We start from the raw sequence: 43,654 nt of genomic DNA on the forward strand, positions 1-43,654 counted from the left end.
CGACGATGGCGCGCCTGACGGAGCCGTCGTCGCGCGGATCAGGGTCGACTTCGGGCGCGCCCTCGCGCCAGGTGCGGCCTTCGCGGCCGCGGGTCGCGCGACTTCGCGCAAGACGCCGCGCCGCGGCTTCCACGCGATCCTCGTCGTTCTCCTCGTCTTCGGCTGCATCGACCGTCTGGCGAATGAGATCGTCGAACCAATCCGCCAGACTTTCTCCCGGGCGCCGGGCCGCCGCGCGCGACGCTTCGCGCGTCTCGAAATCCAGACTCCGCTGATGACGGGAGTGCGCCTTGGTCATGTGGCTACCGGCGGGTCCGACCCGTGGAAAAGGAAACGAAGACGCGAATGGAACCAACGCGGAACGCACGAATCGCGCGACGCGGCGGAAAGCGCGCGCGGCCGCCGGCGACTTTCCGTCAATCAAGGTAAATAAGCGGTTAAGGCGAGGCCTCTGAATAGAGTTTACGTTCACAATTATGAGGCTAGATCACGCTGCGTTTTGGCGGAATCGCCTACACGCGGATGACGTGATCGATTCCAGAGGCTTAGAGCGCGCTTGACGCGAAAAACCGGATTCCACTTTTTCGCAGCGCGCTTTAGAGGCGCGCGCCGCATAACGCAGAACGAATGATAAAAATAGGAGCAGGAGGAATTGTTACAGAAAGATAGAAAATAGCGATGGCGAGGCGGGAGCGGCGACGCCTTGGCTCGCTTGCGCGGCCCGGAGCGCCCCTCTACCTATGAGCCAGTCCAGCCGAGTCGCGGCGCATGGCCGCCGCAACGCAAGGAGGCGTTGATGCCAATCTACAAGGCGCCTGTGGAAGACACGCTGTTCCTTCTCTACGACGTCTTGAATTTCCAGCGTTTCGGCAATCTGTCCGGCTTCGCCGACGGAACCCCTGAGCTGACGGCGCAAATCCTCTCCGAGGGCGGCAAGCTCTGCGAGGAAGTTCTCGCGCCGCTCAACCAGACAGGCGACGCCAAGGGCTGCGCGCGCCATGAGGACGGGTCGGTTTCGACGCCGCCGGGGTTCAATGCGGCGCATGCGGCTTTCGCCGCGGGCGGCTGGATCGGCCTCGCCGCGCCCGAAGAATATGGCGGCCAGGGCCTGCCCTATACGCTCGCCATGGCGATGAATGAATTCGCCTCCTCGGCCAATATGGCTTTCGCCATGTATCCGGGCCTCACGCAAGGCGCGCTCGCCGCGCTGCTGCGCCATGGCAGCGAGGAGCAAAAGAAGCTTTACGCGCCCAATATGGCCGAGGGGCGCTGGTCCGGCACGATGAATCTCACCGAGCCGCAATGCGGCACCGATCTCGGTTTGCTCACCACCAAGGCGCGGCCGCGCGAAGACGGCTCCTATTCCATTACGGGCCAGAAGATTTTCATCTCCGCCGGCGAGCATGATCTGACCGAGAACATCATTCATCTCGTGCTCGCGCGCATCGAGGGCGCGCCGGCCGGCGTGAAAGGCATTTCGCTCTTCATCGTGCCGAAATTCCTGGTCGGCGGCGACGGCGCCCTTGGCGCGCGCAACGGCGTCTCCTGCGGCTCCATTGAAGAAAAGATGGGCATTCACGGCAACGCCACCTGCGTGATGAATTACGACGGCGCGCAGGGTTTTCTCGTCGGCGAAGCTAATCGCGGCCTCAACGCCATGTTCGTGATGATGAACGAGGCGCGGCTTGGCGTCGCCGTGCAAGGCCTCGCGCTGTCCGAGGTCGCCTATCAGAACGCGGCGCTTTACGCCAAGGAGCGGCTGCAGGGACGCGCGCTCACGGGACCCAAGAACCCCGACGGGCCGGCCGATCCGATCATCGTGCATCCCGACGTGCGGCGCATGCTGCTCGAGATCAAGGCCTTCAACGAAGCCGCGCGCGGCCTCGCGCTCGCGGCCGCGCTCGACAGCGACATCGCGCATCGCTCCGAGGACGCTTCCGCGCGGCAGACGGCGGAGGACCGGCTCGGCCTGCTCACGCCGGTGCTCAAGGGCGTCTTCACCGACATGGGCTTTGAAAATGCGGTGAAGGCGCAACAGATTTTCGGCGGCTCCGGCTATATTCGCGAAACCGGCATGGAGCAGTTCGTGCGCGACGCGCGCATCGCCATGATCTATGAAGGCGCGAACGGCATTCAGGCGCTCGACCTCGTCGGCCGCAAGCTGCCGCGCGACGGCGGACGCGCGATCATGGCCTTCTTCAAGGAGACGGCTGAGCTGCTCGCGCCGCTCGCCGCCGACGAGGCGACGAAGCCTTACGCCGCCCCCGTGCAATCGGCGCTTGACGATCTGCAAAAGGCGACCATGTGGCTGATGCAGAACGCCATGACGAAGCCCGACAACGCCGGCGCGGCGTCCTATGACTATATGCATCTTCTCGGCCGCGTCGCGCTTGGCGCGATGTGGACGCGGATCGCGCAGGCGGCGCTGGAGACCAAGGCGCGCGAGCCGGAGCAATCCGCGCGCATGGACGCCAAGCTGTTGACGGCGCGCTTCTACATGGAGCGCATGCTCCCCGAAACACGCCTGCGCCTCGCGCGCATCACGAGCGGCGCCGACACGATGATGTCGTTCGCCGAGGAGATGTTTTAAGGCAGTCGGGCTTCGGCAGTCGGCAATCGTGACGTCCGACTGCCGAAGCCCGACTGCCGACTGCCGCTACAGGAGACGACATGCCCGACGCTTTCATCTACGACGCCGTTCGCACGCCGCGCGGACGCGGCAAGCCGGACGGTTCGCTGCATGAGGTCTCTTCGCTCGGCCTCGCCGTCACCGCGCTCGGCGCGATCAAGGAGCGCAACAAGCTCGAAGGGCCGGAAATCGACGACGTGATCCTGGGCTGCGTCGATCCCGTCGGCGAAGCCGGCGGCGACATCGCTCGCGCGGCGGCGATCTCGGCCGGCTACAGCTTCAAGGTTCCCGGCGTGCAGATCAACCGCTTCTGCGCCTCGGGACTCGATTCGGTGAATTTCGCGGCCGGCGAGATCATGTCCGGCCAGCACGATCTCGCGATCGGCGGCGGCGTGGAGAGCATGAGCCGCGTCGGCATCGGCGCCTCCGGCGGCGCGTGGCCGGTCGATCCGACCATCGCCATCCCCTCCTATTTCATGCCGCAGGGCGTCTCCGCCGATCTCATCGCGACGAAATACGGCTTCTCGCGCGCCGATGTCGACGCCTACGCCGTGCAATCGCAGCAGCGCGCGGCGAAGGCCTGGGCGGAAGGCCGCTTCAAACATTCGATCGTGCCGGTGAAGGACGTGAACGGCATCACGCTGCTCGACCGCGACGAGCATATGCGGCCCGCGACCGACATGCAGACGCTCGCGAGCCTCAAGCCCTCCTTCGCCTTTTACGCGGAACAGGGCGGCTTCGACGCCGTCGCCATTCAGGCGCATCCCGACATCGAGAAACTCGATTACGTGCATCACGCCGGCAATTCGTCGGGCATCGTCGACGGCGCCGCTGCGGTGCTCGTCGGCTCGAAGGAGGCGGGCGAGAAACATGGCCTAAAGCCCCGCGTAAAAATACGCGCCTACGCCAATATCGGTTCGGAGCCGGCGCTGATGCTCACGGGCCCGGTCGACGTGACGCAGAAAGTGCTAAAGCGCGCCGGCATGTCGCTTTCCGACATCGACCTCTTCGAGGTGAACGAGGCCTTCGCCGCCGTGGTGCTGCGCTACATGCAGGCCTTCGATCTCGATCCCGCCAAGGTCAATGTCAATGGCGGCGCCATCGCCATGGGCCATCCGCTCGGCGCGACCGGCGCCATGCTGATGGGAACCGCGATCGATGAATTGGAGCGCTCGGGCAAGAGCGTGGCGCTGGTGACGCTCTGCATCGGCGCCGGCATGGGCACGGCGACGATCGTCGAGCGGGTGTAAAGGTGGGGCAACAAATGTTGATCGAGGAAGCACACTCTCTTGAGAGTCTGTGCGCCGGTCTTCAAAATATTGATATCGCCGTTCCAGGACGCGGGAAAGGCCGCGAGAACAAGCATCGCGAACGATGGACTATTTGCCGCTTGGTGGCAACGTTAGCCGCGAATGAGCAGCTTCGTTTTCCTTTATCGTTGGATCGCCGCTCGCCGCCGCATCCTGACTACTTACTGTCGCTAAACAGCAGCGCTATCGGCGTAGAAGTGACCGAAGCAACATACCACGACTACAGCCGCTGCCTTGACCTACTAGGTAGCGAGTATCCTCTCGCTTGCCTCGACGTAGGTCTTTTTGTTCCGGCGCGATACGATGCTTCTGGAAACCGAATTCCGGTGCCAGAAAGTGTCTATCGATCGCAATTAGAACAAAACACACTGGTCTCGGAAGGATGGTCCTCTCCCGAACCAGATTGGGTTCGCGCTATTCGGGCTAGCATAGATAGCAAGCAGGCGCGGCTACTCAAGTATTACCAACACGCGAGCGTCACCAATTGGCTGGCAATAAAAAGTAATTTGCCTTGCGAGGGTATCGAACTCAAAAAAGCGATGAATGCTCTGTGCGATGAACTAAAATCTTATTGGCAAGAGCCTCGGCACTTTGAGCAGATTTTTATCGAGCGCGGGGATGTCATTATCTCCATCTCTTCGCGTGGTTGGACGCGATTCGAAGTTAATAATCTCTGGGAAGCTGCGAACGGTACATCCGAGCTCAACGCGTGAGTAAATGCCAATAGGGGGAAGCCGATGGGAAAACACGGCGCAAACAAAACAAAGCCGAACGCTCGCCGCCAAAAGAGCGACCCCATCCGTGGTCAATCATCGGGCGAAAAACAAACCCTCGCGGAATTCCTGATGAATTCGCCGCTTCGTGGCTCTGACATCGATCTCGAAAGGATACATGAGATGCCACGAGAGATAGATTTTGGGTTCGAAGACGATGAAGACGAATCGGGCAAGGAGTCGTGAAATGAACCTCGTCAACTTCCGTTTCGAAACCGGCGCCGACGGCGTGGCGCTCGCGATTTGGGACATGCCCGAACGCTCCATGAATGTCATCACGCCCGAGGTGATGGACGAACTGGAGCAGATCGTCGACAAGGTTTCGTCCGACGCCGCGATCAAGGGCTGCGTCATCGCCTCGGGCAAGAACGCCTTTTCCGGCGGCGCGGATCTTTCCATGCTGCAACAGGGCGCGGCGCAATACGCCAGGGCGCTCAAGGAGCGGGGCGAGGAAGCGGCGAATAAGGAATTCTTCGACTTCTCGCGCCGTCTCTCGCTCCTCTATCGAAAGCTCGAGACGAGTGGCAAGCCCTTCGCCGTCGCCATCCATGGCGTGTGCCTCGGCGGCGCCTTCGAGCTTGCGCTCGCCTGCCACTATCGGGTGATGGCCGACGACGACAAGACCAAAGTCGGCCTGCCTGAAATCAAGGTCGGGCTTTTCCCCGGCGCCGGCGGCACGCAACGCGTCGCGCGCATCATGCAGACGGGCGATGCGCTGCAATTCCTGTTCAGGGGCGATCAGGCGAAGCCGAAAGCCGCGCTCGGCGCCAAGCTCGTGCATGAGATCGCGCCGAAAGCGGAAATCGTCGAGCGCGCCAGGGCGTGGATTGTTAACGGCGGCAAGGCGCAGGCGCCCTGGGACGCGAAGGACTTCAAAAATCCTTCCGGCAAAGTCTTCTCGCCGACGGGCATGATGATCTGGCCCGCCGCCAACGCCATCTATCGCCGCGAGACATACGACAATTATCCCGCCGCCAAGGCTATTTTGCACGCGGTCTATGAAGGCCTGCAATTGCCGATGGATCAGGCGCTCACCGTCGAATCGCGCTGGTTCGCCCATATTCTGCGCTCGAAGGAAGCGGCGGCGATGATCCGCTCGCTCTTTCTCTCGAAAAGCGAATTGGAGAAAGGCGCGCATCGCCCCAAGGACATCGGCCCGACAAATCTCAAGAAGGTCGGCATTATCGGCGCGGGCTTCATGGGCGCGGGCGTCGGCTATGTGAGCGCGCTGAACGGGCTCGACGTCGTGCTGATCGATCGCGATCAGGAAAGCGCCGACAAGGGCAAAGCGACGATCGAGAAGCTTATCTCAGGCTCCGTCGCAAAAGGCCGCGCGACGCCGGCGGAGAAAGACGCGCTCCTCGCGCGCATCACCGCCACAGTGGATTACGCGGCGCTCGCGGGGTCGGACCTCGTGCTCGAAGCCGTGTTCGAAGATCGCGGCGTCAAGGCGGAGGCGACGAAACGCGCGCAAGATGTCGTCGGCGCGGATGTGATCTTCGCCTCCAACACCTCGACGCTGCCGATCACCTCGCTCGCGGAGACTTCGCGAAAGCCCGAAAATTTCATCGGCATTCATTTTTTCTCGCCGGTCGAGAAAATGCTGCTCGTCGAAGTGATCCTCGGCGAAAAGACCGGCGACCGCGCGCTCGCGACGGCGCTCGATTTCGTGCGGATCATCAAGAAGACGCCGATCGTCGTCAACGACACGCGCGGCTTCTACGCCAATCGCTGCGTCCTTAACTATATTCGCGAAGGGCAGATCATGCTCGTCGACGGCGTGCCGCCGGCGATGATCGAAAATGTCGCCCGCATGGCCGGCATGCCGGTCGGCCCGCTCTCGCTCAACGACGAAGTGGCGCTCGATCTCGGCTGGAAGATTCTCCAGGCGACGAAGAAGGACCTCGGCGACGGCGCCGTCGATCCGGCGCAGGAGCGCGTGCTGCGCTTCATGGTGGAGGAAAAGGGACGCTACGGCCGCAAGAACGGCAAAGGTTTCTATGACTATCACGCCGACGGCAAGAAAAGCCTGTGGCCCGGCCTCTCGGAACTGGCTGAAAGGCGTCTCGATTCCGACACGCTCGACGTCGCCGAGATGAAGGAGCGTTTCCTTGTCGTGCAGGCGGTCGAAGCGGCGCGGGTGATGGCGGAAGGCGTCCTCTCCGATCCGCGCGAGGCCGATGTCGGCTCCATACTCGGCTTCGGCTTCGCGCCTTTCACCGGCGGCACGATCTCCTATATCGACGGCATGGGCGCCAAGGCCTTCGTGGCGCTCTGCGACAGGCTTACGGAAAAATACGGCCCGCGCTTCGCGCCGCCGCAACTGCTGCGCGACATGGCGGCGAAGGGCGAAACTTTCTACGGTCGTTTCTTGCCGCAAAAGCAGGCGGCATGATGTCGATCCGCGACGAAGCCGCCCGCCCCTGAGCGAGCGGGGACATGACATCGGCGCGGGCGGCAGGTAAAAGACAGGCGAAGCGTGGCTTTTCCAGTCGCGCGCTTTGCGCCCGGGCCATGCCGCAATGTCCTTCTTCGTCCTTCCCTTTCCGACGGTCGATCCCGTCGCGGTGAATATCGGGCCCGCGCCGGTGCGCTGGTATGCGTTGGCCTATATCGGCGGCTTCGTCTTCGGCTGGCTCGGCATGCGCGCGCTCGCGGGCGACGATGCGCTCTGGCTGCGCGGCCAGCCGCGCCCGACGCGCGAAGGGCTCGACGATCTTCTCGTCTATGTCGCCTTCGGCGTCATCGTCGGCGGCCGTCTCGGCCATGTGCTGATCTACGACCCCGCTTATTATTTCGCCCATCCGCTCGAAATATTCCAGACATGGAAAGGCGGGATGGCTTTCCATGGCGGACTGATCGGCGCGGTCATCGGCATGGCGTTTTACGCCCGCCGCAGCCGCCTGCCCTTCCTCACCATCGCCGATATTTGCGCAGCGGTCGCGCCCATCGGGCTTTTCTTCGGGCGGCTCGCCAATTTCATCAAGCCGGAAATGTGGGGACGCGAGAGCGACGTTCCCTGGGCCATGGTCTTTCCAGGCGCGGGCGACATCCCGCGCCATCCGAGCCAGCTCTACGAAGCGGGCCTCGAGGGCGTGGCGCTCGGCCTCATTCTGTTGATCGCCGCGCGTAGCGGCGCCCTGAAACATCCGGGCCTCGTCACCGGCCTCTTCGGCGTCTTCTATGGCGCCGCGCGCATCTTCTGCGAATTTTTCCGCGAGCCGGATCCCGTGCAGGAAGCGCTGCCGAATGGGCTCACCATGGGCATGGTCCTGTCGGCGCCGCTCATCCTGATCGGCGCAGGCGCCATCGTATTTTCGCTGCGCCAAAGGAACGCAACCGCATGAGCGCGCTGAGCGAAGAAATCGCCGCGATGATCCTCCATGATGGGCCGATCACGCTCGAACGCTATATGGCCCTCTGCCTGAGCCATCCGCGCTACGGCTATTACATGACGCGCGATCCCTTCGGCGCGGCCGGGGATTTCGTCACGGCGCCGGAGATCAGCCAGATGTTCGGCGAATTGCTCGGCGTCTGGACGAGCGAGGCCTGGCGCGCGGCGGGCGGCGTTTCGCCCGCGCGCCTTGTCGAGCTTGGACCGGGCCGCGGCACGCTAATGTCGGACGTCTTACGCGTCGCGCGTATCTCGCCGGGATTTCTCGACGCGATTTCCGTGCATCTCGTCGAAACGAGCCCGGCCTTGCGCGAGACGCAGCGACACACGCTCGCCAACGCCGTCAAGCCCGTCGAATGGCATGCGGATTTCGCGGAGGTTCCGCCGGGGGCCGCCTTCATCCTCGCCAATGAATTTTTCGACGCCCTTCCCATACGGCATTTCGTGAAGACGAGCGGCGGCTGGCGCGAGCGCCTCGTCGGCCTCGGCGTCGAGGGGGAACTCGTCTTCGGCCTTTCGGAACAGCTCGAGACGGCGCTTGCCGTTCCCGCGCGGGAAGGCTCCATCATCGAAGTCTGCCCCGCGGCTCAGCGCCTCATGAGCGAGATCGCCGCGCGGCTCGTCGCAGAGGGCGGCGCGCTGCTTCTTGTCGACTATGGCTATCGCCAGACTTCGCTCGGCGACAGTCTGCAGGCGGTTTCGCATCACGCCTATGTCGATCCGCTCGCGGCGCCGGGCGACGCCGATCTCACCGCCCATGTCGATTTCGCGGCGCTCGCCCGAGCCGCGCGCGCGGCGGGCGCGAAAGTGATGGGGCCGGTGACGCAGGCGCAATTCCTGTTGCAGCTCGGCATCGAGCGCCGCGCCGAAGCCCTGTCGAAAAAAGCGAGCCCCGAACAGGCGCAGGCGATCCTCGACGCCTTCGAGCGCCTCACCGGTTCGGACGACGCGCGCCGACAGATGGGCGGGCTTTTCAAGGTGATGGCGGTGATGCATCCCTCGATGCCGGACCTGCCGGGCTTTTTCGTGTAATATATGGCGCGATGACAGCCGAACCGCCCGCGCTGACCGCGCGCAATCTCGATCTTCCCGGCGTGCGGCACGCCTTCTTCACCCGAGAGGGGGGCGTCTCGGACGGCGTCTACGCCTCGCTCAACGGCGGCGTCGGCTCGCGCGACGAAGCGCCGCGCGTCGCCGAAAATCGCGCCCGCATGGCGGCGCGACTCGGCGTCGAGGCCGACCGGCTGCTCGTGCCGTATCAGATTCATTCCGCCGACGCGCTAGTCGTCGAAGCCCCCTGGGCCGCCGAAGCGCGTCCGCATTGCGACGGACTCGTGACGCAGGAGGCGACGCTCGCGCTCGGCGTCACCGGCGCCGATTGCGGCATGCTGCTCTTCGCCGATGCGGCGGCGGGCGTCATCGGCGCCTGCCACGCCGGCTGGAAGGGCGCGCTTGGCGGCATGATCGAGACGACCGTCGCCAAGATGGAGGCGCAGGGCGCGCGCCGCGCCGACATTCACGTCGCTCTCGGCCCGGCGATCGGCGCGACGAGCTATGAAGTCGGACCGGAATTCGTGACGCTCTTTTGCGAAAAGGACGCGGCCTTCGCCGCTTTCTTCACGCCGGCGACGCGCAAGGGCCATGCGACGTTCGATCTGCCGGGCTTCATCGCCGCGCGCGTCGAGGCGCTTGGCGTCGCCTCTTTCGAGAATGTCGGGATCGACACGTACGCCGACGAAGCGCGTTGCTTCAGCTATCGCCGCAGCGTGCATCGCAAGGAGGCGGACTATGGGCGGCTCGTCTCCGCGATCGCGCTTTTGTGACTATTTCGTCGCATAAGTGAACAGCATCGAATGCGGCAGGCCCCGCGGCGGCGGCGGGAAAGGCGCGGCGCGGCGCACCGCCTGAAGCGCGGCGGCGTCGAGATCGGGCGCGCCGCTCGACTTATAAACCGCCTGATGGGTGAGATTGCCCATCTCGTCGATATAGAAGGCGACGATGCCCTTCGACGCAAATGGGCTCGCCCGCACCTGCGGCGGAATATGCATATGCGGCATGATGAGCCCGTAGAGGATCGTCAGATAGGTCGTTTTCGCCTGGCCGCCGCCTACCGGCGAGGGCTTGGGCGGCGCGGCGAGCTTATAATCGGGAATCGGCGCCAGCGCCGCGAGCTGGTCGGCGATGGAATTGGCCTCGCCTTTCTTCGATGGCCCCTGATCCTTGGGCTCGGGTTTTGGCTCTGGCTTCTCCAACGGCGGCGCGCGCTCGATGATTTCCGCGTCGGTCTTGTCGTCGAGCGGCTTTTCCTTCGCCTGCTCGGGCGCCTTGGCCTCGCCCTCGTCGTCCTGCGCGTCCTTGAGCCCCTGCGGCTTATCTTCGCGCGGCGCGATATTTTCCTTCAAAGGCTCGTTCTTCGGCGTCTTGAGCTCCTTAAGCTCCGGCGCGTTGACCTCTGATTTCGTCTTGCTCTCGGCCTTGGGCGCGTCGAAAGCCGGCTTCTCGATCTCCTGCTGCGGCGGAGGCGGCGGCGGCTTCTGTTGCTCTTTCTTTTCGGGCTCGGGCTGCTTCTCCTCCTCCGGCTGTTTTTGCTCCTCCTTGGGCGGGGGCGGCTCGTTGATCACCTCGACCGGAATTTCTTCAGCGACCGGCGGCGCCATACGCGCGAAGCGCCAGTCCTCCCAAAGGAGAAAGGCAAGAAGGCTGAGATGCAGCAGCAGGCAGAGAAGCAGAACGGCGAGAAAGCGCGGACGCCGCGCGAGCGCGCGCCGCCGCTCGACCAAGGCCGAGGCCCATGTCGCGCCAAAGGCGCTTTGTCCGACGCTGTCGTTCATCGCGATGAAGCGCCACCCTTGAGCGCAGGCCCGCCGCGCGGCGAGGCGGGATCCGGCGAAACGCGCCGGAAATCAGGAATATCGCGCGCGAATCCTTGGGGGAAAGCCGCCTCGCGCTTTTCGTAAGATGCTCTGAGCGCCGCCGCTGCCTTCATAATCGATCTGCAAGGATGATCGGGCCGCGCCCGCCATGCGAATATATCCGCCTTTTGGCCAAAACGCGCCCCCGCGCCCAAAGGATGACGCCTTTTGCCGCAGTTATCAACGCGCCAGGACTGCTTATATCCGAGGCGGCCGATTTAAAAGGCGGTGCGCGGACGCCCGCGCAGGTGGGGGGCCATATGCAACGTCTGGCGCAACTGTCTCGCCGCGGGTTTCTCCTTGGCGCCGCGGCCGTCGCCGCGCCTTGGCGGGCCTATGGCGAAGGCCACGCCATGGGTCGGATCGCGCCGAACCAGGCCTCCGAGAGTTTCAATCCGGATGTCGAGATCGAACTGGTCTGCAAGCGCGACCAGGCGCAGATTCTAAGCGGCAAGCCGACGAAAGTGTGGCGCTACGCCGGCAATCTCCTCAAGGGGCCGCCGAACGCGTTGACGGCGTCGGTGGAGGGATATCTCGGTCCGCTGATGCGCTTCGTCAAAGGACAGAAAATCCGCATCCGCCTGCGCAATGACCTGCCCGAGGAGACGATCACGCATTGGCACGGCCTGCATGTCCCCATGCTCATGGACGGCCACCCGATGGCGGCGATCGACCCCGGCCAGACCTATGTCTATGAATTCGAGATGCGCAATCGCGCGAGCATGTATTTCTATCACCCGCACACGCATGAGGCGACGGCGACGCAGGTCTATCGCGGGCTCGCCGGCGCGATCATCGTCGAGGACGAGGAGGAGCGCGCGCTCGGGCTTCCCGCCGGCGAATTCGAAATCCCGCTTATCATCCAGGACCGCTCTTTCGACGACGACAATCGGCTCGCTTACGGCGGCGACATGCATACGAGCATGTTCGGCTTTTACGGCGATCGCATTCTCGTCAACGGCCGTCCCGATTTAAGGCTGGAGGTGGCGAGCCGCGCCTATCGGCTGCGCCTTCTCAATGGCTCCAACGCGCGCATCTACAAGCTCTGCTGGGACGACGGGACGCCGCTGACCGTGATCGGCGTCGACGGCGGGTTGTTGGAGAAGCCTGAGACGCGCCCCTATGTGATGCTGGGGCCCGCGGAGCGCGTCGATCTCTTCGTCGATTTCAGCGGCCGCGCGGTCGGCTCGACGCTGGTCATGCGCAGCGGCCGCTTCTACGGCATGATTCCGCCGATGGCGCAGCGCATGATGGGAAGCGAGCTGATGGTCGGCGACGACTATCCGCTGTTCACGGCGCGCGTGACGCGCGCGACGAGCGACAGCCCGAAACTGCCGGAGAAGCTTTCGACGATAAGGCGCCGTCGCCAGGAAGAGATCGCCAATCCGAACGATCCCATCCCGATCGCCATCACCATGGCGCATATGGCGATGCTGCTCAACGGTCGCTCATACGATCATGAGGATATTCAGCCGCGCGAGCGCATTCCCGTCGATACGGCGCAACTCATCGAGATTTTCCACGAACACGGCCAAATGGGCATGGGCGGCATGGGCATGGGCGGCGCGGGCATGGGCCGCATGGGAATGATGCGCGGCCACATGGGCGGCGGCATGGGGATGATGGGCGGGGGAATGGGCGGAGGAATGGGAATGATGGCCATGATGTCGATGGCGCATCCGATCCATCTGCACGGCCAACCCTTTGAGATCGTCGGCCGCGCATTCGACGACGGCGACGCCGAAGCCTACGCCTCGATTCGCGAGGGCTTCATCGACAGCGGGCTAAAGGACACGGTGCTGGTCGCGCCCGGCGAGCGCGTTAGAATCGTCAAGCCATTCGACGATTTCAAAGGCCGCTTCATGTATCACTGCCACAATCTCGAACATGAGGACGCGGGCATGATGCGGGAGTTTCTGGTCGAATAAGCGCGGCGCCGCGCAAACGCCGCCTTCCGATCAGACAGCTCGAGCAAGCTCTCAAAGTCCGTTAACTTTTTTCGCAGCTTGCTCGAGAGTCACCGGGTTGCTTCTGCGCGCGCGGCTCGCAATGACGGCGTCGTCAGTGCTGCATGCCGCCCATGCCGCCCATCATCCCGCCCATGCCGCCGCCCATCATGTCGCCCATCGACATGCCGACCTTCATCATGCCGGTCAGCGTCTCGCTGGCGATCTTCTTCTGCTCTTCGCTGAGCGCGGTGAACAGCGGCTCGATCGCCGCCTTTTGCGCGCGCACCACGTCGAGATGGTCGACCATATGAGTCTCCATCATCGACAACTTCTGCAGCACGGTCGGCTTGGAATGGTCCATGCGCGTATCGGCGGCGTCGCATTTCTGCTTGGCCTTTTGCGCCGCCGCGCGCCAGGCGTCGGCGAATGCGTTCCACGCGCCCGCTTGCGAATCGGTGAGCTTCAGTTCGGCCTTTAGATAGGCGAGGCGCCCATCGAGATGTTCGGCGAAGCCGCACATCATATGTTTCATCATGCCGCCGCCGGAATGGGACATGCCGTCGGCCTTTCCGCCCGCGCCCTGATCGCCGCCGTGGCTCATGCCCGACATTCCGCCCATGCCGCCCATCATGCCGCCGCCCATCATGCCGCCCATGCCGCCGCCGCCATGGTTCATGCCGGACATGCCGCCCATCATGCCGCCCTGACCGCCGCCGGGGTGATGGCCGGCATGTCCGCCGTCCTCCTTGTTGGCGTCGCTCTTGGACGGCTCTTCCGTTTTGCTCGCGTCCGCGCCGCCCGCTTGCGCTTTGCCGGGGTCCGCCCATTGCGCCGTCGCATTGGCGGCGCCATGGCCCGCATGTTCCGCTTGGCCGTGACTCATCTTGCTGTGATCCATGCCGGCATGATCGGCGTCATTCTGTTGCGCCTGCGCCGAGGAAAATCCGGCGGCGAAGAGCAAGGCGGCGGCGCTCGCCGCAAGGAATCTTTTGTGCGAGATTTTTTTTCGCGTCGTCATGGCGCCCTCCCCTGGCGAATGTCAGGCGTGAAACCTGCCCTCGTCGCGGGTGCGACGAAAGCTATCTGGAGATTCACGCCGATCGTTAAGCGCGCCCAATCTGCGTCGGGCTTGATCGATCGTCCGCGACTTTGTCACATATCAAGTCGTTATGCGATTCGGCGAATCGTCGCGCCGCACGCTTCCAGCATAGTGGCCATGGTCGCGTTCTTGAAAAAAAGCTGCGCGAGCCTGGCGCGGCAATGGATGATGCGTCGCAACGCACCGGCGTTATGCATGCAATAAAAAGCGGCGAGCCTCGCCCGCCGCTCCTGACCTTCCGGCGCTTCATCGAAGATCTCTTGCTATCTTTGCGACTGTTGCGGATTACGCGCGGCATAGGGGTCTTGACGGATCGCGCGCGGCGCCGTCGCTGCGCGCGGCTTAGCGGTTTCTTCCTTATAGCCCGGCTGGCCAACAGCCTGAGGCGCTTTCCATTCGGTCGTGGAGCTTGTTCCCTCTGCTGCGAAAGCATAGCCCGTCGCCATCAGAGCCGCGGCCGCAGCGATAGCGACCGCCAAAGTCTTGGAAGCCATGTTTCTCTCCCTGATTTATCAGCATTTTATGCAACGCCAACAAGGAGTTGCGACGCCATGTCGGCGTGAAAAGAATGCTATAATTTCATGTCAGGGATTATACAGTTTTATGTGCGCCAACTTGACGCATTCATGACGTTTAAGAGGCGCGTCGCGCATGCGGCGCCAGCCTCATCGCAACCGCGCTCAGGCCGCTTTCTTTTCCGCAATTCCCACAAGCGAACGTAAAATGCGGCGCGTGCCGGCAAGGCGCTGCTTCACCCCGTCGAACTCGCGGATGAAAACGACGCGCATATCGGGGCGCACTTTCGCCTGCGTTCCCTGCTCGGCGACGAAACGCACGAGCCCGGCCGGATTTGCGAATTCATTGTCGCGGAAGGACACGATGACGCCCTTCGGCCCCGCGTCGACCTTCTCGACATGGGCGCGCCGGCAAAGGGCCTTGATCGCGACGATCTCCAATAGCTGTTCGACCTCCGGCGGGATGGGACCAAACCGGTCGATCATCTCCGCGGCGAACGCTTCGATGTCCTCATCGGTTTCGAGCGTCGAGAGGCGGCGATAGAGCTGCAGGCGCAGCGTCAGATCGGCGATATAGTCTTCCGGGATCGTCACCGGCGCGCCGATGGCGATGGTCGGCGACCAGACTTCTTCCTGCGGCTCCTCGACGCCGGCTTTCAGAAGCGTGATCGCGTCCGCCAGCATCTGCTGATAGAGCTCGTAGCCGACTTCCTTGATGTGGCCCGACTGCTCGTCGCCGAGCAGATTGCCCGCGCCGCGAATGTCGAGATCATGGCTCGCGAGCTGGAAGCCGGCGCCGAGCGTATCGAGCGTCTGCAGCACTTCGAGGCGTTTTTGCGCCTGCGGCGTGATCGCGCGATTGGCGGGCGTGGTGAAAAGCGCATAGGCGCGCAGCTTCGAGCGCCCGACGCGCCCGCGCAATTGATAAAGCTGCGCGAGGCCGAACATGTCGGCGCGCCAGACGATGAGCGTATTGGCGCGCGGAATATCGAGTCCGGATTCGACGATCGTCGTCGAAAGCAGAATGTCGAATTTGCCGTCATAGAAGGCCGACATTTTGTCTTCGAGTTCGCTCGCGCTCATCTGGCCGTGCGCAATGACGAATTTCGCCTCGGGCGCATTCTCGCGCAGGAAGGCGGCGGCCTCCTCGAGGTCCTCGATGCGCGGACAGACGAAGAAGGCCTGGCCGCCGCGATAGCGTTCGCGCAGCAGCGCCTCGCGCACGATCAGCGGATCGAAAGGAGAGACGAAACTGCGCACGGCGAGCCGGTCGATCGGCGGCGTCGCGATGATCGACAATTCGCGCACGCCGCTCATGGCGAGTTGCAGCGTGCGCGGGATGGGCGTCGCCGAAAGCGTCAGCACATGCACCTCGGCGCGCAGCTCCTTCAAGCGCTCCTTGTGCCCAACGCCGAAATGCTGCTCTTCGTCGATGATGACGAGGCCGAGGTCCTTGAAGCTCACCGTCTTGCCGAGCGCGGCATGGGTGCCGATCAATATCTCGATGCGGCCCTCGGCCAGGTCTTTTTTCGTCTCGCGCGCCTCGGCGGCGCCGACCATGCGCGAGAGCCGGCCGACGCGCACCGGCAGGCCGGCGAAACGCTCGGTGAAAGTCTTATAGTGCTGGCGCGCGAGCAGAGTCGTCGGGGCGACGACGGCGACCTGCCTGCCATTGATCGCGGCGCAAAAGGCGGCGCGCAGCGCGACCTCGGTCTTGCCGAAGCCGACGTCGCCGCAAATGAGCCGATCCATCGGCCGGCCGGAAGCCAGATCGTCGAGCGTCGCGTCGATCGCGGCGAGCTGATCCTCGGTCTCGTCATAGGGGAAGCGCGCGCAGAATTCGTCGTAGAGCCCTTCGGGCGGAACGAGCTTGGGCGCCTGGCGCAACTGGCGCTGGGCGGCGATCTCGATCAGCCCCTTCGCCATTTCGCGGATGCGGTTCTTCATCCGCGACCGGCGCGTCTGCCAGCCGGCGCCGCCAAGACGGTCGAGCTGCGCAGCGCCATCCTCGCCGCCATAGCGCGTCAGCAGCTCGATATTTTCGACCGGCAGATAGAGCTTGTCGCCGCCGGCGTAATGGATTTCGAGACAGTCGTGCGGCGCGCCGGCGGCCGAGATCGTCACGAGGCCGATGAAGCGGCCGATGCCGTGATCGACATGGACGATAAGATCGCCCGCCGTCAGCGCGGCGACTTCGCCGAGAAGATTCTCGCTCGGCTTGCGCTTGCGCCGGCGCCGCACGAGCCGGTCGCCGAGAATGTCCTGCTCGCCGAGAAGGACGTAAGCGTCGGTCTCGAAACCATGCTCGACGCCGAGCACGGCAAGCGAGACGCTTTGCGCCAAGGCTTGCGGGAGCGAGGCGACGCGCGGCAGATCGCGCAGGCCATGTTCGGCGAGCACATGGCCAAGCCGCTCGCAGGAGCCGTCCGACCAGCCGGCGACGATGACTTTCTTGCCCGCGCGGCGCAGCGCCTCGACGTGATCCGCCGCCGCCTGAAACACATTGACGTCGGGCGTATTGCGCTCCGGCGCGAAATCGCGTCCGAGCCGCGCGCCGCAATCGATCGCCTTCTCCCCTTCATGCGCGGCGAAGGGCGAGAATTGAGCGCGGGCGCGCGCCTCCAACCCGTCGCGCCATTCGTCCGGCGTCAGATAAAGCTCGCGGGGCTCGAGCGGCTTATAGTTCGACGCGGCGGGGTCGAGGTCATAGGAGAATTTGCGCGCGTCGTAATAATCCGCGATCTGCTTGAGGCGCTCTTCGGCGGCGTCCGCGACGAGCGGATCAAGCATCAGCGGCGCGTCGCCCAGATAATCGAACAGCGTATCGAGCCGCTCATAGAAAAGCGGCAGCCAATGCTCCATGCCGGGATGACGCCGGCCTTCGCTCACCGCCTCGTAGAGCGCGTCGCCCCGCGTCTGACCGCCGAAACGCGCGGCATAGGCCTGACGGAAGCGGCGCATGGCGTCGCTCGTGAGGCGCACCTCATTCACCGGCGTCAGATCGAGCGCGCGAAGCTGCCCGGTGGCGCGCTGCGTCTCGGGATCGAAGGCGCGGATCGACTCCAGCGTGTCGCCGAAGAAATCGAGGCGGATCGGCGCGGGAAGTCCCGGCGGGTAAAGATCGACGACGCCGCCGCGCTGGGCGTATTCGCCGGTTTCGCGCACGACGCCGGCACGCAGATAGCCGTTGGATTCGAGCCAATGCGCAAGCTCGTCGAGCTTCACTACATTGCCGGGGGCGCAGGCGAAGCTTTCCGCCGCCACCATCTTCAAGGGCGGAACCCGCTGCAACAGGCAGTCGGCGGTGGTGGTGACGACGCGCGGCCGCTCGGCCGAGGATTTGGCGCGGGCGAGGCGCGAGAGCGCCGTCATCCGCCGCGCGACGATCCCCGCATGCGGCGACACCCGGTCGTAAGGCTGGCAATCCCAAGCCGGCATGTCGAGAATTTCGACGTCTGGATTGGCGAAGCGCAGCGCCTCGCGAAACGCCGCCGAGCGCCCGGCGTCGCGCGCGACATGGACGAAGACGGCGGCGCGCCCTTCCGCTTCGCGCGCGAGCGAACGGGCGAGATCGCCGGCGACGAAAGCGTCGAAGCCCTCGGGCGTATGGGCGAAGACGAGCCGCTCGCCCTTGGCGAGCGCGGCGCGGGCGGCGTCGAGCGCCGCGCCGGGCTTCGTCCGTATCGTCGCGTCAGCGGTCAATGAATCGGCCCGTCATGGCGATGGAAGGCGATGATCGCCTTGAGCAGCGGCGTCGCGCGCCCCGGCGGCGGCGCCTCGGCGCCCGAAAGCCAGCGGAAGACCTCATCGTCGGGGAGTTCGAGCAGCGCCTCAAGCTCGGCGAGCGCCGCTTCATCGAGCGTCGCCAGGCGCGCCTCGACGAAGCCGCCCATCAGAATGTCCATTTCGCGCATGCCGCGGCGCCAGGCGCGGACGCGGATGCGCTTGCGACGGATTTCGTCCTCGCCCGGCGCGTCGACGGCCGCTTTCTCGTCTGTCATAGCGCGCGGCTTAGCCCAGCGCGGGGCGAAAGAAAAGCGGGGGGCGGATACGAAGCTTATATAGGTAAGACGCCGCTTTGGCGCCCGTCATGCTTGACTTCGCAAGGCGCGTGGCCTATCCGGCTCATCTCGCGTCCGACGCGTCGCGGGGGAGTAGCTCAGTTGGTTAGAGCGCCGGCCTGTCACGCCGGAGGTCGCGGGTTCAAGTCCCGTCTCTCTCGCCATCAAATCAATTAGATAAAGATAATCGAGAGAGCGCGCCGCCGCGATTTTTCAATTCGCCGCGCCCAGGCTAGCGCAGGTCGATCTCGCTTTCGACGATATGATTGAGCGGCGTGCCCTCGGCTGTCAGCGCCATGCGCAGCTTCAGCCGCCCGCCCTCGACCTTGTGCTCGCGAACAATGCGCTCGATCTCGCGCTGCGAGGTTATGCCGACCTCTTTCAAAAATCGGCGCACGGCCATGTTGAAAGCGTCTTCGTCCATCGTGGTCTCCGTTGCTCTGCGAGACTATCTAGGGCGTGCGGTGAAAGCGTCATTACGAGCGAAGGCACCCCCACCGCTCCGTAGCGCTTCGTCGCGTACGTTCCCTCGAAATGACTGCTCGACCCCAGACCTTCGTTCACTCGCGCCTTCAGAGACAAGGCCGATATTCTGCTCATACAGCAACTTTTCGCACTAAGCGGATCGCGCTGTATCGATGATATCCTGCTTTCACGATTGATGTGCTTCCGCCTATCCCCCGCAGTCGATTGGTTTGGATCCTTGCTCGCTATCAAATATTTTGCAGCATTGATGGAGACGCTTAGCTGTGATTCGCTCGCTCTAGATCGCTTGCAGAAGCAAGCGTTATTTCATGGAGCACTCAATGGTCGAAATCCGATTTGATCTTGCATTTCAGGGCGGCTCCACAGACAAGCACGTTATCGACTTCTATGATGTTGCCTATGCGCTAATGGGATTTGAGCGATCGCTAGCCCTCACAGTGCATGCTGTTTTGAATGATGAGGTAATCACTCAAGCTCCCGCCCTGCGCGGCGCCCAAATCTTCGCGTCACCTCCAGAATCTGGCAGCTGGAAATTGACCGCAGTGGTTGTGACGGGCCTCGGTACTGGAATTTATGCGCTGGGAACCGCGCCTAAAGACCCCCTTAGGAAACGTAATAGCTTCGGCATACGACTATGTTGTCCTAGAAAATCTAGGTTTTCATGTTGATTATGATTCCACTCTGGGGAAGCAAATAGAAAGCCTTCGCGTTTCTGAAAAAAGCCTAAAACTTCCGGACCAGAATAGGCTGGATAGCGTCGTCGAGAAGACCTCCAAAGCGATTGAAGCTATACATAGACCTATAGTAAGTTCAAGAAGCGCCGAAAGTGCTGAACTTAAGCTATCCTATTCTGGCAAACCGACAACAATTAAATTTGATAAAGAAACATACGATTATGTATCTTATTCTTCTATAAGCGACATCTCCCATAAGCATGAAGGCAGGATATCTAGCTATAACATAAATACCTATAAAGGCAGAATATTTTTGGCTGAATATAACAGGTCATTGCCTTTCGAACTAGCAGAAACCGCTCGCGTAGATCGTGTTATTTCGCTTGTCACCCGAAGCCTGTACCGTAGTGCAAACCGCAACACTGGAGACCCACAGTTGCGCATCAAAGCCCTTGAAGTATTGAGTAGGTCTGGCCAGCTAAAAAAACTTTTAATCGTCGAGCTAACAGAGTAGCTACCCCGCCTTCGCCACTTCGCGCTGGGCGAAGCCCAGACGAATATTCAGCTCATGCAGCAGATGCTCGGCCGCCACCGGAATATTCGTGCCGGGCGGAAAAATCGCGGCCGCGCCGGAATCGTACAAAGCCTGGAAATCGTCCGGCGGAATGACGCCGCCGACGACCATCATGATGTCGCCGCGCCCGGCGCGCTTCAGCGCGTCGCGCAGTTCCGGCGTCAACGTCAGATGACCGGCGGTCATGGTGGAGACGCCGACGATATGCACATCGGCCTCGGCCGCCTTTTGCGCCACTTCGTCCGGCGTCGCAAAGAGATCGCCGATAATGACGTCGAAGCCCATATCGGCGAAGGCGGAGGCGATCACCTTTTGGCCGCGGTCATGCCCGTCCTGGCCCATCTTGGCGACGAGAATGCGCGGCTGGCGGCCGGTGTTGTCCTTAAAATCGCGAGTCATCCCGACGACGCGGCCGACCTGCGCGCTGTCCTTGCCGGCTTCCTTCGCATAGACGCCGGAGATGACGTTGGCCTTAGGCTTATGGCGCGTGAAGATTTTTTCGAGCGCATATGAAATTTCGCCGACGCTCGCCTTGGCGCGCGCGGCCTTCACCGCGAGATCGAGCAAATTCGCGCCAGATGTCGCGCCCTCGGTCAAGGCGTTAAGCGCCGCTTGCGTCGTCCCCTCGTCCCGTTCGGCGCGCAGGCGCGAAAGTTTCTCAAGCTGCGCGGCGCGCACGGCGGCGTTATCGACCTTCAGCACATTGGGCTTGGCGTCGTTTTCCGGCTGATATTTGTTCACGCCGACGACGATTTGCGTTCCCGTGTCGATGCGCGCCTGGGTTTTAGCGGCCGCCTCCTCGATGCGCTGTTTCGGCACGCCGGCGGCGATCGCCTTGGCCATGCCGCCGAGCGTCTCGATCTCCTCGATATGCGCCCAGGCTTTCTTGGCGAGTTCGGCGGTGAGGCGTTCGACGTAATAGGAGCCGCCCCAGGGATCGATGACGCGGGTTATGCCGCTTTCCTGCTGCAGCACGATCTGCGTATTACGGGCGATGCGCGCCGAAAAGTCGGTCGGCAAGGCGAGCGCCTCGTCGAGCGCATTGGTGTGCAGCGACTGCGTATGGCCCTGCGTCGCCGCCATGGCCTCGACGCAGGTGCGAATGGCGTTGACGTAAACGTCCTGCGCGGTCAGCGACCAGCCAGAGGTCTGGCAATGGGTGCGCAGCGTCAGGCTCTTTTCGGATTTGGCGCCGAGATCCTTCATCAGCCGCGCCCAGAGCAGCCGCGCGGCGCGCAGCTTCGCCACCTCCATGAAGAAATTCATGCCGATGGCGAAGAAGAAGGAAAGCCGCGGCGCGAAAACGTCGATATCGAGTCCCGCGGCGACGCCGGCGCGCACATATTCAACGCCGTCGGCGAGCGTATAGCCCAATTCGAGATCGGCGGAAGCGCCCGCCTCCTGCATGTGATAGCCGGAGATCGAGATCGAGTTGAACTTCGGCATATGCGTGGAGGTATAGGCGAAAATATCCGACACGATGCGCATCGACGGGTCGGGCGGATAGATATAGGTGTTGCGCACCATGAATTCTTTGAGGATGTCGTTTTGAATCGTGCCGGTGAGCTTTTCGGCCGGAACGCCCTGCTCCTCCGCGGCGACGATGAAAAGCGCGAGAACCGGCAGAACGGCGCCGTTCATCGTCATCGACACCGACATCTGATCGAGCGGAATGCCGTCGAACAGCGTGCGCATGTCGTAGATCGAGTCGATCGCGACGCCGGCCATGCCCACGTCGCCCGAGACGCGCGGATGGTCGGAGTCATAGCCGCGATGGGTTGCGAGATCGAAGGCGACGGAGAGGCCCTTCTGTCCTGCGGCGAGATTGCGGCGATAGAAGGCGTTGGAGTCCTCGGCCGTCGAGAAGCCGGCATATTGGCGGATCGTCCAGGGCTGGGCGACATACATGGTGGGATAGGGCCCGCGCACATAGGGCGCGACGCCGGGAAAGCCGTCGACGAAGGAAAGCCCCTCAATATCCGCCGGCCCATAGGCGTTCTTCACCTCGATCCCTTCGGGCGTCAGCCAGCGGCGCGGTTCGGTCGCTTCGGGCGGCGCGACGGGAGCGAAGGGAATGCTGGTGAAATCGGGGATCGCGGACATTCTTTCCTCGGGTTTTCTCTCCCTTTCCTCATAGACCAGAGCGGCTTGCCCCGCAAAGCCGGGCGCCGCAAGCGGCCGATACGGGCGTGAACGAGACGCGGCAGCCTCGGCTACTTGCCCTTCCGAACAGGCGCGGACTACAGTCCCGGCCATTCGGAAATGGCGCGCCTCGCGCCGCCGAACGCCAAATTGGAGAGGAAAACATGCGCCGTTTCCTGAGCCTCGCCCTCATCGCAACCTATTGCCTGGGCGTCGCGCCGGCTGGAGCCGCGCCGGGAGGTCAAATCCCCGACGAGGTGAAGGAAAAATGCAAATCCGACTATGGGAAGCTGTGCAGCGGCGTCATGCCGGGCGGCGGGCGCATTCTCGCATGCTTTCAGGCCCATATAGACGAAGTCACGCCGGACTGCCGCGCGGCGCTCGCCAAGATCAAGAACTGACCGGCGCTTCGCCCAGTCGCCGCCTCCAATCTTCCACCTTTCGGCTGTCGATGCGCTTTCGCGCAAGATCGCGCCAGTTTTGGGCGAGCTCCGGCAGCGCCGCCATCTCGGCGAGCTCCTCGAAAGCGCGGGGGCGCTCGTAGAGCAGAGCGAAAAGCCGCGCGAGCGGCCAGGAGGGGCGCGGCCGCTCGATAAGCCGCAGCGCGTCCCCGGGCCGCGCCGCGCCGGTTTCGAGCACGCGATAATACCAGCCGCAGCGCATGCTCTCCTGCGTGCGCCGCGCCATGTCGCGCCGGCCGAAGCGCAAATTGAGCGTGAGACAGGGCTGACGGCCCTGGCTCACCTGCAGGCGCGCGCCCCCGAGCGCGAAGACGTCGCCGACGCAGACCTTATCCTCGGTGAGTCCCAGCGTCGAAATATTCTCGCCGAAGCCCGGCGCGCGCCACTCGTCGCCAAGCTCCGGCAGACTCGCGCGCCAGGCCGCGTAATGTTCGCGCGGATAATGATGCAGCGCCTTTTCGGCCCCGCCGTGATGGCGCCGGTCGGCCTGATCGTCTCCGACAAGGCCTTCCGCTTCGATGCGCCAGGGCGGGGCGAGCGGCTCCTTGAAGATCGCGCTTTTACGGCCGGGCGCGACGGGGCGCGGACGGCCGGCGTAAAGCGCATCGATTTCAACGTCGATCATCGCGCCGCGCCAAACGGCCGCTAATTCTGGATGGAGCCGAGATAGGCGAGCAGCGCCTCGATCTGCGACGCATTCAGACGGAACTCCGGCATCTCGTCGCCCTCATGGCCGACGACAATGCCTTCGCCAAGCGCCTCTTCGAGGTCGCGCAATGGATATTTGCGCGCCAGATGGCGGAAGGGCGGCGATTTGGGATTGGCGCTCTCGCCCCGCGCGCCGACCGCATGACAGCCGCCGCAGTTTTTCTCGGCGATCGCCCGCCCGCGTTTGAGCAATTGCGCATCGGCGGGCGCGGCCTCTACGCCCGCGACCGAGGCCGCGAGCAGCACGGAAAGGGCGAGCGGGATCGGCTGAAATCGGCGCATGATTCTCACGCCTCTTCGCGGACCACGAGCACGGAGCATTTGGCGTGGCGCACGATGGTCTTGGCGTTGGAGCCGAGAAGATAAGTGGCCATGGTCGGACGATGCGAGCCGACGACGATGAGGTCAGCTCCCCATTCATCGGCCTCCGCCAGCACTTCCGGATAGACCGCGCCGAAACGCACGATCGAGGAGACCCGCTCCAGCGGATAGGAGATTTTATTGCGAAGGGCTTCGAGGTCCTTCTCGGTCGCCTCGCGCATCTCATCGTCGAAGTTCGGCGGAATATAGTCGATGAAGGCGGTGGGCACGAGCGGCTGGACATTAACGAGGCGAAGCTCCGCGCCCTCGCTCGCCTTCGCCTGCGCCACGGCGGCGGCGAGGGCGGGCTGCGTCACTTCCGCTTCGCTGATGTCGACCGCCACGAGTATTTTCTTATACATGCCCGCCTCCTCCTGCGCGCGGCGCGCTCGCCGGCCCCTCATCCATATCGCGCCGATCCGCCCCGCCACAAGCGCCGGCGCGAGGCGACGAATCATCGCGCCTCTTTAAGTTTAAGTCGAATGAAAGCGGGGGAAGAGACAATCGCCGCCGCGCAAGATGCGATCGACGCGACGCGCGCATCTAAATCGTCTTAACGAAGCAGCGCGCTTTGCGACCAGACGGAATCGTCGATCGACAAGAAATCGGGCCAAATTGATCAGCTGGAGCAAGCTCTCATCGAAAAAGTCTCTCAACTTTTTCGGCGCGCTGGCTCCGATTCGAATTACTCGACCGCTTCGGCGCTCACGAAATTCCAGGAGGCCGTATCGACGACCTTATTTTCTGAGCCATTGTTGCTCAGCCTAGCGCAGCTTCCCTCGACCGCCGTCACGGTCCAAACGCCGCTTTCTTCGTCCCAGACGCCTTCGAGATTGACGAGCGTCGTGACTTTATAAACTTTTCCAGTCTCAAGCATCTTGCTGTCCTTTGCTGAACGATCGCCCCCTCGGCGACAGGATTGCATCGGCTCAACTCAGATGACGGATGATGATCGCCACAAAAGGGGCAAATTTAGGGACGTTCCGAACTAAGCACGATTGATGCCGACCAATCCCTAAGCTCACGCCTGCTTGCGGCCGCAGCGCATATGGAGCGGCGCGCGCAGCGGCAGCGCCGGCGGATTGACATTCCAGGCCGCTTCCAGCTCTTCCCGAACGAGCGACAAGGGATCGCGCCCCTCCTGTCGCTTGTATTTCCTGACCGCCGACCAAGTCGTCAGAAAGCTGACGAGATCGCCAAGCGAATCGGCGATGGGCGTGTCAAAGGCGGGCGGCTGCAGCTCCGCGAAGGGAAAGGGCAGGTTCTCGTAGCGATTGAAATAGAAAACGGAAATCTCGTCCCAATAGGGGCCGAGAATGTCGTCCTTGAGTTTGCGCAAGACGAGATCGAGCGGCTCCTTGTTCGTCCATGGCCAGTCATAGGTCCAGGCCGCGATGAGGCCGCCCGGCCGCAGCGCCCGAGTCGCGGCCTCGTAAAACCTCGGCAGATCGAACCAATGAATGGCGCAGGCGCAGGAGATGAGATCGACCTCCGCGCGCAGGCCGAGATCGTCTTCGGCGCGCGCCGGACGATAGTCGATGTTGGCGCGCTTTGGCGCGAGATCGAGCTGACGGGGATCCTCATCCGTCGCGAGCACTTTGGCGAAATGATTCGAAAGGCCGAGCGCCGCCTGTCCGCTTCCCGTCCCGCAGTCCCAGGCGAGACGATTTTCATGCGCGACGCTCGCGAGCCAGGCGAAGAGCGCGTCGGGATATTGCGGGCGAAAGGCCAGATATTCCCCGGCGTTTTCGCCAAACACCAATGACTCGCTGTTTTTCATCAGGACGGCCTCAAATCTCGCGTCGGCGCGTTTGGTCCGGGCCAAAACCTTTTCGCTTGAGCCAAGAGGCCGTCGCCCGATCATGCCAGGGGACGCGGTCGCCTTGACCGTGAAAGCCCATATGTCCGCCGCCCGGACTGAGCGCCGTCTCGATCGTCGGCAGACGCGCCCAATCCACCGCCGTATAACACGCTCCGGGAATCCAGGGGTCGTCCAACGCATGCAGGATCAGCGTCGGCAGCGTAACGCCGGCGAGGAAATTCTTGGCGGCGTTGGCGTCGTAATAGTCCTGCGCGCCCCGATATCCAAAATGCGGCGCGACGAAGAGATCGTCGAATTCATAGACGTTTCGGGCGCCCGCGATGGCGGCGCGTTCCGCCGTGATGAGCGCGGCGCCCGGGGCGAGCGCCTCCTGCTTCATCGCATGGAGCATATAGCGATGATAGGCGAAATTGCGCGGCGCCATCATCTGCGCGCAAGTCGCCGCCAGGTCGATCGGGGCCGACACCGCGACGCCCGCGATCACGGGCAAGCCATGGCCGCCTTCGCCGAGAAATTTCAGCACGAGATTGCCGCCCAGCGAATGGCCGATGAGCACGACGCCGCGCCGCGAGAGGGCCGCGGGCAGAGCCCGCAGCGCCGCCGCGAGATCCTCGGTCCTGCCGGCGTGATAACGGCCGCTTGAGGTGGCGCGCGACGGCAGGGAGCCGCGCAGATTGAGGCGCAACACCGGCCAGCCTTGATCGACGAGATAACGCGCGGTCGCCACGCCATGATGGCTCGCCTCCGAGCCGGCGAGCCCATGCGCGAGAACGACGAGCGGCGCGGCGACATCAGTGGCGGGCCGATCGAGCCGCGCCGCCAATTTGTCGCCGTCCGGCATCGCCAGCAGCAGCCGCTCGCCGCCTAAAAGCTCGGGCGGCGCGCCGCGGATGAGGTTGCGGAGAGTCTGGAGGTCGGCCCCGAGCCAGGGCGCCCGCTCGCGGAATGGGGGGAGTTCCTCGTCCGACGTGGAAAGTTTGTCCGCCATGATGCCGATATCTGATCTCTCGCCCCGCATTGCGCCAGAGGCCCCGATTCGATGGGCCGCTTTGTTGTGGAAAGTTGAAATCCCAAATTTCGTGATGAGAAGCGCATAAATGCGAACAAAAAACGCATTTATATACTTGACTGATAAAAGCCGCTCTGTCATTCTCAACATCAAGGAGAATGACGATGACACCCGTCGAATTGAGCAACCCCGTTTACAGCGACGAAGATGCGGCCCGGGAACATATCGAATCAATCCGGTGGCCGGAGGGGGTGACATGCCCACACTGCGGCGTCGTCAAAGAGGGTATCCGGCCTCTCCAAGGCAAGAGCATGGGGCCGGGCTGGTATTACTGCACGTCATGCAAGGACAAATTCACGGTTCGGATGGGCACGATTTATGAGCGGTCCCACCTTCCGCTGCATAAATGGCTTCTGGCGTTTCGACTAATGGCATCGTCAAAGAAGGGCTTTTCGGCCCACCAGCTTAGCCGGACTTTGAATGTCACCTATAAGACGGCGTGGTTTGTCGCGCATAGGATCAGAGAGGCGATGGCCGACCACGATCCCGAGCCATTCGGCGGCAAGGATAAGGTCGTGGAGGTGGATGAGACATTTCAAGGCCCGTCTGACGTAACCTTTGTGAATGGCAAGGGCTGGCAGAAGAAGCGGGGCACAGCGAGTAAGCGGAAGATCGTCAGCCTTGTTGAGCGGGGCGGACGGGCCAAAAGCGTCAAAGTCGAGGACCTGACGACGAAAACCCTTAAGAAGGTGATTTTCCCGCACGTTGTCCTAGACAGCACGCTCAACACCGACGAAGCGCAGCATTACAAAGAGATTGGCCGGGAGTTTGCCAGCCATGAGGCGGTAAATCACAGCCAAGGCGAATATGCGCGGGGCAAGGCTTCAACCAATCACGTTGAGGGCTTCTTTTCGATCTTCAAAAGAGGCATGGTCGGGACATACCAGCATTGTTCTGAAAAACATTTGCAGCGGTATCTGCATGAGTTCGATTTCCGGTATTCGAACCGGGTTGCCCTTGGCGTCGAAGACGGCGAGCGGACTTCACGGGCGATCGCTGGCGCCAACGGGAAGCGACTGACTTATCGCCGCGTTAACAGCGGGGAAGCCGCATAAGCGGCTTACTCGGAAGGTGTTTCGGACTTTGCGGCGGCCTTTTTGGCCTTGCTCTGGCGAGGCTTTCGGCTCTCTTTCTGAGTTTTGGGCGGCATTTGTAGAGATCGGCGAATAGCGCGGTCCATACGTCGCGCTATTTCGGCTTCCGTAAATTCCGGTTCTTGTTTATTCGGCATGACTCAACCTCTTGATTTTCCGTACAAATTGACTCTATCAAACGAATTTCTTGCATAAAAAACAGAGGTTTGCTATAGATGCGGCACGCCACCGGCTGCAACCAGTGGCGTGCCTTATCTAACGAGGCTGCATAATTGCATCCTCCCAATAATCCGATGAGGCTTACCGTGACCGCCTCATCGGTAATATGTGGCCAGAGCGACCACTACTCTGCCGCCCTCGTGGCGGTTGCCGACTGCACCAGTGACACGGCCTCGTGCAGCCGGGAGACGCGACTTTCGGGTTTGGACCCCGGTTACGCGTTTTACACTCCGGCCCCTTTTGGAAGGGGGGAGGAGAACGGCCCTTGTCAGACCGATTCATCTGCCCCGACGCTATGCGTCGGGGCTTGTTCTTTTGGGCGCAGTTCGTCGCCAAAATATATCAGTTTGACGACATTAGCCTTTGGCGTCCCTATCCACTCTTTCAACCCCCACCATCCTTTGCGCATGGAAGCGAGGGAAGCGTTTGAAGAAAGATAGGCGCTCAGGGTAGCGATGGGATTCTTGCCACCAACTATTACGCCCCTGTCGGCCATGAACCTCTTGAGTTCATGGATGGAAACTGGGTGATTGTAATCCCGTATTACTTCCTCACAGAACCGCTGGGACAACTGGGAGGGCGAGTTTGGGTCTCGCCTACTTTTATGAGGGGCGGGGCTCAGTGGACGCGCGACAACATCTGCTTCGACAAAATCAAAGCCATATTTCGAGGCGACAGCCTTAGCCTGCTCAATAAGCGATAGATCGCGATCAATCTCAGCCGCCGCCTTTTTGGCGTCGTCGAGAATTTTCGCTTTCCTTGCTTCCAAAAGTTGGCGCGGGTCCACTGTCTGGCGTTCCGATTTTGATCCTGACAGAATAATGGCACCGCTTCTCTGTCGTGTCAATAAAAAGAGCGCGTAGGCTCACTATCCAATTGTGAGGAAGTGGGAAACAAGCCTGTTGTCAGTAAAGTATATAAACGCGACAAAAAAAGAACTTGGCAAAAAGAACAAATAGTGCACAATCGATTTCAGGCGCATTCATTGTTCGTATCGGCGGCGGGGCGTTGCCCGCGTCCCCCGAACCTGCCAGAAGGAATTTTCAGCCGTGAGCCAAGCTAACCTCCGCCTTGTGGAAGGGACTTCCGTGGACAAGACCAAGGCCCTCGACGCCGCTTTGTCGCAGATCGAGCGCGCCTTCGGCAAAGGCTCGATCATGCGGCTCGGCAAGAATCAGAAGGCCGTCGAGATCGAGACCATTTCGACGGGCTCGCTCGGCCTCGACATCGCGCTCGGCGTCGGCGGCCTGCCGCGCGGCCGCGTCGTCGAGATTTACGGGCCGGAATCCTCCGGCAAGACCACCCTTACCCTGCATGTCATCGCCGAGGCGCAGAAACTGGGCGGCGTCTGCGCCTTCGTCGACGCCGAACATGCGCTCGACCCGGTTTACGCCCGCAAGCTCGGGGTCAATCTCGAGGAATTGCTCATCTCGCAGCCCGACACCGGCGAGCAGGCGCTGGAGATCACCGATACGCTGGTGCGCTCGGGCGCCGTCGACGTGCTCGTCGTCGATTCGGTCGCTGCGCTGACGCCGCGCGCGGAAATCGAGGGCGAGATGGGCGAGGTGCAGCCCGGTCTGCAGGCGCGGCTGATGAGTCAGGCGCTGCGCAAGCTCACCGCCTCCATCTCCCGCTCCAACACGCTCGTCATCTTCATCAATCAGATCCGCATGAAGATCGGCGTCATGTATGGCTCGCCCGAGACGACGACGGGCGGCAATGCGCTGAAATTCTACGCCTCGGTCAGGCTCGACATCCGCCGCATCGGCGCGATCAAGGAGCGCGACGAGACGACCGGCAATCAGACCCGCGTCAAGGTGGTCAAGAACAAGGTGGCGCCGCCGTTCAAACAGGTCGAATTCGACATCATGTATGGCGAAGGCGTCTCCAAGGTCGGCGAATTGATCGACCTTGGCGTCAAGGCCGGCGTCGTCGAGAAATCCGGCGCCTGGTTCTCCTACGACAGCCAGAGGCTCGGTCAGGGCCGCGAAAACGCCAAGACTTTCCTGAAGCAGAACCCCGAGATCGCCCAGCGCATCGAACAAACGATCCGCGAGAACGCCGGCCTCATCGCCGAGCGCATTCTCGAAGCCGGGGGCGATGACGAGGGCGAGGAGTAAGGTCAAGCCCGGCCGCCAGCGCGGTTTCCGATCGCTCTAGCGGCGGCGAGGCCAAGGTTAATCCAATCATGGCGCCTGAGGCTGGGACGCGCCCGCCCTCGGGCGCCATTGCCGTTTCCGCGCGAAGCTGGCATATCGCGGCCTCGACGAGGCGCGCCTGACGACAAACGGCGCGGCTTTCTTGAAAAACCCCCGGGCCGCCGCCAGTTTCATGGAAGCGGGAAGCCGCCCGAGTTTATTGTTTTCATGCGCCTCTTTCCGGAGCGAACGCCGCTCCGCCCGGGCGCTTTCGCGAGCCGTGACGATATGAGTGGCGTCAACCAGATACGTTCCGCCTTCCTCGACTATTTCGCGCGCAACGGGCACGAGAAAGTCGCGTCGTCTTCGCTCGTGCCGCACAATGATCCGACGTTGATGTTCACCAACGCCGGCATGGTGCAGTTCAAGAACGTCTTCACCGGCGTCGAGAAGCGCGCCTACGCCCGCGCGGCTTCGGCGCAAAAATGCGTGCGCGCCGGCGGCAAGCACAATGACCTCGACAATGTCGGCTATACCGCGCGTCACCACACTTTCTTTGAAATGCTCGGCAATTTCTCCTTTGGAGATTATTTCAAGGAAGGCGCGATCGAACTCGCCTGGAATCTGATCGCGCGGGAATTCGCGCTTCCCGTCGATCGCCTCCTCGTCACCGTCTATCACGACGACGACGAAGCCTTCGATCTATGGAAGAAAATCGCGGGCTTTCACGACAGCCGCATCATCCGCATCGCCAGTTCCGACAATTTCTGGAGCATGGGCGATACGGGTCCTTGCGGCCCTTGCTCGGAGATTTTCTACGACCAGGGCGAGGCGCTCAAGGGCGGCCCGCCGGGAAGCCCCGACGAGGACGGCGACAGGTTCCTCGAATTCTGGAACCTCGTCTTCATGCAATATGAGCAGGTGGCGCCGGGCGAACGCGCGCCCCTGCCCCGCCCCTCGATCGACACCGGCATGGGCCTCGAACGCATCGCCGCGCTCATGCAGGGCGTCACCTCCAATTACGACATCGACCTCTTTCGCGCGCTCATCGGCGCCGTCGTCGACTTCACCGGCGCGCCGGCCGACGGTCCGCAAGCCGCGAGCCATCGCGTCATCGCCGACCATTTGCGCGCCTCCGCTTTCCTTGTCGCCGACGGCGTGACGCCTTCGAACGAGGGCCGCGGCTATGTGCTCCGCCGCATCATGCGCCGCGCCATGCGCCATGCGCAGCTTCTCGGCGCGCAAGAGCCGCTGATGTGGAAGCTCGCGCCGACGCTCGTCGCCGAAATGGGCCAGGCCTATCCCGAACTCGTGCGCGCGCAGGCGCTCATCGTCGATACGCTGCTCACCGAGGAAACGCGCTTTCGCGCGACGCTCGCGCGCGGCCTCGCGATCCTCGACGAGGAAACGGCTTCCTTCGCCGCCGGCGCCAAGCTCTCGGGCGAAACCGCCTTCAAGCTCTACGACACTTTCGGCTTTCCGCTCGATCTCACCGAAGACGCGCTGCGCCCGCGCGGCATTGGCGTCGACAAGGAAGGCTTCAACGCCGCGATGGAGCGCCAGCGCGCCGAGGCGCGCAAGGCCTGGACAGGCTCCGGCGAAACCGCGACCGAGACCCTCTGGTTCGCGCTGAAGGAACGCCTCGGCGCGACGGAGTTTCTCGGCTATGAGACGGAAAAAAGCGAGGGCGTCGTCACGGGAATCGTGCATGACGGCGCCGAGGCCTTCTCCTTGAAGCAGGGCGCGCGCGGCGCGGTCCTCCTCAACCAGACGCCCTTTTACGGCGAGTCGGGGGGCCAAGTCGGCGATACGGGCGTCATGCGCGGACGCGGCGTGCGCTTTCGCGTCGAGAACGCCTCAAAGAAGCTCGGCGACCTCATCGTTCACGAGGGCGTCGTCGAGGAAGGCGAGATCGTTCCGGGCCTCGCGCTCGAACTCGACGTGGATCACGCGCGCCGCAAGGCGGCCCGCGCCAATCACTCCGCGACGCATATTCTACACGAAGCGCTGCGGCAGGTGCTCGGCGATCATGTCGCGCAGAAAGGTTCGCTCGTCGCGCCCGACCGGCTGCGCTTCGACTTCACCCATCCAAGGCCCTTGAGCGACGAGGAGCTGGCGCGGGTCGAAACCCTCGCCAATGAAATCGTGCAGGACAATGCGCCGGTCGAAACGCGCGTCATGGCGCAGGACGACGCCATTCATTCCGGCGCGCGCGCGCTGTTCGGCGAGAAATATGGCGACGAAGTGCGCGTCGTCTCCATGGGCCGTCCCGATCCCGGCGCGGCGCATCCTTTCTCCGTGGAACTTTGCGGCGGCACGCATGTGGCGCGCACCGGCGACATCGGCCTCATCGCCATTGTCGGCGAAAGCGCCGTGGCTTCTGGCGTGCGCCGCATCGAGGCGCGCACCGCCGAAGGCGCGCGCGGCCAGCTTGTCGCGCAATCGCGCGCGCTGCGCGAGGTTGCCGCGCTGATGCGCGCGCCGCTGGAGGAAGCGCCGGCGCGGCTCGCGAGCCTGCTCGAAGAGCGCAAGAAGCTCGAACGCGAACTCGCCGAGGCCAAGCGCAAATTGGCGATGGGCGGGGGCTCTGGCGACGGCGCGGCGGACAAGCCGCGAGACGTCGGCGGCGTCAAGCTGATCGCGCGGTCGGTCGAGGGCATTGAGGCGAAGGATCTGAAGTCGATGGTGGACGACGCCAAAAAGGCGATCGGCTCGGGCGTCGTCGCCATCGCCAGCGCCTCGCCCGACGGCAAGGCGGGCATCGTCGTCGGCGTCACCGACGATCTCACCGCAAAATATAGCGCCGTGGATTTCGTGCGCGTCGCCAGCGTCAAGCTCGGGGGCAAGGGCGGCGGCGGCCGTCCCGATCTCGCCCAGGCGGGCGGCCCCAACGCCGCCGCCATCGATCAGGCGCTCGCCTCGGTCGAGGACGCGCTGCGCGGCAAAGCGGCGGCGTCATGAGCGCGCCGGGCCGGCGGCGCGGGCCGGCTCTTTGGCGGCGACGCGTCCATATCATTCTCGACGGCGGCACCCACGATCATACCGCGCGCTTCGTGCATCGCGCGCTCATCACGCTCGTCATGCTGTCGGTCGGGGCGGTGATTCTCGAATCGGTTCCCGAATATGAAGAGCGTTACAAAGCGCTTTTCGACGCCGTCGAATATGTCGCGGTCGCCGCCTTCACCCTCGAATATGCGCTGCGAATCTGGTGCGCGCCGGAACATGCGCTTTACGCCCATCGCTCGCCGACCGCCGCGCGGCTCGCCTTCCTTCAGTCCCCCTCGGCGCTCATCGATCTCGCCGCCGTTCTGCCTTTCTATCTTTCCTTCTATTTCTCGCCGGATCTGCGCGTCTTTCTGCTGCTGCGGCTCCTGCGCTTCTTCAAATTCGCGCGCTATTCGCCCGGCATCCGCACATTGCTCGCGGTGATCGAAGCGGAGCGCAAGGCGCTCTTCGCCTGGCTGATCATCCTGTTTGGCGCCGTGCTCTTCTATTCGACCGCGATGTATGTCGCCGAACGTGAGGCGCAGCCGGAAAAATTGGGCACGATCCCCAACGCCATGTGGTGGGCCATCGAAACGGTGACGACGGTCGGCTATGGCGAAGTGACGCCCCTCACCCTCGCCGGCAAGATGATTGCGTCCTTCGCGATGGTCACGGGCTTCCTCCTGCTCGGCCTGCCGGTCGGCATTCTCGCCACCGCTTTCGCGGAGGAGATCCATCGCCGCGAATTCGTCGTCACCTGGACGATGGTCGCCAGCGTGCCATTGTTTCGCGGCCTCGACGCCCCGGCGATCGCCGAGATCATGCGCTATCTGAGGGCGCAGTCCGTGCCGCGCGAAACGCGCATCGTGCGCAAGGGCGACATCGCCCATTCGATGTATTTCATCGCCGAGGGCGAGGTCGAGATCGAGCTGCCGCACGCGAACGTCCGGCTCGGAGAAGGACAGTTTTTCGGGGAGATCGCGGTGTTGCAGAAGACGCTGCGCACCGCCAATGTGCGCGCGACCCTGCCGACGAAGCTGCTTGTTCTCGACGCCTATGATCTGCAGACGATCACGCAGCGCAATCCCGAGATCGGAGAAGCCATCCGCGAAGTCGCGCGAACCCGCACCGAGCTGGCGCCCGCCGAGCGCCATGGCGACATTATCGAGGCCGAACTCGACGAGCCGACGGCGCCGGAAAACGCAAGCTAAGCCCCCGCGTCAACCGATCGCCGCGCGCAATTCTTGCAGCTGCGCGAGCTTTTCGGAAGCCGCCTGACGCGCTTCCTCGGTCTTGGCGTCGGCGATGTCCTCGCGCGCGTCCTTAATGTCCGCGTCGACCTTGGCGACGTCGATTTCGGCGAGCGGAATCGCCTGTTCGGCGAGAATGGTGAAGCCCGTCGCATTGACGTCGGCGAAGCCGCCGCGCACGAAAAGCTTCTCGACCTTGCCCTCGCCCGAGACCGTCACGACGCCGGGCTTTAGGGTCGTCATCACCGGCGCATGGTCCTTGAGCACGGTGAACTGCCCGTCCGCGCCCGGCGCGACGACGGACTCGACCTCTCCGGAGAAGAGATGTTTTTCGGGAGAGACGAGCTCAAAGTGAAATGCGGCCATGATTGACTCCAGCGCGCCGTAGCCTTGGACCTTTGCGCGTCACGGCCAGGCTTGGCCAGTTGATCCACGCAATTGATCAGCGGATGGCCGGAACAAGTCCGGCCATGACGCCTTCTTGAAGTTACGCCGCTTCCTTGGCGAGCTTGGCGGCCTTTTCGATCGCCTCTTCGATGGAGCCGACCATATAGAAAGCCGCCTCCGGCAGATGGTCATATTCGCCTTCGACAAGGCCCTTGAAGCCCTTGATCGTATCGGCGAGCGCGACGAGCTTGCCCGGCGCGCCGGTGAAGACTTCGGCGACATGGAAGGGTTGCGACAGGAAGCGCTCGATCTTGCGGGCGCGCGCGACGGTGAGCTTGTCCTCTTCGGACAGCTCGTCCATGCCGAGAATGGCGATGATGTCCTGCAGCGACTTATAGCGCTGCAGCGTCGACTGCACCTTGCGCGCCACGTCGTAATGCTCCTCGCCGACGATCGCCGGGGAAAGCATGCGCGACGTTGAATCGAGCGGATCGACCGCCGGATAAATGCCCTTCTCCGCGATGGAGCGCGAAAGCACCGTCGTCGCGTCGAGATGGGCGAAGGAGGTGGCGGGCGCCGGGTCGGTCAGATCGTCGGCCGGCACGTAAATGGCCTGCACCGAGGTGATCGAGCCCTTGGTCGTCGTGGTGATGCGCTCCTGCAGCGCGCCCATGTCGGTCGCGAGCGTCGGCTGATAGCCCACCGCCGAGGGAATGCGGCCGAGAAGCGCCGAGACTTCCGAGCCCGCCTGGGTGAAGCGGAAGATGTTGTCGACGAAGAACAGCACGTCCATGCCGCGGTCGCGGAAATCCTCGGCGACGGTCAGGCCCGACAGCGCGACGCGCATGCGCGCGCCAGGCGGCTCGTTCATCTGGCCGTAAACCAGCGCGCATTTCGAGCCGGCGCCGCCGCCCTTCTTGTTGACGCCGCCCTCGATCATCTCGTGATAGAGGTCGTTGCCTTCGCGGGTGCGCTCGCCGACGCCGGCGAAGACGGAATAGCCGCCATGCGCCTTGGCGATGTTGTTGATCAGCTCCATGATCAGCACGGTCTTGCCGACGCCCGCGCCGCCAAAGAGGCCGATCTTGCCGCCCTTGGCGTAGGGCGCGAGGAGATCCACGACCTTGATGCCGGTCTCGAGAATCTGCGCTTCCGTCGCCTGCTCGGCATAGGAGGGCGCCGGCTGGTGAATGGCGCGGCGCGATTTCGTGAGCATCGGACCCGCTTCGTCCACCGGCTCGCCGATGACATTGATGATGCGGCCGAGCGTCTCGTCGCCGACGGGCACGGAGATCGGCGCGCCGGTGTCGCTCACCTCCTGGCCGCGCACGAGGCCTTCGGAAGAATCCATGGCGATGGTGCGCACGGAGTTCTCGCCCAGATGCTGCGCGACTTCGAGGACGAGGCGGTTGCCCTGGTTCGTCGTCTCCAGCGCGTTCAAAATCTCAGGCAGATGCTCGTCGAACTTCACGTCGACGACGGCGCCGATGACTTGGGTGATGCGCCCTGTGGGCTTGTTGGCGGCCATGTTTCGTCCTCGTCCTAAAGTGTCTTCTAAAGCGCCTCGGCGCCCGAGATGATTTCGATGAGCTCCTTGGTGATCATCGCCTGGCGCGACCTGTTGTAGAGGGTCGTCTGCTTGCGGATCATGTCGCCGGCGTTGCGCGTGGCGTTGTCCATGGCGCTCATGCGCGCGCCCTGTTCGGAGGCGGCGTTTTCGAGCAGCGCGCGGAACACCTGCACCGAAATATTGCGCGGCAAGAGTTCCGCGAGAATCTCGTCCTGGCTCGGCTCATATTCGTAAGAAGGCTGCGGCCCTTCGACCGGCGGAGCGTTCTCGTTCGACGGGATTTGCGCCGGAATGACCTGCAGCGCGGTCGGAATTTGCGAGATCACCGATTTGAAGCGCGAGAAGAAGAGCGTCGCGACGTCGAAGGCGCCTTCCTCAAAGAGGCGGATGATCTTCTTGCCGATTTCGTCGGCGTTCTCGAAGCCGATCTGCTTGACGCCGCGCAATTCGATGAGTTCGATGATGTTCTTCTCATATTGGCGGCGAAGCTGGTCGTAGCCCTTCTTGCCGATGCAGAGGATTTTGACCGTCTTGCCTTCGCCTTCGAGCCGCCCGATGTGCTCGCGCGCGAGGCGCACGATCGAGGAGTTGAAGGCGCCGCACAGGCCGCGTTCGGCGGTGGCGACGACCAGGAGATGCACGTCGTCCTTGCCATTGCCGGACAGCAGCACCGGGCCGCCCGTCGCGACGCTCGACGCGAGATTGGCGAGCACCGCCTCCATGCGCTCGGCGTAAGGCCGGGCCGCTTCCGCCGCCGTCTGCGCGCGGCGCAGCTTGGCGGCGGCGACCATCTGCATGGCCTTGGTGATCTTCTGCGTCGCCTTGACGGAAGAAATGCGGTTTCGAAGATCCTTCAGCGAGGGCATATCGTTTTGCCTGTCTCGTTTCCCCAACGCCCATAACGGCGCCGCGTGGATGGCCGGGACCAAGCCCGGCCATGACGACACTCGTTACGCGAAGGATTTCGCGAAATTCTCGACGACTTCTTTGAGTTTCGCCGCCGTCTCGTCGGGCAGATCCTTCGTCGTGCGGATGGTTTCGAGAATGTCGGGGTGCTGCGAGCGGAGCAGCGTCAGCAGCCCATCCTCGAAAGCGCGCACGCGACCCACCGGCAGCGGATCGAGATAGCCGTTGACGCCGGCGTAGATCACCACGACCTGCTCTTCCATCTTCAGCGGCGAGAACTGCGGCTGCTTCAGAAGCTCGGTGAGGCGCGCGCCGCGATTGAGCAGGCGCTGCGTCACCGCGTCGAGGTCGGAGCCGAACTGCGCGAAGGCCGCCATTTCGCGATATTGCGCAAGCTCGCCCTTGATCTTGCCGGCGACCTTCTTCGTCGCCTTGGTCTGCGCCGAGGAGCCGACGCGCGACACCGAGAGGCCGACGTTCACCGCCGGGCGGATGCCCTGGTAGAAGAGGTCCGTCTCCAGGAAGATCTGGCCGTCGGTGATCGAGATGACATTCGTCGGAATATAGGCCGACACGTCATTCGCCTGCGTCTCGATGACGGGCAGCGCCGTGAGCGAGCCCGCGCCGCGCTCGTCGTTGAGCTTCGCCGCGCGCTCCAGCAGGCGCGAATGCAGATAGAAGACGTCGCCGGGATAGGCTTCGCGGCCCGGCGGGCGGCGCAGCAGCAGCGACATCTGGCGATAGGCGACGGCCTGTTTGGAGAGATCGTCGTAGATGATGACCGCGTGCAGGCCGTTGTCGCGGAAATATTCGCCCATGGCGCAGCCTGAGAAGGGCGCGAGGAACTGCATCGGCGCCGGGTCCGAGGCGGTCGCCGCGACGATGATCGAATAGTCGAGCGCGCCGCGCTCCTCGAGCACCTTCACGAATTGCGCGACGGTCGAGCGCTTCTGGCCGATGGCGACATAGACGCAGTAGAGCTTCGCCTTCTCGTCGTCGCCGTCGTTGAGGGACTTCTGATTGAGGATGGTGTCGAGCGCGATGGCGGTCTTGCCGGTCTGGCGGTCGCCGATGATGAGCTCGCGCTGGCCGCGGCCGATCGGGATCAGCGCGTCGACCGCCTTAAGGCCGGTCGCCATCGGCTCATGCACGGATTTGCGCGGAATGATGCCGGGCGCCTTCACGTCGACGCGGGCGCGCTGCGTCGCCTTGATCGGCCCCTTGCCGTCGATCGGATTGCCGAGCGCGTCGACGACGCGGCCCAAAAGCTCCTTGCCGACCGGCACGTCGACGATGGCGCCGGTGCGCTTGACCGTCTGGCCTTCCTTAATGTCGCGGTCGGAGCCGAAAATGACGATGCCGACATTGTCGCTTTCGAGGTTCAAGGCCATGCCGCGCACGCCATTCTCGAATTCGACCGTTTCGCCGGCCTGGACATTGTCGAGGCCATAGACGCGGGCGATGCCGTCGCCGACGGACAGAACCTGCCCCACCTCGGTGACTTCGGCCTCAGCGCCAAAGTTGGCGATCTCATTTTTGAGGATCGCGGAAATTTCTGCGGCGCGGATATCCATCAGCCGACCTCTTTCATGCGTGTGCGGATTGCGTTGAGCTTGGTGCGGACGGAAGCGTCCACCATGCGCGAACCGAGTTTGACGACGACGCCGCCGATGATCGACGGATCGGTCTTGACGGCGAGTTGGACGGTCTTGCCGCCGGTGACGCCCGTGAGCGCGGCGCGCAGCGCCGCCTCGTGATCGGCCTTCAGCGGCGCCGCGACCGTCACTTCGGCGTGGGCCAGCCCCTTGGCCTCGTCATGCAGGCGCCGATAGGCGGCGATCATGTCGGAGATGACGAAGAGGCGGCGTTTCGACGCGACGAGGCGAATGAAATTCGCGGCGATCCCGCCGATGCCGGCCTTGGAGAGAACCGCGTCGAGCGCCTTGACCTGCTCCTGCGCGGAGAACACCGGGCTTCTCACCAGGCGCCTCAGATCGGCGCTTTCGTTGAGCAGCGTTTGAAAACTGTCGAGCGCGGCGTCTACCTCATCGGCGGCGCGCTTTTCGGTCGCGAGATCGTAAAGGGCGGAGGCATAACGTCCCGCGACGCCGGAAAGCGAATCTCCGTGTTGAGCCACTTGTCTCGCTCGTCAAAATCTACGCCGTCCCGAGGCGCCGCTCGCATTGCAAATCGCGCGATCGCGACCACAAGCGGTTAGCCTCAAGCGACGGGTGCGGCAGGAAAAGGAACGAGGGCTGCAACGCCCCAGTTCCAAGGCGAGCGTCCCCTAACACAGCCGATTTTGGGGCGCAACCCTGTCGCCGCGCAGCAAAACGCCTAATAAATGAGCGGCGGCGCATGGGCTTTCGGCGGCTCGCGGCGGCTTTCCATACGTAAGCTTGGGCGATTTGCTTTTGCGGCGCAGCATAAGCTTGCCTATTGTCGCTTCCGCAAAGGGCGTCGACGAGAGCAAGATAGGCGCAAGCGCGACGCAAAGACGCATGCATAACATCGCATAAGGAGAGGGCGCATGGCCACGGCGATCGTCGGAATTATCGGTGGGTCGGGCGTTTACGATCTGCCCGGGCTGACCAATGTGCGCCGCGAGCGCGTGACGACGCCCTGGGGCGAGCCCTCCGACGAACTGACTTTCGGCGAGATCGGCGCGACGCAGGCGGTGTTTCTGCCCCGCCACGGGCGCGGCCATCGCCTCTCGCCCTCCGGCATCAACTATCGCGCCAATATCGACGCCTTAAAGCGCGTCGGCGTCACCGATCTCGTCTCGGTCTCCGCCTGCGGCTCGTTCAGATCGGAATTGTTCCCGGGACTTTTCGTGCTCGTCGATCAATTCGTCGACCGCACCTTCTCGCGCCAATCCTCCTTCTTCGGCAATGGCTGCGTCGCGCATGTGTCGATGGCGCATCCGGTGGCGCCGAAGCTCGTCGCGCGCATCGCCGAGGCCGCCAAGGCCGAGAAGGTCCAGCATGTCGTCGGCGGAACCTATGTCTGCATGGAGGGGCCGCAGTTTTCCTCCTACGCCGAATCGCTGACCTATAAGGGCGCCGGCTATGACGTGATCGGCATGACGGCGATGCCCGAAGTCAAACTCGCGCGCGAGGCGGAAATCTCTTACGCCACCGTCGCCATGGTGACGGATTTCGACTGCTGGCATCCCGATCACGACAATGTCGACGTGGCCGCCGTGATCGAAATCGTGCGGCGGAATTCCGCGACCGTCGCGCGTCTCTTGGCGCGGCTCCTCGCGGATTTTCCTGGGGAGCACGAGCCCTGCCCCATCGGCTCCGACCGCGCGCTCGACAACGCCATCCTAACGGCGCCGGACGCGCGCGACCCGGAGTTGCTCGCGAGGCTCGACGCGGTGATGGGGCGGGTGAAGGGCAAGGGCTTTTTGTGATATAGGAAGCTCATGGCGATCACCCTCACCCCCGACCAGGAAGCTTGGCTTAAAGCGCATGTCGCGACGGGCGATTTTCCCTTGATCGAGGAGGCCGCCCGTCAGCTCATCGACGAGCGCATTGTCGAGCGCGAACTTGAAAAAGACGATTTGGCTTGGGCGAAGCCCCTCGTTGACGAAGGTGTGGCCGCGCTTGAACGCGGCGAGCATATTTCGCTCGAGGAGCACAAGGCGCGCAACGCCGCCCGTCTCGCCGCGCGCTCGACAACGCCATCCTCTCCGCGCTCGACGCGCGCGACCCGGAATTGCTGAAGAAGCTCGACGCGGTGATGGGGCGGGTGAAGGGGGGATAGGCTGACATCAGCGCCGACGAACTCGGCAGCCGCCTAAGGCTCAGCCGCGCGAAAAGCCATCGCAAAAGGATTACTAGTATCCGCATGCAACAATTTAGAACAATACTGCAAACGCGCAGACCTCATGGCTTTAGGAGGGTCTGATGCGAAAACCAAGTCGGGACGTTCAACTTGACGATATTATCGCCGGTCAATGGATTGGGGTTGATTCGGATGCGCTTGCGATTGCCTTGAAAATTCACCTCGCGCTTGAGGCCATACTCATTGAAATGATCCGCCTCTTTCAACCCGACGATAAGATTTACAAGCTGTCGTTTCCGCAAAAGACCGAGAAGCTTGTGCAACAAGGTTATATTCTGTCCGCTGACAAAAGCGCTTTCGACAGGTTCAATGACTTTCGCAATGACTTCGCCCACATTTTTGGCCATAGGGTTACGTTAGAATATGCTCTTGCGCTAGCACGTGACCTGGAGGCGCTCGGCATCGATTTCTCAGACTCAGTTGGATCTTATTCGGAAGCGGAAGCCACTGAGTACTACGGAGGGTTTTTCGGCGTCCTTGAAGAGATCGGGTGGAACATTCTCTATCACGCCGCTTATAATTTAAGGGAGCGAGGGGGGCGCGATATTTTTGAAGCGGAAACTAGGGACGTTGAACCATGAAATGGGGTAGCGCGAAATTACATGCGATCGGTATGGTGCGCTCTATTAGTGGTAGAAGTATCGTCGAAAGCCCGTCAAATTAAAAGAGGCGTACATCAATACGCTCATGCTCTCGATAGAAAGGCCGAAACTGGAAGAGTTTTTTTCTTGCGTCTTAATAGCGACGACGCCTCTTAGCTTCAATCCTCTTTTTAACTCAAAACAATATCCGCCGACACTCGAGCTGCTTGAGATGACGTTGGGGGTTTGAATGATGGATTCCCTATAGTTTGGTACCCCGCCGGATTTTTTTGGATTCTTGCACAGCGCAGACTGTTGGGAGTTATGGAGCTCACATTTTTGAAGATGAGCCGATAGTCGAAACCGATCCTATTCATCGAATACCAGAAGGTACCTCTAACCTGGAAGCGCTCCGCAATATCTTCTTGGTCAACGAGCGCGCGCTATTCGAATGGATCGTTTCAGGCGGCAGCATGCAGGAGGCCTACGACAAGCGTGATCCGCGCCACATGCAATGGCTTTGGGATATCGCCCATCATTCGGAAGCTTGCCTCGAAGGCGACGGACCGACGACCGAGAGCGAGGCTCTCGCGACTCGGCTCGAGGAAAGCAAATTTGGCTATCTAAGTCGAAAGGATCGCCTGCTTATACAGCACGCAGTTGCTTTGCGCTGCGAGGCCTTCCTGACAGTAGAGCGTCGCCTACCGAGCAACGCCGAGCACATTGAGCGCGAACTCGGTATTCGCATCCTCACGCCAGTTACGCACTGGGAGCTGTTGCGGCCATGGGCGGCGCTTTGGCGCTAGCGAGGGTGTCCCAAAAAAACTTCTGGTCTTCAAGTCCGCGCCTCCCCATTTGCGCGCCGCCCCGCCCTGCGTGTATCTCTCTCACGCCGTGGCGGTTTCGCCATGTTCCACCATTCGCGGCGAGGCTCGCCGCCGATCCGAAGGCCCTTCCATGCCGCTTGCCGACGCGATCCGCACCATTCCCGACTATCCCAAAAAGGGCATTCTCTTTCGCGACATCACGACGCTGCTGGGCGACGCCAAGGCCTTCCGCAAGGCGGTCGACGAACTCGTGCAGCCCTGGGCCGGCACGAAGATCGACAAGGTCGCCGGCATGGAGGCGCGCGGCTTCATCTTAGGCGGCGCCGTAGCGCATCAGCTCTCCGCCGGCTTCATTCCGATCCGCAAGAAGGGCAAGCTGCCGCACAAGACCGTCTCGGTCTCCTACGCCCTCGAATATGGCGAGGACCAAATGGAGATGCATGAGGATGCGGTGAACGGGCCCGAGCGCGTCATTCTCGTCGACGATCTCATCGCCACCGGCGGCACGGCGGAAGGCGCCGTGAAGCTCCTGCGCAAGCAGGGCGCCGATGTGGTGGCCGCCGTTTTCGTCATCGACCTCCCCGATCTCGGCGGGGCGAAGAAGATCGAGGCGCTCGGCGTGCCGGTGCGGACGCTTGTCGCCTTCGAAGGCCACTAAACCGCCTTGATCGGGTGCTTCCGTTAAGCTGAGGCTCAAGAAAGCCGTTTTTTCGCCAGCGAAAGGCGCTTAGGGGTCAATGACGCCGCGACATACGCATCTGGCGCTGGCGACGCTCGCCGTCGCCGCCCTCCTCAGCGGGGTTGCGGCCCTGCGTTACATGCCCGGCATGCCGGGAAAGCGCGCCGTTCCCACTCTGGCGCTGTCGCCGCCCGGCGGCGGCCCGCTCCTTCCCGGCCTGCGCGGCCGCCC

The 43,654-nt window shown here is 62.9% G+C and carries 40 protein-coding genes, 1 tRNA gene and 1 pseudogene; 22 read left to right on the top strand and 20 right to left on the bottom strand.

The annotated features are described in order from the left end of the window. Positions 1-298, bottom strand: a 298-nt coding sequence (locus V3H18_RS10610; RefSeq protein WP_332082014.1) for a hypothetical protein, incomplete at its 3' end; no start/stop codon positions are given. Between the two features lie 498 nt (positions 299-796). Here V3H18_RS10610 and V3H18_RS10615 point away from each other — a divergent pair. The 8 genes from V3H18_RS10615 to V3H18_RS10650 all read left to right on the top strand — a co-directional run bounded on the left by V3H18_RS10615 (position 797) and on the right by V3H18_RS10650 (position 9,929). Continuing rightward, entirely contained in the window at positions 797-2,590 is a 1,794-nt protein-coding gene (locus V3H18_RS10615; protein WP_332082015.1) for an acyl-CoA dehydrogenase C-terminal domain-containing protein, read from the top strand. An 80-nt stretch (positions 2,591-2,670) separates the two neighbouring features. Next, a complete protein-coding gene (locus V3H18_RS10620; protein WP_332082016.1) occupies positions 2,671-3,879 on the top strand; it encodes an acetyl-CoA C-acetyltransferase in 1,209 nt (402 codons plus the stop codon). A gap of 14 nt (positions 3,880-3,893) precedes the next feature. Beyond that, positions 3,894-4,652 carry a hypothetical protein gene (locus V3H18_RS10625; RefSeq protein WP_332082017.1) on the top strand — a complete coding sequence of 253 codons (759 nt, stop codon included), beginning with the start codon at positions 3,894-3,896 and terminating at the stop codon, positions 4,650-4,652. Between the two features lie 24 nt (positions 4,653-4,676). Beyond that, positions 4,677-4,898 (top strand): hypothetical protein, encoded by a 222-nt coding sequence (locus V3H18_RS10630; protein WP_332082055.1) that lies wholly within the window; start codon positions 4,677-4,679, stop codon positions 4,896-4,898. Between the two features lies 1 nt (position 4,899). Further along, positions 4,900-7,107 (top strand): 3-hydroxyacyl-CoA dehydrogenase NAD-binding domain-containing protein, encoded by a 2,208-nt coding sequence (locus tag V3H18_RS10635; RefSeq protein ID WP_332082018.1) that lies wholly within the window; start codon positions 4,900-4,902, stop codon positions 7,105-7,107. A 127-nt stretch (positions 7,108-7,234) separates the two neighbouring features. Then, positions 7,235-8,059, top strand: coding sequence for a prolipoprotein diacylglyceryl transferase (gene lgt / locus V3H18_RS10640; protein WP_332082019.1), 825 nt, complete (start codon positions 7,235-7,237; stop codon positions 8,057-8,059). Beyond that, positions 8,056-9,138 (top strand): class I SAM-dependent methyltransferase, encoded by a 1,083-nt coding sequence (locus tag V3H18_RS10645; protein WP_332082020.1) that lies wholly within the window; start codon positions 8,056-8,058, stop codon positions 9,136-9,138. Before lgt ends, V3H18_RS10645 begins: the two co-directional genes overlap by 4 nt. Positions 9,139-9,149: 11 nt before the next feature. After that, a complete protein-coding gene (locus tag V3H18_RS10650) occupies positions 9,150-9,929 on the top strand; it encodes a polyphenol oxidase family protein (RefSeq protein ID WP_332082021.1) in 780 nt (259 codons plus the stop codon). Here V3H18_RS10650 and V3H18_RS10655 read toward each other — a convergent pair whose 3' ends face one another. Then, entirely contained in the window at positions 9,930-10,937 is a 1,008-nt protein-coding gene (locus V3H18_RS10655; protein WP_332082022.1) for a TonB family protein, read from the bottom strand. 341 nt (positions 10,938-11,278) lie between these two features. Here V3H18_RS10655 and V3H18_RS10660 point away from each other — a divergent pair, with 341 nt between their 5' ends. Continuing rightward, positions 11,279-12,946 carry a multicopper oxidase family protein gene (locus V3H18_RS10660; protein WP_332082023.1) on the top strand — a complete coding sequence of 556 codons (1,668 nt, stop codon included), beginning with the start codon at positions 11,279-11,281 and terminating at the stop codon, positions 12,944-12,946. Positions 12,947-13,079: 133 nt separating this feature from the next. Here V3H18_RS10660 and V3H18_RS10665 read toward each other — a convergent pair whose 3' ends face one another. The 4 genes from V3H18_RS10665 to V3H18_RS10680 form a co-directional block, all read right to left on the bottom strand. Further along, positions 13,080-13,985 (bottom strand): Spy/CpxP family protein refolding chaperone, encoded by a 906-nt coding sequence (locus V3H18_RS10665; protein WP_332082024.1) that lies wholly within the window; start codon positions 13,983-13,985, stop codon positions 13,080-13,082. Between the two features lie 344 nt (positions 13,986-14,329). Next, a complete protein-coding gene (locus V3H18_RS10670; RefSeq protein ID WP_332082025.1) occupies positions 14,330-14,560 on the bottom strand; it encodes a hypothetical protein in 231 nt (76 codons plus the stop codon). Positions 14,561-14,746: 186 nt separating this feature from the next. Next, positions 14,747-18,283, bottom strand: coding sequence for a transcription-repair coupling factor (gene mfd / locus V3H18_RS10675; RefSeq protein ID WP_332082026.1), 3,537 nt, complete (start codon positions 18,281-18,283; stop codon positions 14,747-14,749). Then, on the bottom strand, positions 18,280-18,582 hold the full coding sequence (locus V3H18_RS10680; RefSeq protein WP_332082027.1) for an FAD assembly factor SdhE: 303 nt from the start codon (positions 18,580-18,582) through the stop codon (positions 18,280-18,282). Before V3H18_RS10680 ends, mfd begins: the two co-directional genes overlap by 4 nt. Before the next feature lie 147 nt (positions 18,583-18,729). Here V3H18_RS10680 and V3H18_RS10685 point away from each other — a divergent pair. After that, positions 18,730-18,806, top strand: a tRNA-Asp gene (locus V3H18_RS10685). Between the two features lie 68 nt (positions 18,807-18,874). Here the strand turns inward: V3H18_RS10685 and V3H18_RS10690 are convergent. Further along, positions 18,875-19,066 (bottom strand): DUF6494 family protein, encoded by a 192-nt coding sequence (locus V3H18_RS10690; RefSeq protein ID WP_332082029.1) that lies wholly within the window; start codon positions 19,064-19,066, stop codon positions 18,875-18,877. Between the two features lie 382 nt (positions 19,067-19,448). Between V3H18_RS10690 and V3H18_RS16700 the strand changes: the two genes are divergently transcribed. Together V3H18_RS16700 and V3H18_RS10695 are read left to right on the top strand one after the other, a co-directional pair. Further along, positions 19,449-19,796 (top strand): DUF7946 domain-containing protein, encoded by a 348-nt coding sequence (locus V3H18_RS16700; protein WP_456299375.1) that lies wholly within the window; start codon positions 19,449-19,451, stop codon positions 19,794-19,796. Further along, positions 19,702-20,316 carry a DUF7946 domain-containing protein gene (locus V3H18_RS10695; RefSeq protein ID WP_332082030.1) on the top strand — a complete coding sequence of 205 codons (615 nt, stop codon included), beginning with the start codon at positions 19,702-19,704 and terminating at the stop codon, positions 20,314-20,316. The genes V3H18_RS16700 and V3H18_RS10695 overlap by 95 nt, the downstream gene beginning before the upstream one ends. Here V3H18_RS10695 and scpA read toward each other — a convergent pair whose 3' ends face one another. Next, positions 20,317-22,479: a methylmalonyl-CoA mutase gene (gene scpA / locus V3H18_RS10700; protein ID WP_332082031.1), complete on the bottom strand. Its 2,163-nt coding sequence runs from the start codon at positions 22,477-22,479 to the stop codon at positions 20,317-20,319. A gap of 203 nt (positions 22,480-22,682) precedes the next feature. Between scpA and V3H18_RS10705 the strand changes: the two genes are divergently transcribed. Beyond that, positions 22,683-22,919 carry a cysteine rich repeat-containing protein gene (locus V3H18_RS10705; protein ID WP_332082032.1) on the top strand — a complete coding sequence of 79 codons (237 nt, stop codon included), beginning with the start codon at positions 22,683-22,685 and terminating at the stop codon, positions 22,917-22,919. Here the strand turns inward: V3H18_RS10705 and V3H18_RS10710 are convergent. The 6 genes from V3H18_RS10710 to V3H18_RS10735 form a co-directional block, all read right to left on the bottom strand. Then, the gene (locus tag V3H18_RS10710; protein WP_332082033.1) at positions 22,909-23,604 is read right to left on the bottom strand and encodes an MOSC domain-containing protein; all 696 of its coding nucleotides are present in this window, start codon (positions 23,602-23,604) and stop codon (positions 22,909-22,911) included. The two genes, V3H18_RS10705 and V3H18_RS10710, sit on opposite strands and share 11 nt — an antisense overlap. 20 nt (positions 23,605-23,624) lie before the next feature. After that, on the bottom strand, positions 23,625-23,969 hold the full coding sequence (locus V3H18_RS10715; RefSeq protein ID WP_332082034.1) for a c-type cytochrome: 345 nt from the start codon (positions 23,967-23,969) through the stop codon (positions 23,625-23,627). A gap of 5 nt (positions 23,970-23,974) precedes the next feature. Further along, a complete protein-coding gene (locus tag V3H18_RS10720) occupies positions 23,975-24,409 on the bottom strand; it encodes a universal stress protein (protein WP_332082054.1) in 435 nt (144 codons plus the stop codon). A gap of 323 nt (positions 24,410-24,732) precedes the next feature. Continuing rightward, positions 24,733-24,924: a hypothetical protein gene (locus tag V3H18_RS10725; RefSeq protein ID WP_332082035.1), complete on the bottom strand. Its 192-nt coding sequence runs from the start codon at positions 24,922-24,924 to the stop codon at positions 24,733-24,735. Between the two features lie 144 nt (positions 24,925-25,068). Continuing rightward, positions 25,069-25,827, bottom strand: coding sequence for a class I SAM-dependent methyltransferase (locus V3H18_RS10730; RefSeq protein ID WP_332082036.1), 759 nt, complete (start codon positions 25,825-25,827; stop codon positions 25,069-25,071). 10 nt (positions 25,828-25,837) lie between these two features. Continuing rightward, positions 25,838-26,857, bottom strand: coding sequence for a YheT family hydrolase (locus V3H18_RS10735; protein ID WP_332082038.1), 1,020 nt, complete (start codon positions 26,855-26,857; stop codon positions 25,838-25,840). A 185-nt stretch (positions 26,858-27,042) separates the two neighbouring features. Here V3H18_RS10735 and V3H18_RS10740 point away from each other — a divergent pair, with 185 nt between their 5' ends. Next, the gene (locus V3H18_RS10740) at positions 27,043-27,993 is read left to right on the top strand and encodes an IS1595 family transposase (protein WP_332082039.1); all 951 of its coding nucleotides are present in this window, start codon (positions 27,043-27,045) and stop codon (positions 27,991-27,993) included. 526 nt (positions 27,994-28,519) lie between these two features. Here the strand turns inward: V3H18_RS10740 and V3H18_RS10745 are convergent. Next, entirely contained in the window at positions 28,520-29,038 is a 519-nt protein-coding gene (locus V3H18_RS10745; protein ID WP_332082040.1) for a hypothetical protein, read from the bottom strand. Between the two features lie 262 nt (positions 29,039-29,300). Here V3H18_RS10745 and recA point away from each other — a divergent pair, with 262 nt between their 5' ends. The 3 genes from recA (at position 29,301) to V3H18_RS10760 (ending at position 34,585) form a co-directional block, all read left to right on the top strand. Then, positions 29,301-30,371, top strand: a complete 1,071-nt coding sequence (gene recA, locus V3H18_RS10750; protein ID WP_332082041.1) for a recombinase RecA — start codon at positions 29,301-29,303, stop codon at positions 30,369-30,371. A gap of 306 nt (positions 30,372-30,677) precedes the next feature. Then, complete coding sequence (gene alaS / locus V3H18_RS10755) at positions 30,678-33,350, top strand: alanine--tRNA ligase (RefSeq protein WP_332082042.1); 2,673 nt, start codon at positions 30,678-30,680, stop codon at positions 33,348-33,350. Continuing rightward, positions 33,347-34,585, top strand: a complete 1,239-nt coding sequence (locus tag V3H18_RS10760; protein WP_332082043.1) for a cyclic nucleotide-gated ion channel — start codon at positions 33,347-33,349, stop codon at positions 34,583-34,585. Before alaS ends, V3H18_RS10760 begins: the two co-directional genes overlap by 4 nt. A 9-nt stretch (positions 34,586-34,594) precedes the next feature. On the opposite strand, the gene V3H18_RS10765 is transcribed toward V3H18_RS10760, so the two are convergent. The 5 genes from V3H18_RS10765 to V3H18_RS10785 form a co-directional block, all read right to left on the bottom strand. Then, positions 34,595-34,990 carry a F0F1 ATP synthase subunit epsilon gene (locus tag V3H18_RS10765; protein WP_332082044.1) on the bottom strand — a complete coding sequence of 132 codons (396 nt, stop codon included), beginning with the start codon at positions 34,988-34,990 and terminating at the stop codon, positions 34,595-34,597. 121 nt (positions 34,991-35,111) lie between these two features. Further along, positions 35,112-36,539: a F0F1 ATP synthase subunit beta gene (atpD, locus tag V3H18_RS10770; protein WP_332082045.1), complete on the bottom strand. Its 1,428-nt coding sequence runs from the start codon at positions 36,537-36,539 to the stop codon at positions 35,112-35,114. A 26-nt stretch (positions 36,540-36,565) separates the two neighbouring features. Further along, positions 36,566-37,447, bottom strand: a complete 882-nt coding sequence (locus V3H18_RS10775) for a F0F1 ATP synthase subunit gamma (protein ID WP_332082047.1) — start codon at positions 37,445-37,447, stop codon at positions 36,566-36,568. 84 nt (positions 37,448-37,531) lie between these two features. Further along, complete coding sequence (atpA, locus tag V3H18_RS10780; protein ID WP_332082048.1) at positions 37,532-39,061, bottom strand: F0F1 ATP synthase subunit alpha; 1,530 nt, start codon at positions 39,059-39,061, stop codon at positions 37,532-37,534. After that, the gene (locus tag V3H18_RS10785; protein WP_332082049.1) at positions 39,061-39,624 is read right to left on the bottom strand and encodes a F0F1 ATP synthase subunit delta; all 564 of its coding nucleotides are present in this window, start codon (positions 39,622-39,624) and stop codon (positions 39,061-39,063) included. The genes atpA and V3H18_RS10785 overlap by 1 nt, the downstream gene beginning before the upstream one ends. A gap of 393 nt (positions 39,625-40,017) precedes the next feature. On the opposite strand from V3H18_RS10785, the gene V3H18_RS10790 reads away from it, so the two are divergent. From V3H18_RS10790 to V3H18_RS10810, 5 genes and pseudogenes are all read left to right on the top strand, one after another. Then, the gene (locus V3H18_RS10790) at positions 40,018-40,902 is read left to right on the top strand and encodes an S-methyl-5'-thioadenosine phosphorylase (RefSeq protein ID WP_332082050.1); all 885 of its coding nucleotides are present in this window, start codon (positions 40,018-40,020) and stop codon (positions 40,900-40,902) included. A 248-nt stretch (positions 40,903-41,150) separates the two neighbouring features. After that, positions 41,151-41,255: pseudogene (locus V3H18_RS10795) on the top strand (S-methyl-5'-thioadenosine phosphorylase); the annotation flags it as partial. Between the two features lie 143 nt (positions 41,256-41,398). Beyond that, positions 41,399-41,917 (top strand): hypothetical protein, encoded by a 519-nt coding sequence (locus tag V3H18_RS10800; RefSeq protein ID WP_332082051.1) that lies wholly within the window; start codon positions 41,399-41,401, stop codon positions 41,915-41,917. Positions 41,918-42,390: 473 nt separating this feature from the next. After that, positions 42,391-42,723, top strand: coding sequence for a hypothetical protein (locus V3H18_RS10805; RefSeq protein WP_332082052.1), 333 nt, complete (start codon positions 42,391-42,393; stop codon positions 42,721-42,723). A gap of 151 nt (positions 42,724-42,874) precedes the next feature. Next, the gene (locus tag V3H18_RS10810) at positions 42,875-43,402 is read left to right on the top strand and encodes an adenine phosphoribosyltransferase (RefSeq protein ID WP_332082053.1); all 528 of its coding nucleotides are present in this window, start codon (positions 42,875-42,877) and stop codon (positions 43,400-43,402) included. Positions 43,403-43,654: the final 252 nt, after the last annotated feature.

It is taken from the genome of Methylocystis borbori (assembly GCF_036576025.1).
Classification (GTDB): Bacteria; Pseudomonadota; Alphaproteobacteria; order Rhizobiales; family Beijerinckiaceae; genus Methylocystis; species Methylocystis borbori.

Bases quoted from the DNA above. Each gene is read 5' to 3' on its own strand.
- V3H18_RS10660 (WP_332082023.1), top strand. From the start codon at position 11,279: ATGCAACGTCTGGCGCAACTGTCTCGCCGCGGGTTTCTCCTTGGCGCC.
- V3H18_RS10665 (WP_332082024.1), bottom strand. From the start codon at position 13,985: ATGACGACGCGAAAAAAAATCTCGCACAAAAGATTCCTTGCGGCGAGC.
- V3H18_RS10775 (WP_332082047.1), bottom strand. From the start codon at position 37,447: ATGCCCTCGCTGAAGGATCTTCGAAACCGCATTTCTTCCGTCAAGGCG.
- V3H18_RS10655 (WP_332082022.1), bottom strand. From the start codon at position 10,937: ATGAACGACAGCGTCGGACAAAGCGCCTTTGGCGCGACATGGGCCTCG.
- V3H18_RS10800 (WP_332082051.1), top strand. From the start codon at position 41,399: ATGCGAAAACCAAGTCGGGACGTTCAACTTGACGATATTATCGCCGGT.
- V3H18_RS10790 (WP_332082050.1), top strand. From the start codon at position 40,018: ATGGCCACGGCGATCGTCGGAATTATCGGTGGGTCGGGCGTTTACGAT.
- V3H18_RS10695 (WP_332082030.1), top strand. From the start codon at position 19,702: ATGCGCTGGGAACCGCGCCTAAAGACCCCCTTAGGAAACGTAATAGCT.
- V3H18_RS10645 (WP_332082020.1), top strand. From the start codon at position 8,056: ATGAGCGCGCTGAGCGAAGAAATCGCCGCGATGATCCTCCATGATGGG.
- lgt (WP_332082019.1), top strand. From the start codon at position 7,235: ATGTCCTTCTTCGTCCTTCCCTTTCCGACGGTCGATCCCGTCGCGGTG.
- alaS (WP_332082042.1), top strand. From the start codon at position 30,678: ATGAGTGGCGTCAACCAGATACGTTCCGCCTTCCTCGACTATTTCGCG.
- V3H18_RS10715 (WP_332082034.1), bottom strand. From the start codon at position 23,969: ATGCGCCGATTTCAGCCGATCCCGCTCGCCCTTTCCGTGCTGCTCGCG.
- V3H18_RS10765 (WP_332082044.1), bottom strand. From the start codon at position 34,990: ATGGCCGCATTTCACTTTGAGCTCGTCTCTCCCGAAAAACATCTCTTC.
- V3H18_RS10725 (WP_332082035.1), bottom strand. From the start codon at position 24,924: ATGCTTGAGACTGGAAAAGTTTATAAAGTCACGACGCTCGTCAATCTC.
- V3H18_RS10805 (WP_332082052.1), top strand. From the start codon at position 42,391: ATGCAGGAGGCCTACGACAAGCGTGATCCGCGCCACATGCAATGGCTT.
- V3H18_RS10710 (WP_332082033.1), bottom strand. From the start codon at position 23,604: ATGATCGACGTTGAAATCGATGCGCTTTACGCCGGCCGTCCGCGCCCC.
- V3H18_RS10810 (WP_332082053.1), top strand. From the start codon at position 42,875: ATGCCGCTTGCCGACGCGATCCGCACCATTCCCGACTATCCCAAAAAG.
- V3H18_RS16700 (WP_456299375.1), top strand. From the start codon at position 19,449: ATGGTCGAAATCCGATTTGATCTTGCATTTCAGGGCGGCTCCACAGAC.
- V3H18_RS10720 (WP_332082054.1), bottom strand. From the start codon at position 24,409: ATGTATAAGAAAATACTCGTGGCGGTCGACATCAGCGAAGCGGAAGTG.
- V3H18_RS10760 (WP_332082043.1), top strand. From the start codon at position 33,347: ATGAGCGCGCCGGGCCGGCGGCGCGGGCCGGCTCTTTGGCGGCGACGC.
- atpA (WP_332082048.1), bottom strand. From the start codon at position 39,061: ATGGATATCCGCGCCGCAGAAATTTCCGCGATCCTCAAAAATGAGATC.
- V3H18_RS10740 (WP_332082039.1), top strand. From the start codon at position 27,043: ATGACACCCGTCGAATTGAGCAACCCCGTTTACAGCGACGAAGATGCG.
- V3H18_RS10680 (WP_332082027.1), bottom strand. From the start codon at position 18,582: ATGACAGACGAGAAAGCGGCCGTCGACGCGCCGGGCGAGGACGAAATC.
- V3H18_RS10625 (WP_332082017.1), top strand. From the start codon at position 3,894: ATGTTGATCGAGGAAGCACACTCTCTTGAGAGTCTGTGCGCCGGTCTT.
- V3H18_RS10670 (WP_332082025.1), bottom strand. From the start codon at position 14,560: ATGGCTTCCAAGACTTTGGCGGTCGCTATCGCTGCGGCCGCGGCTCTG.
- V3H18_RS10650 (WP_332082021.1), top strand. From the start codon at position 9,150: ATGACAGCCGAACCGCCCGCGCTGACCGCGCGCAATCTCGATCTTCCC.
- V3H18_RS10630 (WP_332082055.1), top strand. From the start codon at position 4,677: ATGGGAAAACACGGCGCAAACAAAACAAAGCCGAACGCTCGCCGCCAA.
- V3H18_RS10735 (WP_332082038.1), bottom strand. From the start codon at position 26,857: ATGGCGGACAAACTTTCCACGTCGGACGAGGAACTCCCCCCATTCCGC.
- V3H18_RS10615 (WP_332082015.1), top strand. From the start codon at position 797: ATGCCAATCTACAAGGCGCCTGTGGAAGACACGCTGTTCCTTCTCTAC.
- V3H18_RS10635 (WP_332082018.1), top strand. From the start codon at position 4,900: ATGAACCTCGTCAACTTCCGTTTCGAAACCGGCGCCGACGGCGTGGCG.
- V3H18_RS10705 (WP_332082032.1), top strand. From the start codon at position 22,683: ATGCGCCGTTTCCTGAGCCTCGCCCTCATCGCAACCTATTGCCTGGGC.
- atpD (WP_332082045.1), bottom strand. From the start codon at position 36,539: ATGGCCGCCAACAAGCCCACAGGGCGCATCACCCAAGTCATCGGCGCC.
- scpA (WP_332082031.1), bottom strand. From the start codon at position 22,479: ATGTCCGCGATCCCCGATTTCACCAGCATTCCCTTCGCTCCCGTCGCG.
- V3H18_RS10730 (WP_332082036.1), bottom strand. From the start codon at position 25,827: ATGAAAAACAGCGAGTCATTGGTGTTTGGCGAAAACGCCGGGGAATAT.
- V3H18_RS10690 (WP_332082029.1), bottom strand. From the start codon at position 19,066: ATGGACGAAGACGCTTTCAACATGGCCGTGCGCCGATTTTTGAAAGAG.
- V3H18_RS10620 (WP_332082016.1), top strand. From the start codon at position 2,671: ATGCCCGACGCTTTCATCTACGACGCCGTTCGCACGCCGCGCGGACGC.